This window comes from Marinobacter salexigens (assembly GCF_002806945.1).
Lineage (GTDB): Bacteria > Pseudomonadota > Gammaproteobacteria > Pseudomonadales > Oleiphilaceae > Marinobacter > Marinobacter salexigens.
The window spans coordinates 57,672-115,194 of the sequence record NZ_NIHC01000008.1; the positions used below are offsets into that span (position 1 = coordinate 57,672).

Below are 57,523 nucleotides of genomic sequence, written 5' to 3' on the forward strand. Positions count from 1 at the left end.
CGGAGCTATTACCTCCATTCAGGCAGTCTACGTGCCGGCGGACGATTTCACCGACCCGGCAGCAGCCCATATTTTCTCGCATCTGTCAGCCTCTGTGGTGTTATCCCGAAAGCGGGCCAGTGAAGGCTTGTATCCGGCGGTTGATCCGTTGGGTTCCACCTCCGTTATGCTGACCCCTGCCATTGTAGGTCAGCGCCACTACGACATTGCCCGAGCGGTGCGCCGTACCTTGGCAGAGTATGAGGATCTGCGGGACATCATTGCGATGCTGGGTATGGAGGAGTTGTCAGCCGCAGACCGTGCCACTGTAGCGCGGGCGCGACGGCTTGAGCGCTTTCTCACCCAACCCTTTTTCACCGTTGACGCGCTTACCGGCGACAGCGGCAGGCGAGTGTCCATCAAGGACACCTTGGACGGTTGTGAAACCATCCTTAATCAGACTGAGTTTGATGATAACGAAACCGACTATTATATGATTGGTTCGCTAAAAGATCTGGAGGCAAAATCATGAGCCTCTCGGACTCCATGCAGGTAACACTGAGGCTGCCAACCCAAACGCTTTTCAAAGGCCAGGCGCGCCAGCTATTTGCAACTGCTCAGAACGGTGCTTTTGGCATGCTGCCAAACCACACTGACTTCGTGACTGCACTGGTGCCTTCGGTGCTGATTCTTACCGCAGAAGATGGTAGCGAACGCTTCTTTGGTATTGATGAGGGTGTTCTGATGAAAAAGGGCCACCAGGTAGATATAGCTATTCGCCGTGGTGTTCAGGGAACAGATTTAGATACCCTGAATGAAACGATACAGGAAGCCTTTGTAGAAGTTGATGAAGAGGAACGGGTCGCGCGCTCCGCGTTGTCCCGGCTGGAGGCGGGCATAGTGCGGCGGTTTGGCGACTTGCGGAAACCTACAGTATGAGCACTAAAAACGATCGCTCCGCAGATGATATACGGCGCAGCGCGGAGCGCATGAAGCGCGCCCGGAATGAGCCGGGAGTCAGCCCTTTGCGCGGCCTTGGCGCTTTCGGAATCATCGGGTGGTCGATCGCTGTGCCAACTGTTGCAGGCGCTTTCCTTGGGATGTGGTTAAACAAAGTGGCGCCACAGAACTTTTCCTGGCCCATTGCGCTGATTTTGGGTGGCGTGGTTGTAGGAGGCATTATTGCCTGGAGCTGGATCGAAAAAGAAGGGCCGGATCAGAAGGGAGACAAGCGGTGATAACGGTAGACTGGCAAGCGGTACTCTTGGGGTTTTCATTTGGTTTACCCGTCAGTGCATTGTTTTTCATAGGGCTGGCCTGGGGTATGCGACGCGCCTTGGGCTCAGACCGCCCCGGGCTTTGGCTGATGACCAGTTCTTTCTGTCGGATTGGGATACTGCTAGGTGTTGGTTTTCTGGTAACCGCTTACGCCGGCAGTAATTGGGCCATCGCCGGTTATGCACTGGCATTTTTCCTGGCGCGACTGGCAGCTGTGCTTTGGGCCAGAGTAGGCAAGGCGCCCATCACTTCGGTACAGGAGAGTGCATAATGCAGCTTACCCCTGATGATATCGTGGTTTTTACACTGGCAGGCCTTGAGTTCAATGCCACCATTGTAAACACCTGGATTGTGATGGCGCTGCTGGTGGGTATTTCGATGTTGATTACCCGCAATCTGCGCCCGGATGTGCCGCCCAATCGCTGGCGGACAGCGCTTGAGACCATCGTAAAGCTGATTCAGGGCCAGATCGAGGAGGTTACCCGCAACTCGGCGCGCCATGTTATGTACTTTGCCGGCACTCTGTTCCTGTTCATCGCCTTATCAAACCTGATGCTGGTGATACCCGGGTTTTCACCGCCCACATCCTCGTTATCCACTACGGCTGCCTTGGCTTTGTCCGTGCTGGCTGCTGTGCCGGTGTTTGGCATAGCCAGTGGAGGTGTCAGGCATTACCTCAAAACCTTTATTGAACCCTCAATCATTATGTTGCCGTTCAATATTATCGGCGAGTTCTCCCGGGGCATTTCCTTGGCCATCCGCCTTTACGGTAATGTGATGAGTGGCGCTGTTATTGCGGCTATCTTGCTCACCGTCGCACCATTTTTTTTCCCGGTGGTCATGGACATTCTGGGCTTATTAACCGGCATGATTCAGGCCTATATTTTTGCCATTCTGGCCACCGTCTACATCTCATCTGCTACAGCAGAACCAGACCCTTCCGTTCTCAAAAAAGAGGATAAGTCATGACCGACCTTGCCATTATTGCGGCCATTTCGATATTTACAGCCGGCCTTACCATCGCTATTGGAGCCATTGGCCCGGCGCTGGGTGAGGGGCGGGCCGCTGCAGCTGCGATAGCCGCCATCGCACAACAACCGGATGCAGCGCCAACCTTGTCACGCACCCTGTTCGTAAGCCTGGCGATGATTGAGTCCACCGCTATTTACTGTTTTGTGGTGGCGATGATTCTGATCTTTGCCAACCCGTTCTGGGATGCCATGCAGGTTGCCGCAGGAGGCTAGAGCCGATCATGTCCATTGACTGGGTTACCGTTATTGCGCAGATCGCCAATTTTCTGGTGTTGGTGTGGCTGCTGAAGCGCTTTCTCTATCGTCCCATTCTTGATGGTATCGATGCCAGAGAGGCTGAAATAGCCCGGCGCATGGCCGAGGCCGGAGAGGCAGAAAAAAAAGCTCAAACCGCCGAAGCTGAGTTCCATCAGCAGAAGAAACAACTGTTGTCTGATCAGGATGCCTTGGTTCAACAGGCTTTGCGGGAATCGGAAGATCAGCGCGACAGCCTGCTTGCCGAGGCTCGAGCCAAGCTTGAGCAGGAACAGCGAGACTGGCACAAACACCTTGAGCGTGAGCGTCAGAAGTTTACGGCCCAACTGCAACGAGCTGGAGAGGAAACCCTGCTGGAACTCACCCGCAAAGCCCTCCGCGATCTTGCGGATGAATCACTGGAAGAAGCCATTGTTCGACAGGTTGGTGTGCGATTACACCCGATAGCACAGGAACTCTCAGACGCGGCAGGGGACAGCAAGGAAGCGATAGCGACCACTCACGATGCCTTGTCTGAGCCTGCGCAAGCGTTATTGAGGGCTGACGTAAATAAACTGTTGCCCGGCATTAACCTGCGTTTTGAAACTGACCCTGAACAGGCGCACGGTTTGGTTCTGCGGGTAGGCGGAGCTCAGGTTGCATGGACGGTAGACAGCTATACAGAAGAGTTTGATGCGCTGCTAAGTGAGCGCATTGCCGCCGGTGTGTCCGGGCGAGTTCAGCCCGGTACTGCAAAAGGATAGATTAAACGCTATGGCTCAAACCGATCACAGAGACCCCGAAAAGCTAATCAAGCCCCACGCTGACCTTCACTCGCCCGAGCAGTTCGAAGCATGGCGTAAAGGCTTGCTGGCTATGCCGGCACCAGCACCAGTATTGACGGAAGTTGGCAAAGTAACCGAGGTGGGTGACGGTGTTGCTGTTGTAACCGGCCTTGCCCGTGCGTTGGCCGATGAACTGCTGGTTTTTGAGTGTGGCGTACAGGGCATAGTGCTGGATTTGGAACCGGGCCGTCTTGGTGTGGTTCTGTTGGGGCCTTCCGAACTCATTACCATGGGCGAGGATGTTCGGCGCACACGTAAGGTGGTGAGCGTGCCTGTTGGCCCGGCGCTGCTTGGGCGAGTAGTTGATGCCATGGGGCGCCCAAGAGACGGTTTAGGGCCAATCGCCGCAGTGTCAGAAACGCCCATTGAGGCGGAAGCGCCGGGTATTTTGAGTCGGTCAGCTATTTTCCGGCCTTTGGCAACCGGCATCAAGGCGATTGATGCGGCTGTGCCTGTGGGTATGGGCCAGCGCGAATTGATTATTGGCGATCGCCAAACCGGTAAAACATCCATTGCTATAGACACCATGCTCAACCAGTCACGTTCGGATGTTATCAACATCTATTGTGCTATTGGCCAGCGCGGTGATGCGGTTTCCCGCGTAATCGCTGCCCTGAAAAAAGGCGACATGCGGGATCGCAGCATAGTGATGTCGGCTGGCGACGAAGAAACCCCCGGGCTGGCTTACGTTGCGCCTTATGCAGCAATGGCCATGGCGGAGTATTTCTCCGATCAGGGCAGGGATGTGTTGGTAATTTTTGATGACCTAACCCATCACGCTCAGTCCTACCGGGAACTGTCACTTCTGCTACGTCGCCCCCCTGGGCGTGAAGCCTTCCCCGGCGATATTTTCTATGTTCATGCCCGCCTGCTCGAGAGGGCTGGCCAGTTCACAAAGGAGGCAGGGGGCGGCTCCATCACTGCTTTGCCAGTAGTAGAAACCCAGGCTGAAAACCTGTCCGCCTACATTCCCACCAACTTGATTTCCATTACGGATGGGCAGATCTATCTGTCGCCACGCCTGGTTCGCAGAAACCAGTTCCCCGCCGTGGATCTGGGCCTGTCTGTTTCCCGCGTGGGTGGTAAAGCTCAAAGCCGCACCCTGCGTGAAGTGGCTGGCAACTTGCGGGTTACCCTGTCGCAGTTTGAAGAGCTGGAAGACTTCGCCCGTTTCGGTACCCGTCTGGATGATGCTACCCGCGCTCGCCTGACCCGCGGTGCCGCGGTTCGCACCGCACTGCGTCAAGCTGAACGAGATCCCATGCCGGCAGATGAACAACTGGCTGTTCTGATTGCCGCAATGGAAGGTCTTTACGATGGTTTGTCAGAGCAACAATTAACCGAGGCCATGGCCCGCATCCGTGCCGTTTCCCGAAAACAGTTTGGGTTCATTGATGAGCGCATCCACGAAAACAAAGGATTAAGCGAGGAAGATCGAAATCGGATTGTGACCACTGCTCGCAATGCACTGTCTGCTGAAGGCGCAGAAGATACTCATGGTGCAGATGAGGCCAGCCATGGCTCAAACGCTTGAAGCACTTACCCGGCACAGCGATACCCTGACCAGTATTCGCGGTATTGTTCACACCATGAAGACACTGTCTGCGATTAACGCCGCGCCTTATGAGCAAGCAGCTCGCTCAATTGAAGCCTACCACCAGACAATTCTTCAAGGCTTTGCTGCCTTCGCTTATCGAACCGCCGAGATCAGCCTGCGCCAGGAGGAGGCACGCGAGCATCTCGTGATCGTGTTTGGTTCTGACCACGGCCTCTGTGGAAACTACAACGAAGTGCTGGCAGAAGTGGTGCAGCAGCATAGCCAGGAGCAAACAGCCAGCAAACAGCGAATGCTTTGTATTGGTGCGCAGATGAACGATGCCCTGGCTGACCAGCATCTCGCCCCGGAGGCTGTACTATTGCCTCCGGCATCAGCGGAAGGGGTTGGTCGCCTCGCTGGCGATATTGTTACCCGCATAGACCAATTCAGCCGCGGCCAGCCTCTGCATCAGTTGGCTGTCACCCTGGCATATACCCAACGGGGTGAGCATGGCGTGCGAGAACCGGTGACACAGAGGCTCCTGCCACTGGCACCTTCGCTGTTAAAAAGAGAAAAACAGTGGTTTTCACGTTCGCTTCCGGATTACACCATGGATGCCGAAATCCTGTTGTCGTCTCTGATTCGCAGCCACATCTTCGCCAGCGTTTTCCGGGCATCAGCCGAAGCCATGGTTACAGAAAACTCCGCGCGGCTGGAATTGATGCAACAGGCTGAGCAGTCGGTGGATGAGCGCATTGAGGACGTAGAAGGTGAGTTGAGATCGGTGCGTCAAACGGAAATTACGAACGAGTTGATGGACGTGATTATCGGATTTGAGGCCTTGAAGAAAACGCGGTAAAAGGTAACCGTTTCTTCGCCCGCTCCCGAGGGTTGAGCACACTTCAGGCGAAGATTCGAATTGCCTTGTTTACTGTCCTAAAACGTCATCTCCAGTCCTGCATACCAAGTGCGCCCTGCGGCAGGCTCATAGTAGCGATCATTACTGGCGTTGATGCGAACGTTGGCGAAGTGGTCCCTGTCAGTCAGGTTACGAACCCCCGCGAAACCTTTGAGGAGAAGCTTCCTTCCTACGTAAAACGTATCTCCGCCACGCAGGTTGGCCAACCAATAGTCGTCTACTTTCACGCTGTTTGCATCGTCTGCAAACATGCTTCCGATATAGCGGGTCTCCAGCGTGGCAAAGGTGCCACCCAAGCCCTGCCACTGTAGCCGGTTGGACCAGAGCTGTTCCGGCAAGCCGGGCAGCCGGTTCCCATCATAATTGTTGCCGCCTGAGCTGTACTCATCAAATGTGTAGTCCGCCAGGGTGAGGGCAGTTTCAAAACGCCAGCTATGGTCAAGCAACCAGCCCGCCGTGGCTTCTATGCCTTTTCTCGTTGTGTCCCCGGCATTGCGGTAGAAGGTTCTGTCATCAGGCCCAGGTAACTGGTACGGGATTAGCTCATCGCGCACATCGACCCAAAACAGCGTGAGGTCGTAATCGATCCCGTAATCAAAGGCGCCACGCAATCCCAATTCGTGGTTGAGGGATTTTTGCGGTTGAGTATCTGGATTTAATCCGCCCACGCCGGATGGATTGGCAAATTCTGAGAAGGTTGGGGTCTCAAAGGCTGTACTGATATTGGTAAAGAGTTGGTGGTTAGGCAGGTAGCGGTAACTTAACCCGGCAGAGCCGCTCCATTCCCTGAAGGTGCGATCCCCACTTTGGTCTCCATCAGAAAGATACTCATCAGAAACGTCCAAATGAATTCTGTCGAATCGACCGCCGATGGATAAAATCAGCTGGTCCGTTAAGTTCAAGTCACCCTGAGCGAAGGTGCTAAAGGAGGTGGCGGTTTGAAGCTCATCCGCAGTGAGTCCTTGCAAATCACCACCGAAGCTCATTTGGGTTCGAATACGGTCGTCCCTTTGTTCGCGAGCTTCTAACCCCGCTACATATCGAAATGGTAAACCTGCAACCGAAAATGACTGGCGATAGTCTGTGCTCGCCCCAAAGTAGTCTCTGTTGTAGTCAATTCGGCTGGGGCCAGGAAAAGGAAGCTGCTGCTCAAAGTTGCGTCGCAGATAATAAACCTTCCCACGGAGTTCTCCTGAACCCGCGGAGAGATCCTGGTATTGCAGGCCTATCACTTGCTGGTCGACGGTTTGCCCGGTGTCATATTCTTCGGTGAAACGCCCAGCTTGAGTTCTGTCTTCAGCGACCTGATCTGCGGTGAGGGCTCCCGGATCTTGTGAGCGTGGGTTATCGAGCAAGTTGATGATGGCGGTGATGGAACGTTCGCTATCCATTTGCCAGCGTAGTTTGGAATTGAACAGGTATTTTTCGACTTCTGCCTGATCGCGATAGCCTTCGTAGTTCAAGGCCGAGAGGTTCACATTGTGTGACCAATCGCCATTGCTGCCGCTGTTGCTGAGGGAAAGTTTGCCGAAGCTATTGCTTCCACCCGTAGCGCGAACCGAGGTCTGATCCGGGTTACTTTGGCCGTCTGCCGTGGTCACGCTGATAACTCCACCTGCAGCATTTCCGTACAATACGGAAGCAGGGCCCCGAATAACCTCTATGCGCTCAGCGCTGTCCAGGTCAATAGCATCTAACTGCGCTTGCCCGTCCGGCAAGGTGTAAGGAATGCCATCGACTACAACCATTACACCCCGAACACCGAATGGAGCGCGGGAACCAAAGCCCCGTATTGCTAAGCGTTCTCCCTGAGCATAGTTCTCTTGATTCTGCAGATAGATACCCGGCACCTGACTCAAGGATTCATCGAGTTTCAACATGGGTTGGCCGTTTTTAATAGCTTCAGATCTTATAACCGACATGGAAACGGGCGTTTCGTATAGCTCTCGCTCTATTACAGGTGCTGTAACGGTGATGACTGCGCCGGTTTGGGAAAGCGCCGAAAAGGGTATAGTCAGCCCAATCAAGCAGGCGAAAGCAGTTTTATTGTTCTTCATGACGCTGGCCTCAAGGAGTCGTTAACCCATTTCAACTGATGACGTAGTACCGGGCTCCAGTCTTTCAGTGATCATGCTTCGACCTCAATGGGCCTTTTTGGTTGTAATTGGTCGATATAAAGCCACCAAAGGAGTACAGCCAAAGTCGGTCTTAGTCCCAAAGTTCTGTTCGGCTTGCCTTCTAAATGAGCACTAAACCAGCCCCCTTGGCCGATTCACCATATTTCTTCGATAGCCCAGCATAAAGTTCTGACGCGTGGTTACACCTGCTAACCAATCGTGCGGGAATTTCAAATGGACTGGGGGATTTATGAACAATAACAGCTTGAAAAAATCAGCCATGGTTTTGGCAATAACGTCTACTCTCGGCGTAAGCATGGGGGCAAATGCTGCCGTCGAATTGTACGGCGAAGATGGTACGTCCTTTTCTGTAGATGGTTACTTCAACGCATTTTACGTCAGCCGTGATGACGATGTGGCAGATACCCGAGACACGCGCATAAAGATGGGCTTTTTGCCCAATACCATCGGTTTTAACTTCAGCAAGGAAATGGGCAATCTTACGTTAGGCGGCCGCTCTTCGTTCTGGACAACCATTAACGACAGCCTGGACTCACCGACTGATACCGCAATCGATGTGCGTCAGTTTTACGCCACGGTCGATGGAAGTTTTGGTCAGGTATTGATTGGTAAAGACTTTGGTCTCTACGCCCGATCCAATATTTTCCTCGATGAGATCCTCATGGGTTTCGGTTCTCCGGGCGTGGCAGGCGGGGTCTCTTTTGGCAACATTCGCGCAGGTTACCCATACGCAACGCCCTCAGCTCAGATCACCTACCGTTCTCCAGAGATGAGCGGTTTTAATATTGCTGTGGGCGCGTTAGATCCAGCAGATACCGTCACAGGCGTGAATGATGAAAACTCCGCCCCGCGTATTGAATCGGAGATTACCTATAACGCTGATCTTAATAGCGTAGCGCTGACAGCTTGGTTGAATGGCCGTTATCAGTCTTCCAGTAATGGCACTAGCAACATCGATAGTTCTGGCGTGGGCTATGGCCTTAAAGGGTCGGTTGCAGGTTTTACTCTGGCAGCGTCAGGTTTTACCTCTAAAGGTGACAGTCCCGTGCTGGTCGTTAACGAGCCGCTTACAGAAGACAAGGCAGATGGCTTTTTGGTCCAGGGCTCCTATGCCTTTGGTGCTAACCGGGTTGTGCTTTCTTATGGAGAAACCGACGCAGAAATCCTGGACCTGGAAACCGAAAGCACCACCATCGGCTTTTTCCACGACGTGAACAGTCACTTCAAGTTGGTGGCCGAGTACAACATGTACGAGGACAAAAACCGGACAAGCGGCGTGACCACGACAGACACCGATACGATTGCCCTTGGCGCTATCGTCACCTTCTGACGCTGGCAGTGTGAGTGAGGAGCACTGTTAGGGCGGGTGGCAGACTGTTTTTGTCGCCCGCCAATCAACCCAAAGCGATACGAAAGTACCGGTTTTTTTAAGAGAATAAATACTGCGCCTATAAGCTCTTGGAAAGGAGTCTATTAATCAATGGCTTACAGAAACTTTAGCGCACCTGTCAAAAGCACTGAAGTCGCATTGGCGGGATGCCGGGATGCCGTAAAATTACGTGAAAGCTATTTTCCGGTGGAATCTGCATCTATGAAGCCAGTATCAACCCTGCCAGCAGTTCAGGTAGCCAGTTCCTGTGTTCGCGACCCATTGTCGGCTGCCAAAGATCTCGCCAACCAACTTCAACACCAGCACCTTGGGTATGTTCTGTTTTTCTGTTCTGCTGAATACGATCTGGCCAGTTTGGGAATGGCGTTGGAGAAGGAGTTTCCAGATGTTGAGGTTTCAGGCTGTACATCTGCCGGGGAAATTACGTCCGAAGGATATGATCGTGGATGCATCACCGCCCTGGGTTTTGATCATCGTTACTTCGCTATTGAATGCGCACTGATTCGGGAAATGGATCAATTCACCTTGGGGGATGCGCAGAGCGTTATAGATGATCTGCTCTCGCGTTGCCGCGATGCCAAGCTGGCCCCCATCAAGGGCAACACATTTGCCATAACATTGCTGGATGGATTGTCGAGCCGGGAGGAGCTGGTATTGGCTACGTTAAATTCGGCGCTTGGCAGTATTCCGCAGTTTGGTGGTTCGGCCGGCGATGATGAACACTTGGCAGACACCCATGTATTTTATAACGGCCGGTTTCACGCCGGTGCAGCAACGGTGTTGCTGGTAAACACACCCCTGGATTTTCGCGTTTTCTCTACTCATCACCTGGCCGAAGGTGACGTAAAGCTGATCGTTACCGACGCCTGCCCAGACAGCCGAACCGTATACGAACTGAATGCAGAGCCAGCAGCTGATGCCTACGCTCGCGCCGTTGGCACTACGGTGGCTGCACTAAGCCGGGAGGTGTTCGCGCTAAGACCATTAGGCGTGAAGGTTGGCGGGCATTATTTTGTGCGCTCGATCCAGCGCGTTAATCCCGACAAAAGCCTGACATTTTACTGTGCCGTTGAGACCGGCATTGTGATGACCGCCATGACGCCCGGTTCGCTGCTGGATACTGTGCGCGAGCAACTCGAAGCCTCGGAACGCATTGTTGGCAAGCCCTTGGTAACAATTGGCTGTGACTGCTTTTTACGCCGCTTGGAAGCAGAGGTTATTGGTGAGTCAGACGCTGTATCGGCCTTTTTGCGCCATCATAAGGTGGTTGGGTTTAACACTTATGGCGAGCAGTTTAATGGAATGCATATTAACCAGACGTTCACGGGGGTAGTAATTGGCCAGCCTGATGCCTGTTCCGAGCAGTAACCAACTGGGTGTTCCCGATACGAACCCGAATGATCATGCTGCTTTGGCGCGCCGAATAGCGGAGCTGGAAGCAGAAAACGCACGTCTGCGAAAAATTCGTGATGCACTGATTGTTCGAGTGGAGTCCGGCGCAGCACACAAGCCGGCGCCTTATGCTGCATTTGAGCATTCTGTGGTGCTGGCCGAACAGGTGCGTGAGCGTACCGAAGCCCTCAACCAAACCATGGAAGAGTTGAAAACAAGCAACAAGGCCCTTACTCGCACCCGGGAAGAAGCTGAAACCTCTCGCCAACGTTTGAGTGATGCCATCGAGAGCATTGCAGATGGCTTTGTGCTTTTTGATCATCAGCACCGTTTGATTCAAACGAACAGTCGCTTTCGCAGTTACTGGCGGTATACAGGGGAGGGCGTGCCACCGTCAGGGGCGCACATAGATGAAGTTCGGCAACTGGCAGTGGCGTCCGGGTTGATTGTCGAAGAACACAGTGAGCCGGATAGCGAAGGCGAGGTGTTTCTGCTATCTAACCAACGCTGGGTTCAGATGACTGAACGACCTACCCGTGAGGGCGGCCTGGTTGTTCTCTACTCAGATATAACCGACATAAAAAATAGCGAAATGGCCCGTCGTATTGCTGCGCTGGAGGAAAGTGAACGCTGGATTCGAGTGGTTACAGATCACGTGCCTGCTTTGATTGCATACGTAGGAGCAGATTTGACCATCCAGTTTTGCAACCAGGTTTATGCCGCCTGGTATGGACGCAACGGCGAATCACCGCTGGGTAAAAACCTGGCCAGTATACATTCGCCGGAAATGTATCAACGGCTGATGCCGCAGATGCAAGAGGCTCTTTCAGGGCAGAGTGTCACGTTCGAGTTTGAAGAGTTCGGGGAGCAAGGTCAGGCGCGCTACATGCTGCGTTCATACGTACCTAACTTTGGAGAGCGTGGCGAAATTGCGGGTTTCTTTGTATTGATCCGCGACGTTACTGACCGGCGCAGAACGGCAGAAGCTCTAGAACAGGCCTATGACGATCTTGAGTGCCGTGTCGAAGAGCGCACCATGGCACTGACTGAGTTAAACACCCAACTGCGACAAGAGATCAATGAGCGGAATGCGGCGGAGGCGCGCTTGCGAGATGCCAAGTTGGAGGCTGAGCGAGCCAACCTGTCCAAAACAAAATTCCTGGCCGCCGTCAGCCATGATTTGTTGCAGCCTCTAAACGCTGCAAGATTGTTTACCAGTGCCTTACAAGAACAATCGTTTGGCCCGAGAGCAGAAGATTTGGTGCGCTCCGTGAGTACGTCACTGGATGATGTAGAAGGTCTGTTAGGCACTTTGGTGGATATTTCCAAGCTGGATGCTGGTGTGATTAAGCCGGATGTCACAGCGTTTGATTTGCGGGATCTGCTCAATAACATTGCCCGGGAATTCCGGCAAATGGCCATGGCTGAAGGGCTCCAGCTGGATTTCGTGGGCAGTTCAGTCATTGTTGAGTCGGATTCACAGTTATTGGCTAGAATTCTCCGTAATTTTCTGACTAATGCTATTCGCTATACTGAAGAAGGCCGAGTGCTTCTGGGATGTCGACGGGAGGCGGATGCGGTGTTGTTGCAAGTGTGGGATACCGGTCCGGGCATTCCTCAAAACAAACTGACCGAAATTTTTCAGGAGTTCAAGCGGGTGCGCAAGGTCGGCGCCTCGGCAGATAAGGGCTTAGGGTTAGGCTTGGCTATTGTGGATAAAATATCCCGAATACTGAAACACGAAGTCAGTGTGTCGTCGATAGAAGGCAAGGGTTCTGTATTCAGTGTTCGGGTGCCCATGGGCAAACTCAGGCCCCGATTGGCAGTAGCTGCACCAGATACCCATAACCTTATGAACCAGGATCTAAGCGGCGCCAAAATATGGGTTATTGATAACGATCCGGCTATTTGTCAGGGCATGCAAGTGGTTCTGGAGGGCTGGGGCTGCCAGGTAGTTACGGCGGTTTCCCTGGCGGATTTGGAGCGTCAGCTGGACCCCTCAAAGTGCCTGGTAGATGTGGTCTTGGCAGACTACCATTTGGATAACGATGAAAATGGTGTAAATACAGTTACAGCTATCAATGGCAGCCGGCACAGCCCTGTGCCTGTGGTGATGATTACAGCCAACTACACCAATGAACTGAAGCAGCATATCCGCGAGCTGGGTTATGTGTTGATGAACAAGCCAGTGAAACCGCTAAAGCTTCGCAGTGCGTTGAATCACATACTGCTAAGCGGAACTAGCGTTTCAAGTAATGGCTGAAATCTACATCGCCAGCTGAAAGAATGGCTTGTACCCGGTTATGAACCCCAAGCTTGCGAAGTATCGCAGAGACATGCGCCTTTACTGTGGTTTCGGCGATGTTGAGGTTGTATGCGATTTGCTTATTGGATTCGCCCTTTGACATACGCTCAAGCACCAATAACTGGCGGCGGGTAAGTGAGTTCAGCATCTCCGGCGATACCGGGTTGTCTTCCTGGCGGCTGCGCCGGCTGGTATTGCTACTCTCTTTGCCGGTACGGATTATGTCTGAGGGTAAATAGACATTACCGTTGAGAATTTGTTGGATCGCTTGGGTCATTTCTGTGCGTGGCGACGACTTCGTAATGAATCCAACCGCGCCATAGGTAATCGCCTGCAATACAACCTGCTTGTCTTCTTCTGCAGAAACAATCACAACCGGAATCGTTGGCGCCTCATTGCGAAGGGTCATAAGTCCATTTAGACCGTTCATTCCTGGCATGTTCAAGTCGAGCAGAATCAGGTCAATATCGTCGTTTTCACGGGTAACCAAAAGGGCGCTGTCCAGATCGTCGGTTTGTAGAACTTCGCTGCCCGCTACCCCAGAGGCGATAACACTGCTTATCGCCTCGCGAAAAAGCGGGTGGTCGTCTGCAATCAGGATTTTGTAGGTTGGCTCCATAGACGTGCCTGCCTGTTTGGTGTCAGTTGCGGGAAGCGCTCGGGCCGTATGATAGCTGTTTTCCGGCTCAAGGAGGGTACTGGGTTCGTTAAGCATGGGATGGCCTCTGTTTATAGTTGTAGTTATGCCATTACACGTCACTGCAGCCCGTAGTTGAATGCGACCATTGCATCAAAAAACCAGTACTAAAGTACTGGTTTGCCGCCTTGTTTTGCTCCATAGATCAGAACTCGGGAGGCACTGGGGTGATGGTTTCTACAGGTAGGTTCGAGTCCTGCCAGGAATCTATGCCGTCTTTGTACCAGTACAACTGGGTAAAACCGGCTTTGTGCAAGCGCCGTGCAGCATTCCAGGAAAGCCAGCAGTCTGATTTGCACATCACAACAATCGGATAGCTTTTGTTGTTTTCGGTGAGCCTCAGAGCATTCTCAACAAGATAATTATGCCACTGCTGGTCTAATTCCCCCCGCCCGGTGTTAGGCAGCCAGTAGGCCCCGGGTACGGAAACATGAGGCTCGGTTTCGATAAATAATGATGCACGGTATTCAGAATTAATAACGTCGATAACGATCGGGGGCTGGGCAGTGTCGAGCAGTGTCTGCAGTTTTTGGGTATCAACCGTTTGTACGCCCGCAACAGTCGCGGGGGTAGGGCTGCGATAGCGATCGGTTCTATAGCCGTCTGACGAGAAGTGTGCTGTGGAAGCCAACACGGGTAACGCAAACATTAACATGAGCATGCAAAGTTTATTCATAACGTTTGCCGTCGCAATTTATGAAGTTGAACAGTCAGGTTACGTTAACCAAAAAGTCTGGGGAATATTCGAAAAGTCGTAAATAGGCGGTACTAAATAGACAGTACTAAAGAACCATTTAGCCAGTGCGTGTCAAGGGTAGGATAAAAGGCTCTATTCCTGAGTTCGGCCAACCGGGCTGAACCTACTGAGGTTGTCGCTGTGAAAATCGTTATTGCAGATAGCCACCAATTGGTAAGAGAGGCCACCGCTTGCCTGTTAAGAAGCACGATGCCCGGCATTATTGTTGAAGGTGCCAGCACAGGGGTGGAGGCAATGAATCGGTACGCCGATCACACGCCAGATGTCCTTGTTACAGAGCTGTTGCTTCCGGACTATTCAGGCCTTGAGCTATGTAAGCGGGTGCGGCAGCGGTGGAGCAGAGCCAGGATCATGTTTTTATCTTCAATAGATGATGTGGGAATGGTAAAACAGGCCCTTGGTTTGGGGGCTTGTGGATACATCTCTAAAAATTGCCGACCTGCAGAACTTGCAATCGCTTTACAAAAAGCCGTTGAAGGTGAAGTGTATCTTGAGCACGACCTGGCCACTCAATTGGCAATGGTGCAGTTGGGCGGCAATGGTTCTATTGGCAGCACGGGTAACAGGCTGGCAGATATGACTCAGCGGGAAGTAGAGATTCTGATTCTGGTTGCGCGAGGGATATCCAGCCAAACAGTAGCGGAACGGTTAAATATAAGTGTAAAAACCGTTGCCAATCATTTGTCGATTCTCAAAGGCAAATTGGGGATTTCGTCTGCGCTTGAGCTGCTGCATTTTGCGGTCGATTCAGGTTTGGTTCAGTATGGCCGGAAAGGCAGTGACGGCACTGCCTCCCTCGGTTAACGTTTGCCAATCTTCAAAACAATCTCTTCTTCTGCACTTGCAATTGCTGCCACCCCTTACCAGTCGACCGGGCAGCCCTTGCAGTCATCCATGAATGTACCCACAAACGTTGCGTAGTGAATACGGGCGTTGCGCATATCGGCGCCTGCCAGATTGGCGCTGCCAAACTTGGCCTCTTGCAAGTTAGCACCAAACAGATTGGCATCGGCCAGATCGACCTTTGGCAACCATGCAATTTCAAGGCTTGAGTAAGAAAGGTCGCAATCTATAAGCGTAGCGCCTGAAAATCGGGAGAATCCAAAGTTAGCACCAGTCATACTTGAGCCAGTAAAGTCTGCTCCCTGGGCGAACAGGTATTCCCCGGTAGCACCTTGCAACTGAGCGTCGCGAATACTGGCTCCGCGTACGTCGGCCCGATACAGGTTGACACGATAGCCGGTGACTTGATCCAGCGTTGCGCCCTTGAGATTTGCTCCCCGCAAATTGGCGTGACTAAGTGTGGCACCGGTTAAATCAGCACCGCTGAAATCTACCTGCTTGAGATTAAGGTTAGACATGTCTGCACCGCGAAGATCGGCCCCTTTGCAGATCGATTTTTCCTCAAGCACACAGCCGTTGAACTCTGGTGGCTTAACATCTGCCAGGTAGTCTTCTGCGAATGCAGGAAGGATGAAGGTGAGCATGGCCAATTTTATAATTGTCTTCATTATGAACTCCCTGATGGAAAGGGAGCCGCCGATTGCTGGCGGCTCCTTTCTCACTGATGGACCAGGTTAGTGGATCAATTGGCCGCTGTGGCCCAAGAAGGTATCTTGAATACCCAGAATGAACCGCCTTGCGAGATAGGCTTGGTGAGTTCAGCCATATCGCCACCCCACAGAGGCACTGCGCCTCCATATCCCGAGGTCACGCCCACGTACTGCTCGCCGTCCATCTCCCAGGTGATGGGTGGAGAGATAATTCCCGAACCTGTCTGGAACTTCCAAAGCTCTTCGCCTGTGTCGGCGTCGAAGGCTTTGAAGTAGCCATCACCGGTACCGGTAAAGACCAGACCGCCCTTGGTTGCAAGCACGCCTGCCCAAAGAGGCATGGGCTCTTTGTGTTCCCACTTGATCTCACCGCTTAGTGGGTCCATAGCCCGCAGTATGCCAACATGGTCATCATACATGCGCTTGATACGGAAGCCCTGACCCAGGTAAGCCGCACCCTTTTTGTAGGTAACTTCTTCTGTCCAGTAATCTTCTTTCCAGTGGTTAGCCGGGATATAGAACAAACCGGTGTCCTGGCTGTAAGCCATAGGGTTCCAGTTTTTTCCACCAAGGAACGGAGGTGATACCTCGATGGACTCACCACGGGTTTTTCCTTCAGGAACGGGTGGTGGACGCTGGCCCTTACCCTCAACAGGTCGGCCGTCGTCTCCGATGCTGGTTGCCCAGGTGATGTTGTCCACGAACGGGAAAGCATCCTGGAAGTCGCCGTTGGTGCGATCGACCAGATAAAAATAGCCATTCCTGTCTGCGTGAGCGGTCGCCTTTACCTCTTTACCGTCTTTTGTGTATTCAAAAAGAACCAACTCGTTGTTGCCTGAGTAGTCCCATGCATCGTTTGGTGTGTGCTGGTAGAACCACTTCACTTCACCGGTGGTTGGGTCTACAGCTACCTGTCCGGAGGTATAGAGGTTGTCATAATCTGCAGGATCACCACCTGGAGACGTTCGCTTCCACGTATTCCAGGGTGCAGGGTTGCCAGCTCCAACAATAATAGTGTTGGTTTCAACGTCAAAGCTGGCGCTCTGCCAGGGTGCGCCGCCGCCTTGGCTCCAAGCCTCAACTTTACCAGTTTCTGTGTTGGGATCATCCGGCCAGCTCGGTGCGCTTGGATCGCCAGAAGGTGTGCTCTTTTCGCCATTCAGGCGGCCGTAGTGGCCTTCTACAAATGGACGCATCCAGATTTCTTTGCCTGTTTCCGGGTCGCGGGCGTAAAGCTTGCCCACTACGCCGAACTCATCACCGGAAGATCCGTGAATCAGCATAACCTTGCCGGTTTTCTGGTCTTTGATCAGTGTCGGGGCACCTGTCATGGTGTAACCCGCTTCGTGGTCGCCAAATTTCACACGCCACTCTACTTTGCCGGTTTTCTTGTTCAGGGCAACGACGCCTGCGTCCAGGGTGCCGAAGAACACCTTGTCACCAAAAATTGCAGCGCCACGGTTTACAACGTCGCAGCAAGGGCGAATACCCTCTGGCAAACGATGGGTGTATTCCCAAAGCCGTTTCCCGGTTTTTGCATCCAGGGCATACAGACGGGAGTAGGAACCTGTTACGTAAATAACCCCATCGTGTACAAGCGCTTGTGATTCCTGGCCACGCTGTTTCTCATCGCCGAACGAGAAGGACCAGGCGGGAACCATTCTGTCTACGTTGTCTTTGTTGATGGTCGTCATCGGACTATAGCGCTGAGCCTTTGGCCCAATTCCGTAACCGAGAACGTCTTGGGTGGTTTCGGCATCGTTAAGGATGTCGTCCCATGTAACGCCCGCGGCGTGTACCTGGCTGGCCATACCAGCTGCAGTTATAGAAACCGCCAGGCTGATACCGCGCAGCAGGGGGCGCTTGGTAAACATTGTTTTCATGACTTTCCCCTTAGTTTTTGTTGTGACAAACGCATGCATGTTTGCGTCGACGAGCAGAGTATTGGCATGGAGCGGGTAGTTAGGCGACGGAGGAACTCACGAAGAAATCGGGATCCACGCCTGTGAAGCTCGGGATAAATTCCCGGCAAAAAAGCAACACCTTGAAACTCATAAGTTTTTCGGATCGTCGGCCGATATCTCGTGCTTTGGCCCCAAATCTAGAGGGTTACTACTAAGGAACTAAGGCGAAACGGCGAAAGTGGGATGTAGGGCGGGTGAGTAATTTCCCTAGACTTGGAGAAACGCCTGTTACGTAGAAAGTTAGCGTTACGTGGCTACCAAACTTACAACAAAAGGGTATCCGGTTATGTTGAACTCCAAGTCGTATTCCAAGGCTCTAAAAGTGATTCTTTGCACCAGTGCAATGGTTTGGGCCTCTGCTGCTGTCAGTCACGGCAATGTAACACCGCAACCAGTAGATACAGGTGACCTGCCTGATCTCGGGCGCGAGGCTCTGAATGAAAACCCGTTCCGTGAAGGTAATGAGCAAGGTGCCCTGAACGCTGAAGCGGTAGAGGTGGGTATGAGTGCCTACGCCGGAAACTGTGCCGGTTGCCACGGCATTGAAGCGCAGTCTGGCGGATTGACTCCAGACCTGCGTGAGCTGACCGAGTGGGATGATGAATACTTTATTGGGCGGGTGATGAACGGTACGGACCGGGGAATGCCTTCCTTCAAGAACAACCTGGGGCAAACGGCTATCTGGTCGATTCGCACCTATGTGGAATCTGTCTCTGAGCAATAACAGAGCGGCATCACTTATATCAAGTCTGTTCTGGGGGGTGGATGGTGAGGCAATTTCTATTAGGTGCTCTTTTACTTTTGTCGGGTGCTGCCTGGGCGGAACTTCCGGCAGATCCACTGGACTCGCCATTATGGGAGTACAACATTGAACGCTATCTGGGGCAGGGTGCGAACGTTGTAGTGGATGACCGCGTTGGCTTGTCTGTGCCCGGCTTTGCTGAAGACAGTACGCAGGTACCCCTGACAGTAAATCTCGAAGGATTTCCGCACCGGGCAACCAGAGTGGTGACTTGGGTCGATATGAATCCTGTGCCGCTTTTATTCGATGCCGAAAGCCAGGATGGTGGGGTAAAGCTGGTGTCATTGAACTTTCGGGTTCAACAAGCCAGCAGTGTGCGAGCAGCGGTATTGGATGAGCAAGGTGTTTGGCATATCGACAGCGGCTTTGTGGATGCCGCAGGCGGAGGCTGCACAGCTCCCCGTGAAATCATCAGTGGTTCCGATTGGGAGAATGAGTTCGGAACCCTGAAGACCGGTTTGTTTTCTGAAGATGGAAATACCCGGATAAAGGCCAGCTTGTTGCACCCCATGGATTCAGGAATGGTGGGCAACGTACCGGCCTTTTTTGTAGGCAATGTTGAAGTTCGGGAAGAAGGCTCAGATGCCGTTTTACTGGCTATGACTTTGGCAGAATCTGCCTCTGAAAATCCCATGTTTGTGTTCGAGTTTGAGGGCAAAAGTAAAGCTCTGGCTATCTCGATGGAAGACAATAATGGTTACCGGTTTGAGGGAGCGATCGGAGGGGAAAAACCATGAAATGCCATATTACACCGGCACACAGATCCATCTGGTGCATGTCCGCAATTTTCACGCTACTCCTGTTTGCTACGGCCGCTGCAGCGGGCGGGAAAACCTACGACTTAAAGGCAACACCAGTTGCCAATGGCGTGTGGGTTGTTGAAGGCAGCACCGCGAATTTCTCAAAAACCAATGGTGGCAATATCGTCAATACCGGCTTTATCGAGACCGGTGAGGGTGTAGTGGTGATTGATACAGGGCCCTCGAAGCGATATGGCCAAGCCTTTCGGGAATTGATTGAACGCCACACGAACGAGCCGATTGTTAAAGTGCTGGTTACCCATCACCACCCGGACCACGCATTCGGGAGTCAGGCTTTTGACCCGAACACTCTGTACATGCTGGATGAGTCTGCACGTTTACTCGAACGGGATGGCGAAGCCTTCTCAGACAATATGTATCGAATGATTGGCGACTGGATGCGCGGCACAGAGGTGACCGTGCCCCAGCACAGGGTGCAGCCAGGTGAGTTTCAGCTTGGCAAACGAACGCTGCGCTTTATTGCAATGAAGGGGCATACAGGGGCAGACCTTGTGGTTCTGGATGAAACCTCGGGAGTGCTATTCGCCTCAGATATGGTGTTTTTCAACCGGGCCTTAACAACGCCTCAAACACCGGGGCTTATGGAATGGCGTTCAGAGATCCAACAACTCGCAGAGCTACCGTTTTCCATTGTCGTTCCCGGGCATGGTCCGATTGTTAAAGATAACAGCGCGTTTTTGCAGATGACGGATTACCTTACTTGGTTGGATGAGATTATGGCCAGTTCGGCAGCTCGTGGTTTAAGTGCCGCTGAGGTTATCAGCACTGTCATTCCCGATCGCTTCGCAGAAATAGAGGGTGCTCGCTATGAACTGACTCGCTCAGTTACCCACCTCTATTCTGATTACGAAAACCGGGTGCTTACCGGCAACTGAAGCGGGTAACCCAATACTAAGGGATTAGATATTCGCCCCCAACGCATCATTTAGGAAGCCATGTCTGCGGCATAAATTAGACATGGTAAATGTGAAAATCTACGTTGTTTTACGATAAACACAAAAAGAGGTCCAGACCATGATCTACGCACAACCAGGACAAGACGGCTCCGTCGTTTCTTTCAAGTCTCGCTACGGGAACTACATTGGCGGCGAGTGGGTTGCCCCGGTAAAAGGGCAGTATTTTGAGAACGTTACTCCGGTAACCGGCGATGTAATCTGCGAGATCCCACGTTCGACTGAAGAAGATATCGAGCTCGCCCTCGATGCGGCGCACAAAGCAGCGCCAGCCTGGGGCCGTACTTCAGCGGCAGAACGTTCCAACATTCTGCTGAAAATTGCAGACCGCATTGAAGCCAATCTTGAAAAACTGGCAGTTGCGGAAACCTGGGATAACGGCAAGGCCGTGCGTGAAACCCTCAATGCAGACATTCCGCTAGCTGCAGATCATTTCCGCTACTTTGCTGGCTGCATTCGTGCTCAGGAAGGGCACATGGGAGAGATTGATCAGAACACTGTAGCTTTTCATTACAACGAGCCGTTAGGCGTAGTTGGCCAGATTATTCCCTGGAACTTCCCGATTCTTATGGCGGCCTGGAAATTGGGGCCTTGCCTGGCTGCTGGTAACTGCACTGTGCTCAAACCTGCAGAACAAACACCTGCAAGTATTCTGGTGTTGATGGAAATTATTGGTGACCTGCTGCCACCCGGTGTACTGAACATCGTTAACGGCTACGGCATCGAAGCAGGCCAGGCTCTTGCTACCAGCAAGCGCATTTCCAAAATTGCATTTACCGGCTCAACGCCGGTTGGCTCTCACATTCTGAAGTGTGCAGCCGAGAATATTATTCCTTCAACGGTTGAGTTGGGTGGCAAGTCTCCGAATATCTATTTCTCTGATGTGTTGAATGCTGAGCCGGAATTTATCGAAAAATGCGTTGAAGGTCTGGTGCTGGCATTCTTCAACCAAGGCGAAGTGTGCACGTGTCCTTCTCGTGCGCTGGTGCAGGAGGACATGTACGAAGAGTTTATGCAAAAGGTTGTGGAGCGCACCAAGGCGATCAAGCGCGGTAATCCCCTGGATACCGACGTGCAAGTTGGCGCTCAGGCCAGTAAAGAACAGTATGACAAGATCATGTCCTACCTGGAGATCGGAAAACAGGAGGGTGCAACGGTTCTCACTGGTGGCGATCGTGAAAATTTGGGCGGTGACTACGATAATGGCTTCTATATCCAGCCTACGCTGTTCAAAGGCGACAACAGCATGCGGGTATTCCAGGAAGAGATCTTCGGCCCGGTTGTAGCGGTCACCACCTTTAAAACAGAAGAGGAAGCGCTGGCGATTGCCAACGATACCGAGTTTGGTCTGGGTGCTGGCGTTTGGACTCGGGACACGAACCGAGCCTACCGCATGGGCCGGGCTATTCAGGCAGGCCGGGTGTGGATGAACTGCTATCACGCATACCCTGCCCATGCTGCATTTGGTGGCTATAAGAAGTCGGGTGTTGGCCGTGAAACCCATAAACTGGCGCTGGATCATTACCAGCAAACCAAGTGCATGCTGACCAGTTATGATATCAATCCACTAGGGTTCTTCTGATCTGAGTGTTGTTTTACTCCCCCCGCAAAGGGGGGAGGTTCTGACCGGCCTTTTCGGGGTTTGTTCTGTTGCGAGTTAGTGTTGTTGTGTCCTGCTCTTTTGGCCCGTTTCGGGCCTTTTTTGTTTGTAGCGCTGGTGTTTAGCACTTCGTTTTTGCTGCGTAATACCCTGCCACTTATGGCCTGCCAAAACAGTCCGAAAGTACCATATAGGCATATGAAGTCTCTCTTTAGGATGGGTTGTGGGTATCGGCAATACTGTCGATCCATCCTTAATGCACAAATAATCATGACAAAAGAGGTGAGCATTATGTGGACTAAACCAGCTTATGAAGATCTGCGTATTGGTTTCGAAGTCACCATGTACTTCGCCAACCGCTGAAGGACGGAGCGGCCAGCAATTTAATGCTGGCCGCTCTACTTCCGGAGCTCTTGCCCATGTATATCCATATTCTTGGTTCTGCTGCTGGAGGCGGTTTCCCTCAGTGGAATTGTAACTGTGCCAACTGCGATGGATTTCGCAAAGGCACACTGAATGCCCATGCGCGAACCCAGTCATCCATTGCCATCAGCGAAGACGGCGAACGCTGGATTTTATGTAACGCGTCGCCAGACATTCGCGCTCAATTGGCCTCTTGTGAAGCCATGCAGCCTGCCCGGGCTTTGCGGGATACTGGGATCAATGCGGTTCTGTTGTTCGACAGCCAGGTCGATCACACCACCGGTCTTCTGACCTTGCGAGAAGGACTGCCGCTCGATGTGTGGTGCACCGCCCAGGTAAAGGACGACCTCAGTTCCGGGTTTCCTTTGTTTCCAATGCTGAAGCACTGGAACGGTGGTCTTAACTGGCGAGAAGTACCAGCATCTGAGTTTTCCTCCTTTACCATTCCCTGTGCTCCGTCTCTGAAACTGACAGCCATTCCTTTGTTGAGTAACGCGCCTCCCTATTCACCTCGCCGGGATAATCCTCATCCGGGCGATAACATTGGCATTTTTATTCAAGACACCCGAACCGGCCAGAATGTGCTTTATGCGCCAGGCCTTGGCCAAACGGATGCACGAATTCTGTCGTGGATGCGTAAAGCTGACGTACTGATGGTGGATGGTACTGTGTGGCACGACGATGAAATGATTCGCCAGGAGGTGGGTACCAAAACCGGTCAGGACATGGGCCATCTTGCCCAAAGCGGGCCAGGCGGCATGATTGAGGTGCTGGATACCATGCCTGCCAAACGCAAAATCCTGATCCATATAAATAATACCAATCCGATCCTGAACGAAGATTCCCCCGAGCGAGCTCAGCTGGCGGAGCATGGCATCGAGGTAGCGTGGGACGGAATGCAGATCGAACTTGTGGAGCAGCCATGAACGCCATCGCGAAAACAGCTATGAATCGGACAGACTTTGAGCAGGCTTTGCGGGATAAAGGGCGGCTGTACCACATCCACCATCCCTACCATAAAGCTATGTATAGCGGGCAATGCACACCGGAGCAGATTCGGGGCTGGGTAGCCAATCGCTATTACTACCAGATTATGATTCCCCGCAAAGACGCCGCCATTATGGCTAACTGCCCGGATGCGGGGGTTCGTCAACAGTGGTTGCAACGCATTCTCGACCACGATGGCCACGATGGAGATTGCGGTGGCATTGAAGCCTGGCTTTGCCTGGCCGAAGCGACAGGACTGAGTCGAGAGGAAGTGGTGGACCAGCGTCATGTGTTGCCCGGCGTTAGGTTTGCAGTCGATGCTTATCTAAACTTTGCCCGGCGGGCGACTTGGCAAGAAGCGGCCTGTTCCTCACTGACGGAACTGTTTGCACCGGAAATACATCAATCCCGGTTAGACAGTTGGCCACAGCATTATCCGTGGATAGAAGAGGGCGGTTACAGCTATTTTCGAAAGCGGCTTTCTGAAGCACGGCGTGATGTGGCCCATGGCTTGGCCATTACTCTGGATCACTTTACCTCACCAGTTCAGCAGGCCCGGGCGCTGGATATCCTACAGTTCAAACTGGACATTCTCTGGGCCTTGCTGGATGCCCTCACCATGGCGTATAGCCATAAAACACCGCCGTTTCATACGGTCACGGATCAGCAAGTCTGGCATCGGGGACTGTAATGGAGGTTACGATGGCTAACGTACTTCGTTTTCGGCGCGGTTTCCGGTTTCAGTGGGAGCCCGCGCAGCAGTGCCATGTACTCTTGTATCCAGAAGGTATGGTTAAGCTTAACGAGAGCGCTGGCGCTATTCTGCAGGAGGTGGATGGGGAGCGCAGTGTTGCAGAACTTGTGGCCGTGCTGGAGCAAAAATTCCCGGAGGCAGGGGCGCTGGCAAACGATGTGTGTGAGTTCCTGGAACATGCCTGCAATCAACATTGGCTGGAGGTGTCATGACGATTTCTTCCGGAGCTTCAACAGATAAGGCTGGCCATAGTGTCGGCCCGCCACTATGGCTGTTGGCAGAACTGACGTATCGCTGCCCGTTGCAGTGCCCATACTGCTCAAACCCTCTGGATTTTGCGCAAACGGAAAAGGAGCTCACCACCGATGAGTGGGTTCAAGTGCTACGGCAGGGGCGCGAGATGGGTGCGGCGCAACTTGGGTTTTCCGGCGGTGAACCTCTGGTGCGCCCAGACCTTGAAGAGCTTATCGCAGAGGCTCGTTCTTTGGGGTATTACACCAATTTGATCACCTCTGGTCTGGGCCTGACAGAAGCCAAAGTGAACGCCTTTGCCGCAGCAGGTCTGGATCACATTCAGGTGAGTTTTCAGGCCTCAGATCCAGAGCTTAATAACGCCATAGCCGGTTCCCGAAAAGCATTTGAGCAGAAGTTGAAAATGGCCCGTGCTGTTAAAGAGGCGGGTTATCCAATGGTGCTCAACTTTGTGGTCCATCGTCATAATATTCATCAAATGAAAGACATTATGTCGTTGTGCGAGCGCCTGGACGCTGACTTTGTGGAACTGGCGACATGCCAGTATTACGGCTGGGCGCTGGAAAACCGCGAAGGACTGATGCCGTCAAAGGCACAACTGGAACGGGCCGAGGCGGAGGTTAACGAATACCGGGCTCAACTTGAAGCTTCCGGGTGCCCTATGAAACTTATCTTCGTGACCCCGGATTATTACGAAGAGCGCCCGAAAGCCTGTATGAATGGTTGGGGCAGTCTGTTTTTGACCGTCGCCCCTGACGGTACGGCCTTGCCATGCCACAGTGCACGCCTGTTACCTATTGAATTTCCGAATGTTCGCGACACACACTTAAAGTCAGTGTGGTACGACAGTCCTGGTTTCAATCATTATCGGGGCGATGCCTGGATGCCAGAACCCTGTCGCTCCTGCGATGAGAAAGATAAGGACTTTGGGGGCTGCCGCTGCCAGGCCTATTTGTTAACCGGTAATGCCGATAATGCCGACCCGGTGTGTAGCAAATCTTCTTACCATGACCGAATTCTGGCGGCACGCAAAGCGGCCGACCACGCCACGGTTGGCATTGCTGACCTGACTTACCGCAACGCAGAAAATTCCAGACTGTTTTTCAAGAGCTGATCGTGATGAGGGCCTCTGATACTCTGGTACTTAGCGCCAGTGAAGCCTGTGAAGGCTTCACTCAGCGCAGCAACCTTGTCGCTTGCGGTGCAGGTTTGTTCTGGCTGCAAAATGAGCCACACACAGGCGCGCAAAGGTTATGGCATCTCGCACCTGAGAGTGGCAACCCTGCCCAGCTACACAGCAAAACGCTCAGTATCCGCAGCCAGGTTAATGGGTACGGTGGCGGTGCTATCGCAGCCTCGTTAACCGGAACATTTTTGGTAAGCGATTGCCAGCAAATTCATTTCATTCGTCACGAGGGTGGTCGTAGCCAGGTACTGACGAATGATAGATCAGCTTATGGCGGACTTGTGATCGACCCGCTGAAGGATCGTGTGCTGGCCGTGCGCGAGACCGATAGCGAAGAAAATGATGCCGCAGGCCAGCAAGCGTTGGTTGCCGTTGCGCTGACGGGTGAGGTGGAGGTGCTCCATAGCGGTGAAGATTTTTACAGTGCTCCCGCACTCTCTGCCGATGGCCGCCGCATTGCCTGGATAAGCTGGCAATTGCCGGATATGCCCTGGCTGCGAACCCGCCTTTGGACGGCGGACGTGACAAACGACGGTTTTCTGGTCAACTGCCAGGTTCGCGAAGCGCCCAAAGAGGCGTCTATTCAGCAGCCTGTTTTTTCAGGTAAGGCGCTTTGGGTAATGTCCGATCATGGAGGCTGGTGGCAACCCTGGCAGGTTGAACATCAGGTGGTGTCAAACCGCTGGACCATTGGCGACCATGTGCTTCCGCTAGACCATGCAAATGCACCCTGGCAGCTGGGAGAGTCACATCATTGCCCCTTACCCGGTGCCCGATGGGCCCGTGTGTGTTACCGCAATGGCACCGGTGAATTATGGCTTTCCGAGCGAGGCGCGGGCGGAAGTGCAAGAGTTGCCGGTAGTTATAGTGATTTCCGCGGTTTGTGCGTTACTGGTGGCTATCTTTACGTTATTGCCAAATCGGCTTCCCGGCTGGATGCCGTGCTGCAAGTTGATCCGGATACTTGCCATGTGCGGGTAGTCGCCGGCGGTGAAGAAGCTTTGCCACAATGTGACGTTTCACTGCCAAAGGCGTTTCAGATACCGGGGCTTCCTGGTGAGGTTCAGCCTCCTCAGGGGTTCTATTATCCCCCGGTCGTTCATTCTGCTGGTGCGCCCCCTCTCATACTGATCGCCCACGGTGGCCCTACATCTGCGGCCTATCCGGTGTTCAATCCGCAGGTTCAGTATTGGTGCCAGCAGGGCTTTGCTGTTGCTGAGGTGAACTACCGTGGAAGTAGTGGCTTTGGTCGTAATTTCAGGCTGGCGTTAGCGGGGCAATGGGGGGAGGCCGATGTACAGGATATGGCACGAGCTGCAGAGTATCTTATAGCTGCCGGCCTTGCAGATGGTCTCAAAGTGTTCATTCAGGGTCGGAGCTCCGGAGGCTATACGGCGTTAGTGGCTTTGATGGGGGAGGGGCGTTACACCGCGGGTGCGAGCATTTATGGGGTGACAGACCCGCTTCATTTAAGGCGTATGACCCACCGTTTTGAATCCGGCTATCTCGATTGGTTGCTGGGTGACCCGGATCGTTATTTTCAACGCTGGGTTTCCCGTACGCCCAGACTTCAGGCGACGACCATCAGCGCCCCGGTTATTTTTTTCCAGGGAGGGCAAGATAAAGTTGTTGTGCCAGAACAGACCACAGAGATGGTCGAGGCAATGAAAGAATCCGGGCACACACCAGAGCTGATCTGGTTTGAGGCGGAGGGACACGGGTTTTTGCAGAAAAGAAATCAGGTCAGAATGCTCGAAGAACTGCATAGGTTTTATATCAATCATAGCCAAAGCCGGTGAACCTTCAGAAAACTTGAGTTAAGCTCTCGGGCATTCCAATAAAAAGCGTAATGTTGAGCGTATTCCCATGAGTCCTGACATAGCTGTATTAAGAAAATTTGTCTCGCCAGAAATTGTATTCGGCGCAGGGGCCCGCAAGTCTGTCGCAAACTTTGCGAGTAATCTTGGCGCAAAGCATGTGTTCCTCGTCTCAGATCCTGGTGTGGCGACTGCAGGGTGGGTTAGCGAAATCGTTAATCTGCTGACGGCATCAAGTTTACGCGTCACGGTGTTTACTGGCGTATCGGCCAACCCGCGAGTGGATGAGGTGATGGCTGGTGCCGAACTTTACAAGTCTTCTGAATGCGATGTGATTGTCGCCATCGGGGGTGGCAGTCCCATGGACTGTGCAAAGGGCATCGGGATTATCGCAAGCAATGGCCGCCACATTCTCGATTTTGAAGGCGTCGACACGATTTCCAACCCGCCCCCGCCCTTGATCCTTATTCCAACAACGGCTGGCACCTCCGCCGATGTATCGCAATTTGCGATCATTTCTGACCCGAACCGCCGGTTCAAATTTTCCATCATAAGCAAGGCGGTGGTACCGGATGTATCGTTGATCGACCCGGAAGTAACCGAAACCATGAGCGCCTACCTAACCGCCTGCACAGGTGTGGATGCGCTGGTACATGCGATTGAAGCCTTTGTGTCCACAGGCAGCGGGCCGCTCACAGACTCCCACGCCCTTGAGGCCATTAGACTGATTAACCGCAACCTTGAACCTTTGGTTGATAATACCTCTGATCCGTTTCTGCGGGAGCAAATTATGCTCGCCTCCATGCAGGCAGGCCTGGCTTTTTCTAACGCTATATTGGGTGCTGTCCATGCCATGGCCCATAGTTTGGGGGGCTTTCTGGATTTACCCCATGGGCTGTGTAACGCGCTGCTTTTGGAGCATGTGGTCGCCTACAATTTCCGCTCGGCGGAAGACCGGTTTTTGCGAGTTGCGCAAGCGATGGATATTGATACTCGCGGAATGAGTAAACCGGAAATCCAGAAGCGTCTTATGAATCGCATTATTCAGCTCAAGCGTAAGGTCGGCCTGGAAGACAACCTGGCGAACCTGGGTGTGAGTGTGTCCGATATACCCTCTCTATCCGGTTTCGCACTGCAAGACCCCTGCATACTCACAAACCCGCGCAAATCATCCCTAAGAGACGTTCAGGTTGTCTATGAAGAAGCCCTCTGACGAGCAAGCCAGTGACTATGGCATTGGAGATTTGCTGGGCTTTGGTAGTCAATCTGTCAGAAAGAACTATTACCCGGCACTTCAAGACCGCATTGAAGAGCTTGAGCTGGAGCGCAACCGCTACAAATGGCTATTTGAAAATGCCTTGCACGGTGTTTTTCAAGGCAATTTAAGAGCTGGCTTTTTAGCCTGTAACCCAGCCATGGCTAAAATCTGTGGCTACGATAGCCCTGAGGATCTTGAACAGCGAGTGATTCGCCTGCGAGAACAGTTGTTTTGCAGTTCCAGCGAATTCGACGATTTGCGTCAGGAGTTACTTGACCGGGGTAGCCTTAGTGCGCGGGAAACCCGGCTGCGGCGGGCAGACTCAGAACCGGTACATGTTGCGATTACTTTATTGCGACGGCCTGATCTTGGGCCAGAAGTGGTTGAAGCGTTTGTTGCAGACATCAGTGAACGGGTTCAGTCCCGCGAAAAGCTTGTGCAACTGAATGCTGATCTGGAGCGCAGAGTGGATGAGCGTACAGCCGCCTTGCAGCTGGCCAACGACGGCTTGCACTATCAAATTGCGGAGCGGGAAAAGGCAGAGCGCGGACTGGTTGTTGCGGTAAAAGCTGCCCATGATGCCAATCGCAGCAAAGACAAGTACCTGGCCGCTGCGAGTCATGATTTGCTGCAGCCGCTGAATGCCGCCCGCCTTATGATCTCGGCACTTCAGGAAAGTCCGTTGCCTGCAGAAGAAAGCCGCATGGTTCAACAGGTGCATAGAGCTCTCGAAGGCGCAGAAGACCTGTTGGCTGACCTGCTGGATATATCGAAGCTTGATCAGCAAGCGATGGTGCCTGATTGGGTTATGACGGATGTAGCGGCTCTGGTTAAAGGGTTGGGGGAAGAGTTCGAAGCCATTGCAGCGAATGCCCAGTTGGATTTTCGCATTCGTACCATACCAGCCATGGTTAAAACCGATCAGCGAATGCTGACCAGAGTCATACGAAACCTGCTTGCCAACGCCTTCCGGTACACCCCGAAAGGTCGGGTTCTGCTTGCACTGAGATCCCGGCCGAATGCTTTGCGGATTGAGGTATGGGATACCGGAGTGGGTATTGAGGAAAGCAAACTGGATGAGATCTTTACTGAATTTCACCAGCTTTTACCGCAGGGTACTGGTGGCCGGCAGGGCGCAGGGCTTGGTCTGGCCATTGTAGACCGAATGGTTCGGGTGCTCGGATGTCAAATGGACGTAGTTTCCCGTCCAGGGCGAGGCTCTCGATTTGCGCTGACACTTCCGATGGAAAATAGCCGCGAGCTGCAAGAGACAAAACCGAGTATCAATACGGCGCAAATTTTTTCCAAAGGGTTTGCCGGAGCGAAAATACTGGTTATCGATAACGACCATTCTGTGTTGGAAAGCATGAAGCTCCTACTGGAACGATGGGATTGTGTCGTTGTCACCGCACCAAGCTGTGAGGCTGCAATTACTTATCTTGAGCAGACAGACGGGCACCCTGAGGCTATTTTGGCTGATTATCAATTAGACTATGGCCAGCTCGGCTCCGATGCAATCCATGCTATCCGAAAGATGTTGAGGCAGAAGATACCTGCAGCTTTGATAACTGCCGATCACAGCGTTGAGACGCGACAGAAGATGCGATCCCAGCAGCTGCCCATTTTGAATAAACCTGTGAAGCCTAATCGGTTGCGAGCATTGATCTCGAGTTTGATAGTATCTATTTGATATAGGGAAGGTCTTGGATCTTATTTAAAATCAAACAGCTTTGACGTGAGCCCCCAACGAATGAACTCCAACATACTGGCAGCCGTTCTGGCTGCCGTTTTTATGGGCACTATTGGTGCGATATCTGTTTACGCTGATGTAAGCGCTGAAACGGTTACCTTTTACCGCCTGTTTATTGGCGCTGTGCTGATGGGCGGCTTTCTTCTGGCTACGGGTCAGAAGGAAAGGATCTTGACCTGGCCAGGCGTGAAAGTGCTGGTAACCGGCGCTTTTCTTGCCGGGTTTGTAGTGTTCTACATTGTGTCCCTGGATTACACCAGCATGGCTAACGCCGTGATGCTGCTGTACTTGGCACCTGTAACAGCGTCAATTGTTGCCCACTTCTTTATGGGCGAGCGGTTGACGGGAGCCAGTGCGGGGTTGATCGGTCTAGCGCTTTTTGGCTTTGCCATGATGATGGAGTTTAATTTCAATCTTTCGGGGAGAAAGGAAGAAGCCATTGGCCTCTTTTATGCGCTGTGTGCGATGTTGTGTTACGCCGCTTTTATCCTGACCAATCGATTGATACATGAACGTGTGCATGTGCTCACCCGCAGCGGCTATCAAATGTTGGTCGGGGCGCTATGCATTCTGCCTTTTATGATTCAGCAGGGAGATGCCATTGCAGGTGCCCAGTGGGGTTGGTTAATTGCCGCAGGTGTGATTCCTGGATTTCTGGCGATCATGCTAGCTGTTGTTGCGCTCAGGGCGCTCCCGGCAGCAACTTATGGCACCCTGGCTTATCTGGAGCCAATTACGGTTGTAGCACTGGCGTGGGTCCTGTTTGGCCAGCATCTGAATACGCTGCAAATGTCTGGCTGCGCTTTAATTATCATCTCAGGCATGGTTCAAGCTTTGCTGTCGCAAAGAGCATCTCGCTGGGCTGCAGCGGAAGCTGCTCTATAAATTACTGAACGATATTCGCAATCGACTTTGAGGAAAGAACAAGGATCAATCATGGATAAAGCACTTTTTCAGCGTGATGGGGATTTTTTTGTACCAACGCCTTCAAGTCGAAGCCCTTGGAGCCCACAGCACCTGCATGGCGGACCGGTAGTGGGGTTAATGGCTCATGCCATGGAGAAGGCAACAAATAATGAACGTCTTAATTTGGCAAGGCTGACTGTAGATCTGCTGAGGCCTGTACCGGATGCTCCCTTAACAGTAAATACACGGCTGGTACGGGGCGGCTCACGGCTTCAAATCCTTGAGGCGTCTTTATTGGCTGGGGATACAAAGGTTGCTCGCGCAAGTGCACTTTTTCTGGAGACTAGTGAGCAAGAAGTGCCGGATTACGGTCACTTCGGGCCTTCAGAGCACAGGCCACCCGTCGAGCCGGTTGAGCAAAACATTTCGGAGGCTGCAGGCTGGACAAATCAATACAGCCCAGAAGGCCTACACAGTACAGCTAAAGCAAAACTTATTGATGGGGTTAAAGCCAAAGGGCAAGGTATTGCATGGATGAGGCTACCTGTACCTGTTGTCGAAGATGTCGAAGCCAGTCCTGATGTTATGGCAGCTGCGCTCTGCGATTTTGGCAACGGCGTTGGGCAATTGAGTTTGGGTGGTGGCGTAGGTTGTATTAATGCGGATGCAACCCTCTACCTGCATCGCAGACCCGTAGGTGAGTGGTTGGGTCTGGATGCTCGCAGTCGCATGCAAGATTCAGGCATTGGTCTGGTTGAAACCACTTTGTTCGATGGCCAAGGCCCTGTGGGCAAAGTCTTGCAGGCCATCATTCCCATGAGAATGCCTGGCGCTGAGGGCTAGGGGCGGGCCTGATTGAAAGAGGCTGGCATAGCTCCAGCCTCTTTGCACTTTTACTCAAACGTTCTTGGGCGAATCGTATCCGGTTTCAGAAAGGATTTCTCACCAGTGTTGCTATGATCTCCCAGCACGTGGCCGTCGGTCTCCCGCGCCTGACCATACATTGAATGTTTGTGGAATCGCGCCTCGGTATTTTTCAGAGTCTCCTTCACATCACCCGTATAACGGGGATCCTGCGGTCGCTCCTGGTTGCTCATGTAATAAGCAATATCCCAGGATTCCTGATCGCTAAGGCTGTTGGGCTGCCCCAAAGGCATGTTGTTCTTGATGAACCCGGCTGCGGTAAATATCCGCACGATACCGGCCCCCCAGTTGTTAGACATATCGCCCCAGGTTGCAGGGAAAACTGTCTGGTCTCCCACACGCAGGCCCTCGCCATCGCTCCCGTGGCAAACAGAACACTTCTCTTCAAACGCGGCTTCACCGCGGGCATAGCTTAGCTCTTCAGGACGATCCGGCGCGGGGAAGCCCCGACCGTATATGGGTTGCTCCGGATACATAGCCACACCCTTGGCCAGCCACTGATGGTACGCAGACATAGCCAACATATTGTCGCTGCCGTACTCGGGAGGCTTGCCGTTCATGGAGTAGGTGAAGCAGCCAGCAATGCGTTCTTCCAGGTTATTTACATGATCGTTCTTGCCGCGAAAATTCGGCAGTGTGACGGCAGCAGGCCACACAGGAGCGCTGAAAGGCATGCGCCCTTCACCCAAATGGCAACTTGAGCAGTTCATATTGTTGAACACGTTCTCGCCACGCAACTGCTGGGTGTTAGTAAAAAGGTCATAGCCTTTCCGAATAACACGCTTTAACTCCGGGTGCAGTTTGGCGTTTTCCAGATCTTCCATCGTGGGTGGAATGTGCACCAATTCGTCGTCCTTCGGTGCCGGGTACCCAAGCTCTGTCAGGGTGTCGATGTACTGCTGGGTGGTAGCGTCGCTTGCTGTAGCGTTTACGGAAAACAACAGGGTTCCGGACAGGGCAGCGTAACTTAATGTGCGAATCATAATGTCGGAATCCTCTTATTTGGCCACAGAATTTTGGCTCGCGAGCCAAACAGCTACGGCGTGAATATCGTCCTCGCTCATGCGGCGGGCGATGGAACCCATCAGGTCTTGCGTGTCGTTCTTCCTGGCGCCCGCTTTCCAGGCTTGCAACTGGGCCTTGATATACCCCGCATGCTGGCCTGAAATGCCAGGGAAGACGTCACCCGCACCTTGATTGTCTGGGCCATGGCAGCTTTTGCATGAAACAATGTAATCAGACCAGTCTCCACGTTCCGCGAGCTGCTGGCCCCGTTTCAGTGTCGCCTCGTCTGCGCCTTCACTACCCTTGCCCTGAGTTGCTGGCAGGCTAGCATAGTATGCTGCAACATCTTGAATTTGCTGCTCATTCAGCATGTTGACGAAAGGCATCATACTGGCATTGCTGCGGGCGCCGGATTTGTAGTCATGGAGTTGCCTGGAAATGTAAGCAGCGTCCAAGCCGGCAAGGCGGGGCCAGGATTCACCGCCGGCAATGTTCATACCGCTGCCATCGGCCTGGTGGCAGGCCATGCATATGGCTGCGGTTGCTGCACCTCGCTCAGCATCTGCCTCTGCGAACGCCAGGCCCGAGTAGCTAGCCAGCCCCAGGGCAGCGAGCAGTATCGGAATTTTTTTCATATTCGATTTCCCTTTCGGTAAGCACTACCTAAAGATGGTGTATTCCAATGATTTTGACCAAGATGCCTGCATTGAAGGAATATTTCTTGATGATTATCAAAAAAAAGCAAATCTACGTTGCCTGAAATGGCATGTCCATACTTGTGAAGGAAGCTTTCAAGGCCTCCAGTAACACCTTTCGAGAGTATGTATTTTGATTAAGGTAAGGGAGCTTTCGATGCCAAAGGCGTGTGGATCATGTACTTTAATGAGCACTGTTAGTTCGGCATCAAACTGCTTCAACCGAAAGGTACCCTCTAATGAGAAAGCCCAGCCTACTTGCAATCGCCATTGCGTTTACGCCGCTTAGCGCTCAGGCAGACATCACCGGCGCCACCTTGTATCCATCCCACGCTGAACTTACCTGGATGGAAAGTGAGCAGGTGGGCGCGGGTGTTGGTAATTTTGAAGTTGATGGTTTGCCCGTTAGCTTGCAGGATCAAAGCCTTCAGGTTGTGCTTGAAGGTATCACTGGAGCGCAGATCCAGCAGGTTCAGATCAGCCGGGTGGAGCAGGCAGAGTTTGTGGCCGGTGAAACCCGCAGGCTACGGGATGAACTGGATGTTGTTACCGCACGGATCCAGGCGCAAGAGGATTTGATAAAAGCATGGAACCAACAGGTAACGCTTGCCAGCAAAGCGGCGGAGTTGCCCCATGAATTGAAGGCTTCAGAATTGAACGACATGGCCGCTGCGTTGAAGAATACAACCCAGAGTGCATTGTCGGAGATAAGGACTATTCGGGCGGAAATGACGGGCGATGTGGCCTTGAGAGATCGTTTGATGCGGGATCTTGCTCAAATCAAGCAAGGTGCCAAGGCGACCAAGAAGGTGCGTGTGCATTATCAGGCCCCGGTGACTGGCGAGCTTCAAGTAAAGCTCAAGTTTCAAACGCCGGAGGCTAATTGGCGCAGCGAATACAGTGCACGCCTGAAAACCGAACTGGAAGGTAAGGCCGGCGGCGAAGTGGCCCTGAAACATCTGGCCGTGGTGCAACAATCAACAGGCACAGATTGGGAGGGAGTAGAACTCCACCTTGCAACCGCCAATGCCCGCAGGGGAACTGCCATGCCACCACTGTATTCCTGGGTCGTCAGCCCAGAGCCGCCGGAGGTTTATAGTACCAAGTCTTTAGCGCGCTCTGCTGATATGCAGGCCGAGATGGTAATGGCTAGCCCGGCTGTTGTAGAACGCCAGAGTACCTTCGCCCAAAGTTATCGGCTGCCTCAGCCAGTTGACATTCCCAGTAGCAATTCCGGCCAGCGCTTGATGGTAGCGGAACACCGGATTCCTGCAGAGGTGGCTACCTGGACCGCACCGGTATTGAACACAACCGGCTACCTGCATGCCACCGGAGTGTTCAAATCAGAGGCTCCGATACCCGCAGGACGAGTCACCCTGTACAGGGATGGCCAGAGCGTAGGACAAAGCCACCTTCAGGAATTGACCGATGGTCAGGAATTAACCTTGGGCTTCGGCGCCGATGAGGGCATTCGAGTGGCGGTGGTGAATGAGCTGGAACGCACAGGAGAAGAGGGTGTATGGAAGAGCGAAAACGTTCAGCGCCGGCAAAATCGCTTTGAGATCACCAATCACCACGCCAAGGCGGTAAAGGTCCGTGTTTTTGACCGCTTACCTGTGTCCCAGAAAGACATCCTGACCGTTAAGCCCCTTGAAATCAGCGAGCCGGTCCAACGGGATGTTGATGACAAGAAAGGTGTTTTGGCGTGGGATCGCGAAGTACCTGCAGGCGAAACCGTTAACGTGAAATCCGGATTCGAGATTCGGGTTCCAGAGGGAACCGAGTTGCCACGGCTTTAACCTCTGAATTCCAAGAACGCACGCAGGCGTAAACTTGGAATTAAAGAATCAAACTTACTTCGGGTAGCCCGTAATATCCCGGATTTTCTGGTACAGCGGCTGCAATTGCGGATACATGCGCAGGTAAACCTCGGAATAGAGTTTTTCGTACAGTTCGCGTGCTTCAGGGTTGGGGTGGAACACCTGCCCAACCCGGGTCATCGCAGCAACCGCAGTTTCAAAATCCGGGTGCAGGCCAAGGCCAACGGCTGCATCTATGGCAGCCCCTAAACCCGAGGTTTCATAAGTGTGGGGGCGCTCCGCAGGCAAGCCAAATACATCCGCCGTGAGCTGCATGGCAGCGTCACTCTGGGAGCCACCACCCGCTACTCGCAGTTTTGTGATCTTGGTGCCACTGCGCTTTTCGATTTTTTCTTTACCTTCCCGAAGGGCGTAAGCCAAGCCTTCCAGAATGGCTCTGTAGATGTGCGAGCGGGTGTGAACGTCGCCAAAACCAATGATAGAGCCTTTGGCTTCCGGGCCGGGTTGGCGCACGCCAGGTGACCAATAGGGCTGCAGCATCAGGCCCATGGAACCAGCAGGTACGGATTGCACAAGCTCATCAAACAGCTCTTCAGGTTCAATGCCCCGCTTTTCAGCAATCTCCCGCTCCCGCAAACCGAATTCCCTTTTGAACCAGCTCACCATCCAGAATCCTCGGTATATCATCACCTCGGTAGAGAAGTGCCCGGGTCTTGCTGAAGGATAGGGAGGCATCAATTTAACCGGTTCCACATACCGTTTGTTGGTCGCATTGATGGTGGCGGTTGTGCCATAGCTCATGCAGCCTACATCGGGAGTCAGGCCACCGGAGCCAAGAATCTCACAGGCCTTGTCAGACGCTGCAGCGATTACTGGCAAGCCTTCCGGAAGCCCCAGATGGATGGCGGCTTCTGCAGTGAGGTGGCCGAGGGTCGCGCCGGGGCTGACCAAATCCGGCAGCATGTCCCTTTTTACGGGCATTACCTCCCATTTAAAGTCCCGCTTTGCGGCCCAACGGTGTTTTTTGTAATCAAATGGAAGATAACCCACTTGGCTGCCGGTGGAATCTTTAAATTCGCCCGTTAACCGGTAATTCAGGTATCCGGATAACAGCAGGAAGTGCCGGGTTTTTTTCCAGATCTCCGGTTGATTCTGGGAAATCCAGTTAGCCTGCGTTTTCTCTCGGAAGCGCCGGACCGTGTCTTCAAGCCGAGCCAGTTTAAAGATCCACCCCCAGGGGCCCTTTATCGGGCCTTCAACATGGGCATGGCGCTGATCCAGCCAGATAATTGCCGGGCGTAGCGGTTTGCCATGCTCGTCCAGATTGATCACTGTGCCGCGTTGAGTAGTGACGGCGATACCTACCACTCTGTCTGGCGCTACGTCTGTGGACGCCCAAAGCTCAACACAAGCTTTGCCGAGACTTTCCCAGAAATACTCCGGATGCTGTTCCGCCCAGCCCGGCTGCTCTGAGAAGTAGGGCTCGATCTCTTGCCGGCCCTTGGCAATCAGATTGCCCCTGGTATCGAAGAGCAGGGCGCGAACGCTCTGGGTGCCATTATCAATGGCTAAAATCAGCGGGTCAGACAGCATGCTTTGGCTCCGGGCCGTTCGGCAAGGAATAGGCTTGATTCCACAAGGCCAGATACCGGTTTTCTTCGAAATGCCATTGCTCATCATCCCAATTAAGCACGCTCTGGCAATAGTGCTTCAGCTTAGGAAGCAGTGCTCTGCCACCTTCCGGGGCTATCAGGCCAAGCCGGGTGCGACGCAGCATCAGGTCATCCAGATGTTGCACGTCTTCTTGCGCGCAAGCCCACACAACTTCAGCCCACAGAAGTTCACCCGGAACGGTGCAGTTAGTGGTGTCATCACTAACCAGTGTGGCGGGGCCAGCGGTAAGCACAGACGGCAAATCCGAGCCGTAATAACCGGTCAGTCTCTGCCAGTTCTGGCGGCTGATATTGGCTGGCTTTGGTGCTGAGGGCGACCGACGGAAGACCGGGTCGCTTTGTGGCCGTAAAAGCACCTCGTCGTGCAATCCTCGAGTAAGTGCTTCTCGTGCTATCAAGCGGAAGGTGGTGAGCTTGCCACCCGCAATACTGATCAAGCCTTTATCCTCACGGAATTCGTGTTCACGGCTCTCTTTGGAGGGAGCTTTGGAGTTGGCAGCCTTTTGGGCGGCCATAACCACGGGGCGAACTCCCGACCAGGTTGAAAGCACGTTATCTCTGGAAACTGTTGCACCGGGAAATAGCCTGCCCGCAATGCGCAACAGATACTCCGCTTCTTCATCTGTTATGTGAGGTTCTTTATCCAGGCTTTCTGGATGATCGAGATCCGTTGTGCCCAGCACAGTCGTACCGGCCCATGGGAAGGCGAAAACCGGGCGTTTGTCGTCCGGGTGGAGCAGGGAAACGGTGCAGGAAACGGGCAGTGCTTGCCAGGGAAGAACCAGGTGGCTGCCGCGCAAAGGCCGGATGGTCATGGGTGCTTCGCTATTGTTTTGCGATTGAAGCCGATCTGCCCACACTCCAGTCGCATTGATAATTAACGGCGTATCAACGGCAAAGGGGTTGGGCTCGTTTTCGGCCTGGAGTTCAAGCCCGCTGACCTGTCCCTCCTTTCGGATCACCCGCAGGGCTTTAACGTAGTTCAGGCACCAGGCACCATCTTGACGTGCCTCCGTGATCACTCGCTGCACGAGTCTGGCATCATCGGTTACTGCGTCAGTAAAGCCGCTGGCAGCTGAAAGCTTCTCTGTGTTCAAGCCAGGTACCCACTGCATGGCTTGGCCCGGAGTGAGGAAATGGCGAGATTTGGAGCGAGCAATCCAATCGTAAACCCGAAGCAAAATCTGAAATAACCGTGGGCCAGGAAATTGCCGCTGAAAATGCGGCATGATGAAGCGTAAGGGTTCAATTAACCCGGGCGCCTCTGCCATCAATCGCTGGCGCTCGGTGACGGCATCCCGGGTTAGCTTGTATTGGCCACTTCCAAGATAGCGCAGACCACCGTGCACCATTTTTGAAGACCGGCTGGACGTTCCCCAGGCAAAATCCTTTTGCTCCACGAGCAGCGTTTTCAATCCGCTGCCGGCTGCTTCCCGGGCTATACCGGCGCCCGTGATGCCGCCACCAACCACCACAACATCAAACGTTTGCGGGCCATTTTGAAGCTCTCTGAGTACTGCTTCTCGACGCTTCATCGGGATGGCTCCGTTCAGTCCAGCAGGGTTTTAGGGTTGAGAATGCCTTTGGGGTCAAAGGTATTGCACAAGGAACGGATGGCAAGCATGCCGAGTTCACCTTTTTCAACCGGCAGAAAGGGCGCATGATCCTTACCAACACCGTGCTGATGACTGATGGTGCCGCGGTTACGGACAATCAGCTCAGAGGTTGTGTTTTTCAGATGCTTCCAGCGAGCCAGAGTTTCATCGTAGCTGCCTGCAGCCCGGAAAACATAGGTCGTGTAAATGCTGCAACCCTGGCCGTAGAAATGAGATAGGTGTGTGAACACATGGGCGCGTTCATCTTTGCTTTCTTCACGGGTTTGCAGGCAGGTGCGAAGGCTGTTTTCCATGATGCCCAGCAGATTGTCGACGTTATCCCAGTCGGTCGACGTTTCCAGCGTATCCACGGCGTAGCCCATCTGCCATAGCGCTTCTCGCAGATAGGGCATGGTGAAACGTTTTTCGGCCCACTTTTTTCCGAGATGAGTGCCGGTATACACACCTTTGTATTCCGAACAAATGCGTTTTGCTTCCTGTTTCGCACTGGTGCACTGATGCTTACTGCCAGTCAGCCCGAAGGTCATCATACATTTGCCTTCTGCAGCTCCGCGCAGGGAAAGTACTTTTTCCATCATACCGATAAGATGAGGATGTCCCGCCAATGCCAGTTGAGTCTCGGTTTCTATGGCGTTGCTGAGGCGCAGCATGGAGAGCTGAATGCGGTTCTGTACGAGCATGCGACAGGCAGTGCGCGCTTTATCCCAATCAGGAAAGAATACAACATGAAAGCTCTCCTGTTCCGGCAGGCGGCTAACCCTGACCTTCACTTCTGTGATCAGCCCGACCCGGCCCTCTGACCCGAGAATCATTTCGCGAATGTCGGGCCCGGCACTGGATGCCGGTATAGTGGGGATGTCCAATGTGCCTTTGAGAGTTTCGACACGGGCACCCGCAAACAGTTGCTCAATTCGGCCGTAGCGAAGGGATTGCTGCCCACTGGAGCGAGTGGCTACCCAGCCACCCACAGTTGAGAGCTCGAACGACTGGGGAAAGTGTCCGAGCGTGTAACCTTGGGCCCGCAGTTGGGATTCAACCAAAGGCCCCGGTGTACCGGCACCGAAGGTTGCAATCTGGCTTTCCTGGTCAAGATCCATAAGGCGGTTCATTCCGCCCATGTCCACTGTCAGGATCGGCTTGTCGCCAGCCAAGGGGTTGATGTGACCGGCAACGCTGGTACCACCACCGTATGGGATAACTTCAATGCTGTTGGTTTGTGCGTACTGAAGCAATTTCTGCACGTCGAGACTGCTTTCAGGGCAAGCAACACCATCCGGGAACACTCTGAAGTCGCCGCTGCGCATCGCCAGCCAGTCATCGAGGCTCTGGCCACGGGAGTGGCGAACACGAACTTCGGGTGTGGTATCAATCAGCTTATCAACAGTGGCATCGGTCGGCAGGCGTGATTCAGGAACCTTGGCGCAAACAGATTCAAGGGATGCGTCTTCAAGGGCTTTACCGTCACCTACACGCTTGGATAAAAAGCTTTGCCCCTGTGCGGGAAGTTCCAGACTGAATGTCTCATCGCCCCAACCGTTCCAACGTCGCATCAAAACCCACTCCCGTTTTTTGTATGATGGAGTGCATTCTATCGATTTATCCGGCGCGCACACTGTCCCATGGCGACATTGGTGGTGTCATTTGGCGACAGTGAAGTGCAACGGCTAATTACGTGGCTTTTAATTCAGTCTAACCGTTAGTGCGGAGGCGTTCGCGAAGTTGCTCAAGGCGCTTGCGTATCTCCTCACGGCGCTGCTGATTATTTTCGGAAGAGGTTGCCGAAGCGGGCTGGCTCGATGTGGCTGGTGCCTGGCGTGGTTGGTTTGCATATTGAGAATTGCCGGCGCCAGCAGAGAAGGTCATGCCTGCACGGTTGTCTGGTTCTGGAAAATACAGATTTTCCAGTTTGCCCCCGCGATCAAGAACCACGCGGTTTGGATGAACAGAGCGGAGTTTGGCATTGCCGGGCAGCTCGTCGCCTACAAGAAAGACATCCGTTTTGTTTTTGTCATCTTCTATCAGAGCACTGCCCGGGAATTCGCCGTCGCCAGCCAGAACGCCTCGGAGAAATATCCTGAGGTTGGTTTCTGGTAGATCTTCTGTATTCTCATCAGCTTGTGACTCACCGAGCTGGGCGCTGCCAAACAACTCAAGGGACGCAAGTGCAACTTTGGGGGGAGCAGGTGTTTTGGTGGTGGGCTGCAAAGCGACTTTGCCGGACTGAACAACTTGCTGGTTTTGAGCCTGCCAGAAATCATAGCCCTGCCATGCAGTAGCGCCCACCATGGCCAACCCTGAAATAATAGCCAGCGCGAGTGGAACCTTTGGGTTAATAGAGAGCATTAATTGTCCTGAATGCAAGTTAGCAAACTGTCAGAATCCCTGGCATGGCAAAAGCTGGCCTCCGGACACTTTCTGGAAAACGCCGAAAGTACCACAGGTTATCAGAATAGCGCCTTTTATTGGGAGTATAGTGTAAAGGGTTATTCAGCGGGCCTATATCCTGTGGTAGCCTTCCTGAACCGCATAAAACAGAAAGGGTTGCAGAGTGTGCGAGTGCGCACAAAACCCTGAATGCCTGATAGAAACGAGGAAAACCTTGACCACAGAAACCGCACTTCAGCCGCAGGATGCTCCGCTGGGTCGTTTACCCTTCACCTTTGCCAAGCGCAACGGTGTGATTCTGACCCGCTCGGAAGAGGGCACTCCGGTTATTCTGGTCAGGCCCGGTGCCCCACATTCTGCACTGGCAGAAGCCAACCGCATCAGCGGCGGCCGCGCGCGGTTCACTACTATCGAGCCTGACCATTTTGATCAGGCCCTGAACGCTGCGTATCAGAACGATTCTGCGGAAGCCATGCAGATGGTTGAAGGTATAGGCGACGACATGGATTTGGCTTCGCTCGCTGACTCGGTTCCGGAAACGGAAGATCTTCTTGAGCAGGAAGATGATGCGCCGATTATCCGCCTGATTAACGCTATTCTCACCGAAGCAGTAAAAACCAGTGCTTCGGATGTACACATTGAAACCTACGAAAAACGCCTCGTGGTCAGGTTCCGCGTAGACGGCGTGTTGCGTGAGGTTGTTCAGCCAAAACGAGCTTTGGCGCCGCTATTGGTGTCTCGCATCAAGGTTATGGCAAAGCTGGATATTGCGGAGAAGCGAGTACCTCAGGATGGGCGAATTGCATTGAGAGTAGCAGGCCGTGAAGTGGATATCCGGGTCTCTACAATGCCTTCCTCCAGCGGTGAACGGGTTGTTCTGCGATTACTGGATAAGCAAGCGGGGGCCATTCATCTGGAATCCCTGGGCATGGCACCAGACGATTTGAAGATTCTGCGCAAGCTCATACACCGGCCCTACGGCATTTTGCTTGTTACAGGGCCAACGGGCTCGGGTAAATCCACAACACTGTATGCCTCACTGCAGGAAATAAACGACCGTAGCCGAAATATCCTTACGGTTGAGGATCCTATTGAATACAACTTGCCCGGCATTGGGCAAACACAGGTAAACTCAAAGGTTGAGATGACCTTTGCACGCGGCTTGCGGGCTATTTTGCGCCAGGACCCGGACGTAGTAATGATTGGTGAAATACGAGATCTTGAAACCGCCGAGATTGCCGTTCAGGCCAGCCTCACGGGTCATCTTGTATTATCCACTCTGCACACCAACACAGCCGTAGGCGCTATCACTCGCCTGATGGATATGGGAATAGAGCCTTTCCTGATTTCCTCAAGCCTGGTGGGCATTGTCGCGCAGCGGCTTGTACGAGTCCTGTGTAAGGAATGCTGCGAGCCTTACACGCCCTCAAAAGAGCATTGCGAGTTTCTGCAGCAGGATGTTGCGAACCCGCCGACTATTTACCGGGCGAAAGGGTGTGAAGAGTGCAATCACCTTGGTTACCGTGGCCGGATTGGTATATATGAAGTGGTTGAAATAACGGAAGAAATCAGCGCTTTGATTCACAAGCGCGCAGGTGAGCTGGATCTGGAGCGGGAAGCCCGCCTTAAAGGCCCCAGTATTCACTCAGACGGTGTTCGCAAGATACTTGAAGGCGTTACCACCGTGGAAGAGGTGCTCCGCGTAACGCACCGGGGCCAGTAAGCCATGCCCGCCTACGAATACAAAGCACTGGATGCAAAGGGTAAGCAAAAACAGGGAGTGGTAGAGGCTGATGCACCGCGAGCGGTACGCCAGCAACTCAGGGAAAAAGGCCTGACGCCACTTGCGGTTGAGCCGGCTGTGCAGAAGCGAACGCCCAGCAACCCGTTAAGTACTGGGGGCTCCTTGGCCGCCGCCGATCTCGCGCTGGTTACACGGCAACTTGCAACTTTGATTCAATCTGGCATCCCGATTGAGCAAGCCCTTTCAGCAACTGCACAGCAAACCGCAAAACCCCGGATTCGAGGCATGCTTATCGCCATACGTGCCAAGGTTATGGAAGGCTATACACTGGCGGATAGTCTTGGGGAGTTTCCTAAAGCGTTCCCGCGTCTTTACCGCTCAACGGTCGCCGCCGGCGAGCATGCGGGGCACCTGGACTTGGTTCTTAACCGATTGGCCGATTACACTGAAAACCGTCAGGAAGCCCGCCAAAAAATACAGCTGGCAGCAATTTACCCGATCATTCTGAGCTTTGTGGCGATTGCCATTGTTGTCTTCCTGCTGACTTACGTTGTGCCAGACATCATTGAAGTTTTCCTGAAACAGGGGCAGGAGTTGCCAGCACTTACCCAGGCCATGCTGGCAATGTCGGAATTTCTTTCCGGTTTTGGTGTCTATCTGTTGATTCTGCTAATAGCGGCCTTCGTAGCGTTTCGTTATGCGCTCACCAAACCCGCGTTTCGTATGCGGTTTCACAAGCGCCTGCTCCACTTGCCGTTGTTTTCCGGAATGGTTCGGGGTGTTAACACGGCGCGATATGCCAGTACCCTCAGCATACTGACAACCAGCGGCGTGCCCCTGGTCGATGCCATGAGAATTGCCGGCGAAGTACTTTCTAACGACTACCTGCGCCAGCAGCTAAAGGAGGCTGCCCGCAAGGTAAGTGAAGGCGGCTCCTTACACCGGGCGCTGGACCAGTCTGGCTACTTTCCCCCGATGATGCTGCACATGATTGCCAGTGGCGAGGCCAGCGGCGAGCTGGACAGTATGCTGGAGCGTACCGCGAACATGCAGGAAAATACGCTACAGTCGAAAATTGCAGCCATTGTTGGGCTTTTTGAGCCGATGATGCTGCTGATTATGGGCGTTGTCGTTTTGATTATCGTAATGGCGATCATGCTGCCAATATTGAATATGAGTAATCTGGTCGGGTAGTAAAATTCTGACCCTGAAGAGTTTTAAATCAATACGTTAAAGCTGTCTTTTAAACCAACCATTCAAGAGTGAAATGAGTGACACAATGACAAAGCAAAAACTGCATATGCCGAAATCCAGCCAAGGCTTTACCCTGATCGAGATCATGGTTGTAATGGTGATTCTCGGCCTGTTGGTGGCCGTAGTAGCCCCTAACATAATGGGCCGAAGTGACCAGGCGAAAGTAACCATTGCAGAAACCCAGCTGAAGAATCTTGCCGGGGCGCTGGATATGTACCGGCTGGATAACAGTCATTACCCATCTACCCAGCAGGGGCTGGATGCACTGGTATCCCGCCCCAGTGGTAGCCCGGAACCCAAAAACTGGAACCCGGACGGCTACATGAAAAGCCTTCCGAAGGATCCCTGGGGCAATGAGTTTGAATACGTCAGCCCTGGCAGAGAAGGACCTTACGATCTCTACTCCAAGGGGTCTGATGGACAAGAAGGTGGTGATGACGATGCGGCTGATATCAGCGTTTGGAATATCGGCACCTGATTAATGACGCACACCGGGTCAGGGAACAGCAGCGCTGGTTTTACGCTGATTGAGATATTGGTTGTCCTGGTTCTGGTGGGACTGCTTGCAGCAATGGCCGTTTTTACCATGGGTGGCAACTCCCAGCAACGTGAACTGCAGAATGAGGTTCGCGAGCTGTATTTGTTGATGCAGACCGCATCAGACCAGGCTGTGTTGAACAATCTTGAACTCGGCCTGTTGTTTGAAGAAAACGGTTATCAGTTCGTGGCTTTTGAGGATGAATCCGTTGAATGGAAAGGTTCCGGCGAGCGCATATTCCGAGCCAGAAAATTTCCGGAATGGCTCATTGCTACCCGGTTCATTGAAAGCGATGCGCCCAGGTTATCTTCCGCTGAAGACAAGTTAAGGCCGGATGTAGTGTTTTTTTCCAGTGGAGAAACCACGCCTTTTGAGCTCGAGTTCAATATCAGTAACCGGACTGACTATATCCAAACTCTGGTTTCCGATGGGGTTTCTCCCATTGAATGGCGTCGCCCCGGCGACGAGGGGGATGATTGGTGAGGCCGCACCCCCCAACAAACATGGCAAAACCAGCCAGAGGTTTTACGCTTATTGAAGTAATGATTGCGCTGCTTGTATTTGGCCTGATAGCAACCGCATCTGCTGAGGTTGGAAGCCAGTACATAACGAGCTATGAACGCATCCGCGATAAAACCCTTGCAGGCTGGCTAGCCGATAATCGCATCAATGAAATTCGGCTGGAAAAAAGCCTGCCGGGTATTTCCGAAAATGCCAAAGACAAAGATTACGGCACTTTCCGCTGGCGAGTGACCACCAAAATCATGGCAACTGCAGAACCTGAAATGCGACGTGTAGAAGTTGAGGTCGCTCGCTATCAGGAGGGCCGTTCAAAGCCTTACCCGGTACATACCCTTGCTGCTTTTATAGGTGCAAAATGAAAAGCCAGCATGGCTTTACGCTTCTGGAAGTGCTGGTTGCTATTACCATTACAGCGGTCATAGGTGTTGGCGTATGGCAAGTGCTGAATGGTGTCATTCAGTCCCGCGACAGGGTTGATGAGCTTGCTGATAGCTTTGATGGGCTTCAGCGGGCCATGCTGCTTATGGAGCGGGACATGACTCAAATTGTGAACCGTCCCGCCCGGGATATTTATGGTGATTTCAAGCCCGCTTTCACCAGTCGTGAAGATGACTTGGCGTTGATGCTCACCCGACAAGGCTGGCGGAACCCGCTGGGTATTCGGCGCAGTGGCTTGCAGCGCGTGGGTTGGGAATACACAGGCAGCGAATTGCGCCGCCGTTACTGGCCAGTGCTTGATCAAGGCCAGGAAGACGAGAGTCAGGAGATACTGCTGCTCGAGGGTGTCACCGCTTTTGATCTGCGGTTTATGAACGATCAAAATGGTTGGGAACCGGATTGGCCCTCTGATGAGTCACTGGCTGCACTGAACCCGGGCAGCCGCCCGGATATATCGTTGCCCCGGGCAGTAGAGATTACCCTGGAGCATGAGCGCTTCGGTGAGTTGGTACGAACCTTTGTATTACCGGACTTTGACCCTGCTAAGGCACAAGGCTTTTTGAACCAGTGGAATAAAGACCGCAACAAAGCGGAAGAAGAGGAAGAGGTCAGTGTGTCAGGGCAGGGAGGCTAAGACTTCATGACGGTTCGTCCTTGCCCCTCTTCACCCGGAAACCAGCAGGGTGTCGCCTTGATAATGGTGCTACTGGCCATGGCGCTGGTGGTCATGCTGGCCTCAGGGATGACCCAGCAGCAGAATTTAAGGGTATTTAAAGCCGGACACTACATAGCACAACAGCAAGGCAAGAATATTGCTTTAGGTGCTGAAGATTTTGCCCGCCAGATTCTGCTGCGGGATTTTGAAGAAGATAAAGAAGACAACCTGATGGTAGATAGCCTGGATGAGTTCTGGGCAATGAACGCAGCTATTTTGCCACTGGAAAACAACGGAGTTGTTGAAGTACAGATAGACGACCTTGGCGGACGGATAAACCTGAATGACCTCGTGGTTTCCGGTGGACAGGTCAATACGATTACCAAAGAACGTTTTACCCGCTTATTTGCGGCGTTAAATATTACAGGCGTTTCAGTAGACGCCTTGATTGATTGGGTGGATCCTGACGACCAGACAATCAGCGCTTACGGTGCAGAAGACGGGCAGTATCTTATGGCTGTACCTGGCTACCGGGCAGCAAACCAACCTTTCGTGAGCGTGTCTGAACTTAGGCTGATTGAAGGTATGACAGAAGAGATTTATGTGGCATTACAACCCCATGTGGCGGCCTTGCCAGTAAACGGGGTAGGCATCAATGTGAACACGGCAACTGCTGAAGTGCTGATGTCTCTCTATGATGAGCTGACGATTACCCAAGCTGAGTCTATTCTTGAGAAACGTGAGGAAGCGCGGTTTGAAAACCTTCAGGACTTTCTGGCCCTGCCGGAGCTTGCCGCCTCCGGCCTGAAATCCGCAGGTTTAGGGCTGCAAACCCGTTTTTTCGAAATTGTTTCACGGATTACCTACGACAACCGTGTTGTTAATATGGTAAGTACAGTTTTCCGTGATCAAGAAGGCAATGTCCGGACGGTTCACAGGGATACCGGACAAAAGAATCGGATTACCAAAGAGCCCTATACTATCTCGGAAGGATAACCATGTCTTACCGCCTTTACGTGCGACCTTTAGCTCCCTTTTCAGAACCCGGAGAAAATCCGGAGGGACGTCTGTTCAACTGGGTTCTTTATGATGCCGGTGGCGATGTCCAGGCACAGGGTAGCGGTGATGTTCGCAGCACAATCGAGCAGACGCTTAGCCAAAACGGGCTTACGGATGTTCTGCTTGTGGGGCTTATTCCCGGCGATGAGGCTCTGTTTTGCCTGGCCGATATTCCTGCCAAACAAAGCCGGTTTATCAACCAGGCCTTACCCTATGCAGTTGAAGAGCAAATAGCCCAGGATATAGACAGTGTCCACTTGGCCCTTGGGCTTCACACTCACGACGGCTACCGGGTAGCGGCAATTGATAAAGACAGGATGGCCCAATGGCTGGAGCTGTTCAGCGGTTGGCCGCACACCGTGCTTGATGCGATCTACCCGGATGCTGCCTTGCTGCCGATGACAGAAGAGGGCTGGTCTATCTGCCTGGATGGTGAATCCGCCATGATGGTCAGCGACCGTGGTGAGTGGTTGAGCATGCAGTCGGAAAACCTTGGCATGTTCGCACACACCTTGGCAACGCCCCCCTCAGAGGATGTGGTTGCTGACGTTCCCATAGTGGTCTATGGCACCCAAACTGAATTCGAAGAGCAGCAGGCAATGCTTGCGGAACTCATGACGCCAGGGCGGCTTTCAGTTCGTCGGGAGAGTCTGGAACTGATGCCTTTGGAACTGCTGGCCCATGCCCATCACCACCACCTATGCCGTCCAATTAATCTGTGCCAGAGGGACTTCTCGGTAAAGGGCGGTAAAGCAAGTCCTTTGAAACCCTGGAAGCCGCTGATTGCTGTAGCGGCAGTCTGGTTTGTGGTGCAAGTGGCTCTCGAAGCCGGAATGGGTTTCTATTACCAACAACAGGCCGATGAAATGCGCCAGCAGGCCATGATGGTATACCGCAAGGCATTTCCTGATGATCGTAGAACCCATGCAGGTAATGTGAGGCGGGTCATTGAGGGACAACTGCGCATGGCAGGTTCAGATAGGCCTGATGCAGATTTTGTGACCTTGATGAAATACACTGGCCAACAGTACTCGAATGTTGCGGGAACCGGATCGGTAACCTTTAACTCCATTAATTACAGTCAGTCCCGTGGCGAGCTGGTTGTTGATGTTCGCGCTGCAAGCTACGATCGCCTCAGCGCAATCCGAAACGGTCTGGCAGGGCAGGGACTTGATGCCAAAATAGGTTCAGTAGTTAACGAAGCCAGCGGCGCCCGTGGCCGCCTGACGGTATCGGGAGGGTAAGGCCATGTTGACGAAACTGAAAGAACAGCCAGCAGTCAGGAAGCTGATAGCCCAGTATGACCAGCTTCCCAAGCGAGACCAGCAGGCTCTTGCAGTCCTGGCCATGGCCCTGCTTCTCGGAATTCTCTATTTCGCAGTCTGGAACCCGGTTACGAGCTTTCATTCCAAGGCCGTTGCAAGCAAAGAAAATGCCTCGGAGCTTGTAGCATGGATGCAGAGCAACGAGCCGATTATACGGCGCATGGGCGGCAACAGTGCCGGCCCAGCAACTGCATCTGCAGATATTCCTGCCGATGGGCGTGCTCTGATGGGGCTTGTCACTCGCTCAGCAAGGGAGTCTGGTCTTGCGTTGCAACGTTTTGAGCCCAGCGGCGATTCTGCAATACGGGTTTGGCTGGAGTCAGTTCCTTATTCAGAGGTTGCAGCCTGGCTTGAAATGCTCAATGGTAAGCACGGGGTGGTTATAGACCAAGCCGCTCTTGACAGCTCCAGCGAGCCGGGCAGGGTATCTGTTCGCCTAACATTGACAATCTGATTCGAATTAGCCGGGTTCCGGGCTGAGCATGCCGGACTGTGACAGGAGCGAAAATATGAGTAGCAATAAAAATAACCAAGCCCAACCGGTTATTGTGCGGCTGGATGTCAGTGCGCTGAACGAAGCCAGATCCATTCTATATGATGCCTACCGGGATGAACCAACCTTCCAGTACCTGTTCAACCATCGCAAACCCGGTTACAAACAGCGGGTTCGAGCAACTGTGCGAGAGCTTGTTGATTTGTACTTTGAACTGAATCAGGAATCGGTCGGGGTGATGGTTAATGATACTTTGGTGGCTGTGGCGTTTATCGGTGACCCGGATCTGAGATTGAACCTTGCGAACCAGTTCAGCTGGCGAATCCGTATGGTGCTGACTGCGGGTTTTGCCTCCACGCGTAGATACATGCATTATCATCAAAGAATTCGTGAAATTTTGCCTCAGCCACTGGCGCATCAGTTGCCATTGATGGGCGTCAATCCCAAATATCAGAATCGCGGTTACGGCCGGCTTTTGTTGCAAGCCGTTCAGCGCCTGTGCGCAGAAAACCCGCGGGGAACCGGCCTGGTTCTGGATACAGGAAACAGCCGTTACCTGCCATTTTATGAGTCAGAAGGCTTCCGTAGCCTTGGGAAAATCCGTGTTGGTGGTCTCGAGGACCATATTTTGTTCCGCGAAATTCACCCGGAAACCAAGGCAGCGGCAACTTAAAATTAATGCTGTAACAAACAACAGGAGACACTGTGTCTAACAGCCTGGATTATGATCTTATTGTAATTGGTGCCGGTTCTGGTGGAGTGCGCCTTGCCCGTATGTCGGCCGGGCGCGGTGCTCGGGTGGCGGTTGTAGAATCCCGCTACCTTGGCGGTACCTGCGTTAACGTAGGCTGCGTGCCCAAGAAGTTGTTTGTTTACGGGGCCCATGTTCGCGATGAGCTGGAAGATGCGGCAGGTTATGGCTGGAACCTGCCTTTAGAAGAAGCAAGCTTCGACTGGCCTACGCTTGTTGCCAACAAGAATTCTGAAATAGAAAGGCTCAATGGTATTTATGGCCGCTTGTTAGAGAATGCCGGTGTTACCATCATTGAGGGCACTGCCTCTATAAAAGATCCCAACACAGTTGTTGTGGGTGATCAGGAATATACAAGCGCGCACATTACCGTTGCAACAGGTAGTTGGCCAGTTGTTCCAGACATTCCCGGCAAGGAGAGCATCCTCACTTCTAACGAGATGTTTTATCTGCCTCAACTGCCAAAACAGGCGGTGGTGTGGGGCGGCGGATACATTGCAGTGGAGTTTGCTGGAATTCTTGCGGGTCTGGGTGTTGAAACAACGCTGCTTTACCGTGGTGATCTTTTCCTCCGCGGTTTCGATAATGACGTGCGTAAATTCACCGAGCAAGAAATGCGCAAGAAAGGCATTCGGCTGGAGTTTGGTGTAACCATTGAGTCCGTTGAGCCGGATAACTCCCATTACCGGGTCAAGCTCAGTAACGGAGACGTTATGGAGACAGGGCTTGTAATGGCTGCAACGGGGAGAAGAGCACTGGTAGATGGCCTGGGGCTGGCGGAATTAGGTGTTGAGCTGAATGCCTCCGGGCATGTTGTGGTAGACGACTATTTCCAGACTTCAGTACCTTCGATAACTGCACTTGGCGATGTTATCGGCACGCCACAGTTAACCCCGGTAGCACTTGCGCAGGCCATGGTTCTTTCCCGCAGAATGTTCGGAGACGGTGAGGGTGAAATGGACTACTCTGCCATCCCTACAGCGGTTTTTTGCCAGCCTAATATTGGAACAGTCGGCCTGACAGAGGAAGAAGCTCGGGATGCAGGGTATTCTCTCAGAATCTACCGCTCTGAATTCAAACCCATGAAATTTACCCTCAGCGGACGCGATGAGCGCTGCCTGATGAAGCTCGTAGTCGATGACGCAAGCGATCGGGTGCTTGGCGCCCATATGGTTGGGGTAGATGCCGGTGAAATCACCCAAGGCATTGCTGTTGCTATAAAGGCCGGCGCCACCAAGGCCCAGTTCGATTCCACCATAGGCATACACCCAACGTCTGCCGAAGAGTTTGTCACCATGCGAGAGCCGGTCGCCTGATCAGCCTGTGAAGCCCATGGAAGGGCTTCAGTAGCCGCAAGGTGCCATGTTCATATCAAGTCAGCTTTACCCAGCGCCCTAACACTTCCCGAAGATTTTCCATTCGCACAGGTTTGGACAGGTAATCGTCCATGCCACTCTCAAGGCATTTACGCTCTGTTGTCGGGAGTACATCGGCGGTCAGGGCTATGACCGGGGTTTTGGGCAGGCCATGCTCTGCCTCCCATTCACGGATATATTGTGTCGTTTCATAACCATCCATGAATGGCATCTGGCAATCCATAAGAATGACATCAAAGCGCTGAGTGCTGGCGTGAACCTTAGCCAGCGCTTCACGTCCATTGATGACGGCTTCCGTATGAAAGCCAAGGCGGCCTAACATGGCTACGGCTACACGCTGGTTTACCAGATTATCCTCCACAACCAGAGCTCGGCTGGACAGGGGTAATTCAGTTTGCAGCGTTAATTCAGGCTCTCTTGGCATGTCATCGGGAGACGCCAACTCCAGAGGTAACTCAAATCGGAAGGATGAACCATCTCCAGGGTGTGTTTCCACCTGAATGTGCCCACCCAGAAGCTCCACCAGGCGTTGAACCAGTGATAGCCCGATCCCTGCACCGCCAAAGCTCCGGGTATCACCAACGTCGAGTTGTTGGAATGTACTGAATATATCTGTAATTTGCCCTTGGGGAATACCACTGCCTGAATCGCTAACAGAGCAATTAACAATGATGCAGCCATCTTCCACGCCAAAGCAGCCAAGCCGGACATTCACAAAACCTTCGCTTGTAAACTTGATGGCGTTATCAAGCAAACAGGCGAGAATCTGCCGAATTCTTGGGGCATCTCCCCTTACCACAGGTACTTGGGGCCAGTCGCCAAAAAAGGTGAGTGTCAGCGCCAACCCTTGCTCTTCTGCCATGTGCCGGAATGACGCCACGCAGTTCTCAATAAGTGTTTGCAGATTAAAAGGCTGGTTATCAAACACGATAGCGCCGCTATCCATGCGTGAATAATCCAGAATGTCGCTAATAACCGTCAGAAGGTCTTCAGTGGATTGACGAGCAGTCTGCAGGTAATCCCTCTGCCTTGGAGTCAAGGGCTCTGCCTTGACAAGATCAAACATGCCAAGGACACCGTTTAGCGGTGTGCGCAATTCGTGGCTCATTGTAGTCAGGAACTCGGATTTTGCTCGGCTTGCGGTCTCTGCTTTTTCCCGCGCATGCTCTGACAGACCCAAGGTTTGATCTCTTGAGGCTTTTAGTGATGCGAGGTGCTCGGCCAACTGGTTAAGTTGGTGCTCAATAGCAATCACTTCCCTGGAATTACGACGCCTGTTTACCTCACTAATACGGTAATCGCCTTTGATAAGGCGAGTAACACGCCCGGAAAGCTGGTTTACAGGGGAGAGAATCGGCCTCAACGTATAGTTGATGGCCAGAATAGTGAAGAGCAGCAATGAGAGCCCTAAAGTGAGGGACGACCAGAGAATGTCGTTGCGCCGCTTCACCAATGCTTTGTTGCTTACGCCAACGTAAACAGTTCCGACCCTTAACTCGCCGCCACTAGCGCCAAACTCTGGTTCGAACCAGAGCATTTTCCGTTGTTCTCCAAGTTCCAGAGGTTTTTGCAATATTTCCGCTTGGTAGACCTGGAATTCGCTTTCCTGATCCATTGAGAAGGGGGTGTCAGCATGCACGTAACCAATTTGTACTCCAGCCACATCGGTGATGCGAATCCAATCAGCTTTACTATGCCGAATGGACTGGGAAAGTATTTCCTCCAGAGCTGAAGAGTTGCCGGATACAACGGCGTACTCCAGCGAGGGAGCAAGGCTATCAGCCAGTAGTTGATTGCTGTCTGCAAGGTTGCGACTGGCATCATCAAGCCGAGCAGAAGTAAAGAATCCCATAAGTGTAATAAACATCACGATGGAAGGTAGTGCCCCCAGCAGCAGGAGCTTGCGAGCGAGTGGGGTGCCGACGGTGTTCTTACTCATCGCCTGGCCCTCCTGTATTTTTCATGCGTCGCTCTACGCTTCGGGTAATCTGCTCTTGGGTAGCGAGAGGAATGTTCAGGGATCGGGCCACCTGTTCATTGATCTCTGTCCGGAATTCCCGCGGGTAGTCCGGTTCTGGAAATTTGCCTGTTTCGTGCAATGTCTGAAGATAGGTCGCCGCCATTTGCGCTATCGCCGGAAAGGGGACGTACCCTGAGGCAATAGCGCCGGCTTTGACATAAGCCCGGCTCGGACCTACGACAATTCTGTTTCTGCGATACGCTGTAAGCAGTACGTGTTTTATTGTTCTGGGGTTGTAGATTGCTTTGTCTGGAGCCGCCAATAAAAAATCACCGTAACTTAGCGCTCTGTTCAGCGTTGGAATGAGCTGTTTTTCATCGTCAACCACAAAGAGGCGTGCTTCCAGATTATAGGCTGGAAGCTGGTCAATAAGCTCCTCGTAAAGCTCGGCTGAGCCGGTGGTTGATATAAGAGCAATACGTGTGGCCTGAGGAAGGATGGCCTTACCAATCAAAGCCTGGCGAAGAAGAGAAGCGCCGTGATAAACCCCGGAAATCTGCCCTGACGAATGGCGAGCAAAGGGCTCAAGAAAGTCTGGTTCCACCAAAAGTGCAAGTACTGATGCGTTACGGTTAGCCTGGCGTATGCGGGAGAACGCTGCGGGACCTATGGTGACAATAGGGCCACCATCTGCAAGCACTGCTTGTTCGGCCGTGATGACAGTCAAATCTTTTGGATTCTCCAGCTCCTTTTCAAGGAGAGTGCGCATATGGTCATCCAGAGGGCGGTTACCGGAACCCACAAGATAAACAGGTGATTTGCCATTATGCTCGGCAAGGACAGCCAGCGGCGCAACCAGCATGATGATGGTTATAAAGGCGCAAACCTTCGCAGCGGTAAGGAATTTAACCACCGGTATCACATCGCGTTTTATAAAGAGCACCTTGTCTTTCATACCATCCCAGGCTGGAAGATTTCCCTGATTAGCGATCAGAAGCGAATGCCCGCTTCCAGGAAGATCTGATTTTGATCTTCAATATTATTGGCCCGGCTCATATCCGGCTCTTCGTTTACATAATGCTGAACGGTCAATGCGAGTTCCGCTGAATAGCGCGGCTGAAAAATCCGTTTTGCCAATCGGAAATCAATGCGCTCAAATCGAGAGTTCCGAAACTTGTCTGCCCAGTAGTATGCGGTAGAGCCTTTGAGGCCAAATGGCAGGTCCTGGATAAGAGCAAGACTGCCGGAGTGCCTGACTGACATGCGGCCAAGCAGCTCAACGTTGTATTGCTTTTCGTGGTTGTTGATACTGCCATCGTCGTTATAAATTTGGGGGCCGCTATACCAGCCATCCTGATCAAGGTAACCATAGCTGGCCCTGATGGTAGTTCCCGGGTATTCAATGGCCGCTTCAATTTCCACGCCTTGTTGATCCAAATCGACGTTGTTATCGATCGACCAATCATCAAACTGGATGACACCGCTGATCATATCCCTGAGCTTGTCTTTAAACACGCGCACTTCCAGAGATATTTGACCAGTACTCATAGGAAATAGCCCGAAGTAGCTGATTTCTCGAGAAACTATTCTCTCTTCTTCCAGATGTCTCCCCAAGGTGACAAGGTTGGGGTGTTGCCAGATGGCTGTGCTTTCAACACGATAACCCTCGTATGCAGCGTACTGGCCGGGCCTCACGTTTCTCAGGGTAAACCCGTAATCCGGATTCTGTTCAAATCCATCAGGCGTGCGTACTGCTGTTGAGTATACGAACCTTAGCGCATGGTTGTTGCTCAGGGTAAAGTTTGCCGCAACACGGGGTGAGAAATACCCCTCATCTGTCGTTGTTGTTCGCTCCCAGTTACCGCCACCGTTCAGAGTGAGCCAGGTGACTGGAGTGTATTCGAGATTACCGAAAATTCTGGATTGGTAATTGTTGCCGCGCCCGTTGAAGAAGGTTTCTGAGCGGTAAGTGTCTTTGCGAAAACCCAGGCCGGTTACCAGCTTCAAGTCATCGCTGAATAGCAGCGTGTCCTGAAGTTCGAACTCCAGCCTGGAGTCTTCAGAATCTGCGTTTATGTCTGCGATTAGCGGGGTACCGCCTGGCTGGAAGCAAAGGGGCAGATTCGGCTGGTGAAATACCAACACGCCGTTGGCAAGACAATCCACTGCAGATTCAGGTATGGATACCGGCCAGCTTTGTCTGCGGTCGTAATTCTCGAAGCTCATCTGGAAATGGAAAAAATGGTTCTGGGATGTTGTGAAGTTAAGCTGGGTCTGGAGATAATAGTCACGGACATCAATGTCAGGGTTGCCTGTGGCTCCAAGCTCACCATTTTTATCTCTGTCTTCCTCATTAATCCCATCAACGACACCCAGGCGGATATCCGCATTGAAGCCGGAATTAACCTTCAGGCGAGAGTCATAATTGAAGGTGTTAATATCGTGGCCGTTATGGAAAGGTACGCGCTCATCGCCATCTAGCTGGTAGTCAAATCCACCAAATTTCCGCTTTTCATAGGCTAATCGCCAGTCGTAATTTTCACTGGTATCACCAACTGAAGCAAAAGTGCGGATATAGTTTCTGGAACCACGAACAACCCGCATTTCAGCGCCAGCGGTGTCGGCCGGGTTCCGGGTGATAATATTGATAGTGCCCAGGAAGGCATTAATGCCGTAGGCCGCAGAGTTAGGCCCCCGGCTTACTTCTATGCGCTCGATGAGTTCCAAGGGCACTGGCATGGTTTGCCAGTCCATATCTGAAAGTGTTGCTCGGTGAGCCGTGCGGCCATCAACCAACACTTGCATTCGCCGCTGCTCGTAGTGCACGGTACCGTGATAGGTAGTAACAGGGGTGTTGCTACCTACTTCAGCTACAACCATGCCCGGAACCAGACGGAACACCTCAACCAAGCTCATAATCCCCAGATCGCGGATCATCTCGCCTTCAATAACGGTGGTTGTTCCCGGGACACGTGTTTTCGGCTGCCTGAGCCGGGTTGTTGTTAAAACTTCAGGTATCTCGTGGCTAAACCCGTAGAAACCCAGTGGCTCGGCTGCGCCAGAAGCTGACTGGGCGCTAGCAACCATTGGGCCTAACAAGAGGGAGGCCAGCAGTGCTTTGGCAGTAATGTTTGTACAATAGCAGACTAAAACTGGCGGCGTGCTCTTCTCAAAATTCGTAACGGGCATAGGTGTCGTTCTATAATCAGCCGAGTGAAAGCGCGAAGCTAAGTCTTATTATGTGCTGTTGCTATCGTATTTGACTGCAAACTGTTTGTCTCTCAAAAATGTAACGATTAGATGGGTTGCGTGTATGCCTGATATGAATTTGAGCCAAGTTGATCGCGATCTGAATGCTTCAGAGGGGCAGGTTGTCCGTGAGGTTATGATCCAGATCAAAGCGCTTCTGAACGATCCGGGCAGAAGCCAGGATGCGGGCATATGGAAGGCCATCCTTCGCGAACCCCCTGCAGATCAGGCGATTTTGCGCCAGGAACTAGGTCGACAACTCGAGCCGCAACTTCTGCCTATGGCCGAAAACGGCAGCTTTCCTGCGCCGGTTGTCGGGTTTTTGGCAGATTGGTTTGATTGGCAGAGCCTTCATGATAGGTCGGTTGTGGAAGAGGAGCGCGACTATGCTGATCCTGCTCCAGGGCGTGAGCCTATCGATGAAGAGCTTCCGCAAATGGTTAATTTCTGGCCAGCCGTAATAGGCTGGATTATCGGGCTCGTAATACTCGCGACGCTTTTCGGTGGTATGGG

The 57,523-nt window shown here is 52.8% G+C and carries 53 protein-coding genes and 1 pseudogene (2 of these 54 only partly in view); 40 read left to right on the forward strand and 14 right to left on the reverse strand.

Annotated elements, in window-relative coordinates; translation table 11 throughout:
• The 9 genes in view from atpD to CDH47_RS15050 are tightly spaced (at most 10 nt apart) and all read left to right on the forward strand, a layout consistent with a single transcriptional unit that may run on beyond the window.
• Positions 1–511: the 3' portion of a F0F1 ATP synthase subunit beta gene (gene atpD / locus CDH47_RS15010; protein ID WP_100640820.1), read on the forward strand. The gene continues 917 nt to the left of window position 1, outside the view; the window shows 511 of its 1,428 coding nt (coding positions 918–1,428); its start codon lies off the left edge, out of view; its stop codon occupies positions 509–511.
• Positions 508–918 carry an ATPase gene (locus tag CDH47_RS15015; RefSeq protein ID WP_100640822.1) on the forward strand — a complete coding sequence of 137 codons (411 nt, stop codon included), beginning with the start codon at positions 508–510 and terminating at the stop codon, positions 916–918. The genes atpD and CDH47_RS15015 overlap by 4 nt, the downstream gene beginning before the upstream one ends.
• Positions 915–1,217 (forward strand): AtpZ/AtpI family protein, encoded by a 303-nt coding sequence (locus CDH47_RS15020; RefSeq protein ID WP_100640824.1) that lies wholly within the window; start codon positions 915–917, stop codon positions 1,215–1,217. The genes CDH47_RS15015 and CDH47_RS15020 overlap by 4 nt, the downstream gene beginning before the upstream one ends.
• Entirely contained in the window at positions 1,214–1,528 is a 315-nt protein-coding gene (locus CDH47_RS15025) for an N-ATPase subunit AtpR (RefSeq protein WP_239985829.1), read from the forward strand. Before CDH47_RS15020 ends, CDH47_RS15025 begins: the two co-directional genes overlap by 4 nt.
• A complete protein-coding gene (locus tag CDH47_RS15030) occupies positions 1,528–2,226 on the forward strand; it encodes a F0F1 ATP synthase subunit A (protein ID WP_100640826.1) in 699 nt (232 codons plus the stop codon). Before CDH47_RS15025 ends, CDH47_RS15030 begins: the two co-directional genes overlap by 1 nt.
• Positions 2,223–2,501: a F0F1 ATP synthase subunit C gene (locus CDH47_RS15035; protein WP_022990721.1), complete on the forward strand. Its 279-nt coding sequence runs from the start codon at positions 2,223–2,225 to the stop codon at positions 2,499–2,501. Before CDH47_RS15030 ends, CDH47_RS15035 begins: the two co-directional genes overlap by 4 nt.
• Positions 2,502–2,509: 8 nt before the next feature.
• Positions 2,510–3,286: a F0F1 ATP synthase subunit B family protein gene (locus tag CDH47_RS15040; protein WP_100640828.1), complete on the forward strand. Its 777-nt coding sequence runs from the start codon at positions 2,510–2,512 to the stop codon at positions 3,284–3,286.
• Between the two features lie 10 nt (positions 3,287–3,296).
• Positions 3,297–4,901 carry a F0F1 ATP synthase subunit alpha gene (locus tag CDH47_RS15045; protein ID WP_100640830.1) on the forward strand — a complete coding sequence of 535 codons (1,605 nt, stop codon included), beginning with the start codon at positions 3,297–3,299 and terminating at the stop codon, positions 4,899–4,901.
• On the forward strand, positions 4,885–5,763 hold the full coding sequence (locus tag CDH47_RS15050; protein WP_100640832.1) for a F0F1 ATP synthase subunit gamma: 879 nt from the start codon (positions 4,885–4,887) through the stop codon (positions 5,761–5,763). Before CDH47_RS15045 ends, CDH47_RS15050 begins: the two co-directional genes overlap by 17 nt.
• A gap of 77 nt (positions 5,764–5,840) precedes the next feature.
• Here the strand turns inward: CDH47_RS15050 and CDH47_RS15055 are convergent, their stop codons facing one another.
• Positions 5,841–7,880, reverse strand: a complete 2,040-nt coding sequence (locus tag CDH47_RS15055; protein ID WP_100640834.1) for a TonB-dependent receptor family protein — start codon at positions 7,878–7,880, stop codon at positions 5,841–5,843.
• Positions 7,881–8,190: 310 nt separating this feature from the next.
• Here CDH47_RS15055 and CDH47_RS15060 point away from each other — a divergent pair, with 310 nt between their 5' ends.
• From CDH47_RS15060 to CDH47_RS15070, 3 genes are all read left to right on the forward strand, one after another.
• On the forward strand, positions 8,191–9,291 hold the full coding sequence (locus CDH47_RS15060) for a porin (RefSeq protein ID WP_100640836.1): 1,101 nt from the start codon (positions 8,191–8,193) through the stop codon (positions 9,289–9,291).
• A gap of 261 nt (positions 9,292–9,552) precedes the next feature.
• Complete coding sequence (gene nosP, locus CDH47_RS15065) at positions 9,553–10,719, forward strand: nitric oxide-sensing protein NosP (protein ID WP_420843690.1); 1,167 nt, start codon at positions 9,553–9,555, stop codon at positions 10,717–10,719.
• Positions 10,700–13,006, forward strand: coding sequence for a PAS domain-containing hybrid sensor histidine kinase/response regulator (locus CDH47_RS15070; protein ID WP_100640956.1), 2,307 nt, complete (start codon positions 10,700–10,702; stop codon positions 13,004–13,006). Before nosP ends, CDH47_RS15070 begins: the two co-directional genes overlap by 20 nt.
• Here the strand turns inward: CDH47_RS15070 and CDH47_RS15075 are convergent.
• Both CDH47_RS15075 and CDH47_RS15080 read right to left on the reverse strand, forming a co-directional pair.
• On the reverse strand, positions 12,984–13,667 hold the full coding sequence (locus tag CDH47_RS15075; RefSeq protein ID WP_100640957.1) for a response regulator: 684 nt from the start codon (positions 13,665–13,667) through the stop codon (positions 12,984–12,986). The two genes, CDH47_RS15070 and CDH47_RS15075, sit on opposite strands and share 23 nt — an antisense overlap.
• A gap of 223 nt (positions 13,668–13,890) precedes the next feature.
• Positions 13,891–14,421 (reverse strand): rhodanese-like domain-containing protein, encoded by a 531-nt coding sequence (locus CDH47_RS15080; RefSeq protein ID WP_205077604.1) that lies wholly within the window; start codon positions 14,419–14,421, stop codon positions 13,891–13,893.
• A gap of 201 nt (positions 14,422–14,622) precedes the next feature.
• Between CDH47_RS15080 and CDH47_RS15085 the strand changes: the two genes are divergently transcribed.
• Positions 14,623–15,306, forward strand: coding sequence for a response regulator transcription factor (locus CDH47_RS15085; protein WP_100640840.1), 684 nt, complete (start codon positions 14,623–14,625; stop codon positions 15,304–15,306).
• A gap of 56 nt (positions 15,307–15,362) precedes the next feature.
• On the opposite strand, the gene CDH47_RS15090 is transcribed toward CDH47_RS15085, so the two are convergent.
• Positions 15,363–16,013, reverse strand: coding sequence for a pentapeptide repeat-containing protein (locus tag CDH47_RS15090; protein WP_100640841.1), 651 nt, complete (start codon positions 16,011–16,013; stop codon positions 15,363–15,365).
• 74 nt (positions 16,014–16,087) lie between these two features.
• Entirely contained in the window at positions 16,088–17,938 is a 1,851-nt protein-coding gene (locus CDH47_RS15095; RefSeq protein ID WP_100640843.1) for a methanol/ethanol family PQQ-dependent dehydrogenase, read from the reverse strand.
• Positions 17,939–18,362: 424 nt separating this feature from the next.
• Between CDH47_RS15095 and pedF the strand changes: the two genes are divergently transcribed.
• The 14 genes from pedF to CDH47_RS15165 all read left to right on the forward strand — a co-directional run bounded on the left by pedF (position 18,363) and on the right by CDH47_RS15165 (position 32,371).
• Positions 18,363–18,743, forward strand: a complete 381-nt coding sequence (gene pedF, locus CDH47_RS15100) for a cytochrome c-550 PedF (RefSeq protein ID WP_100640959.1) — start codon at positions 18,363–18,365, stop codon at positions 18,741–18,743.
• A gap of 41 nt (positions 18,744–18,784) precedes the next feature.
• Positions 18,785–19,558 (forward strand): quinoprotein dehydrogenase-associated SoxYZ-like carrier, encoded by a 774-nt coding sequence (locus CDH47_RS15105; protein WP_100640845.1) that lies wholly within the window; start codon positions 18,785–18,787, stop codon positions 19,556–19,558.
• A 38-nt stretch (positions 19,559–19,596) separates the two neighbouring features.
• Entirely contained in the window at positions 19,597–20,517 is a 921-nt protein-coding gene (locus CDH47_RS15110) for a quinoprotein relay system zinc metallohydrolase 1 (RefSeq protein WP_161494496.1), read from the forward strand.
• Between the two features lie 139 nt (positions 20,518–20,656).
• Positions 20,657–22,177 (forward strand): acetaldehyde dehydrogenase ExaC, encoded by a 1,521-nt coding sequence (gene exaC, locus CDH47_RS15115; protein WP_100640849.1) that lies wholly within the window; start codon positions 20,657–20,659, stop codon positions 22,175–22,177.
• A 309-nt stretch (positions 22,178–22,486) separates the two neighbouring features.
• Positions 22,487–22,558 (forward strand): pyrroloquinoline quinone precursor peptide PqqA, encoded by a 72-nt coding sequence (gene pqqA, locus CDH47_RS15120; protein WP_007153157.1) that lies wholly within the window; start codon positions 22,487–22,489, stop codon positions 22,556–22,558.
• A 56-nt stretch (positions 22,559–22,614) separates the two neighbouring features.
• Complete coding sequence (gene pqqB / locus CDH47_RS15125; protein ID WP_100640851.1) at positions 22,615–23,544, forward strand: pyrroloquinoline quinone biosynthesis protein PqqB; 930 nt, start codon at positions 22,615–22,617, stop codon at positions 23,542–23,544.
• On the forward strand, positions 23,541–24,296 hold the full coding sequence (gene pqqC / locus CDH47_RS15130) for a pyrroloquinoline-quinone synthase PqqC (RefSeq protein ID WP_100640853.1): 756 nt from the start codon (positions 23,541–23,543) through the stop codon (positions 24,294–24,296). The genes pqqB and pqqC overlap by 4 nt, the downstream gene beginning before the upstream one ends.
• Positions 24,296–24,571, forward strand: coding sequence for a pyrroloquinoline quinone biosynthesis peptide chaperone PqqD (gene pqqD, locus CDH47_RS15135; RefSeq protein ID WP_100640855.1), 276 nt, complete (start codon positions 24,296–24,298; stop codon positions 24,569–24,571). Before pqqC ends, pqqD begins: the two co-directional genes overlap by 1 nt.
• Entirely contained in the window at positions 24,568–25,725 is a 1,158-nt protein-coding gene (gene pqqE, locus CDH47_RS15140; protein ID WP_100640857.1) for a pyrroloquinoline quinone biosynthesis protein PqqE, read from the forward strand. The genes pqqD and pqqE overlap by 4 nt, the downstream gene beginning before the upstream one ends.
• Before the next feature lie 5 nt (positions 25,726–25,730).
• Positions 25,731–27,596, forward strand: coding sequence for a S9 family peptidase (locus tag CDH47_RS15145; protein WP_100640859.1), 1,866 nt, complete (start codon positions 25,731–25,733; stop codon positions 27,594–27,596).
• 67 nt (positions 27,597–27,663) lie between these two features.
• Entirely contained in the window at positions 27,664–28,827 is a 1,164-nt protein-coding gene (ercA, locus tag CDH47_RS15150; protein WP_100640861.1) for an alcohol dehydrogenase-like regulatory protein ErcA, read from the forward strand.
• On the forward strand, positions 28,811–30,562 hold the full coding sequence (locus tag CDH47_RS15155; protein WP_100640863.1) for a PAS domain-containing hybrid sensor histidine kinase/response regulator: 1,752 nt from the start codon (positions 28,811–28,813) through the stop codon (positions 30,560–30,562). The genes ercA and CDH47_RS15155 overlap by 17 nt, the downstream gene beginning before the upstream one ends.
• A 60-nt stretch (positions 30,563–30,622) precedes the next feature.
• Positions 30,623–31,507 carry a DMT family transporter gene (locus CDH47_RS15160; protein WP_100640865.1) on the forward strand — a complete coding sequence of 295 codons (885 nt, stop codon included), beginning with the start codon at positions 30,623–30,625 and terminating at the stop codon, positions 31,505–31,507.
• A gap of 51 nt (positions 31,508–31,558) precedes the next feature.
• On the forward strand, positions 31,559–32,371 hold the full coding sequence (locus CDH47_RS15165; protein ID WP_100640867.1) for a thioesterase family protein: 813 nt from the start codon (positions 31,559–31,561) through the stop codon (positions 32,369–32,371).
• A 50-nt stretch (positions 32,372–32,421) separates the two neighbouring features.
• Here the strand turns inward: CDH47_RS15165 and CDH47_RS15170 are convergent, their stop codons facing one another.
• On the reverse strand, positions 32,422–33,435 hold the full coding sequence (locus tag CDH47_RS15170) for a c-type cytochrome (RefSeq protein ID WP_100640869.1): 1,014 nt from the start codon (positions 33,433–33,435) through the stop codon (positions 32,422–32,424).
• Between the two features lie 15 nt (positions 33,436–33,450).
• The gene (locus tag CDH47_RS15175) at positions 33,451–34,092 is read right to left on the reverse strand and encodes a c-type cytochrome (RefSeq protein WP_100640871.1); all 642 of its coding nucleotides are present in this window, start codon (positions 34,090–34,092) and stop codon (positions 33,451–33,453) included.
• 299 nt (positions 34,093–34,391) lie between these two features.
• On the opposite strand from CDH47_RS15175, the gene CDH47_RS15180 reads away from it, so the two are divergent.
• Positions 34,392–35,951, forward strand: a complete 1,560-nt coding sequence (locus CDH47_RS15180; RefSeq protein ID WP_100640873.1) for a DUF4139 domain-containing protein — start codon at positions 34,392–34,394, stop codon at positions 35,949–35,951.
• Positions 35,952–36,005: 54 nt separating this feature from the next.
• Here CDH47_RS15180 and CDH47_RS15185 read toward each other — a convergent pair whose 3' ends face one another.
• The 4 genes from CDH47_RS15185 to CDH47_RS15200 all read right to left on the reverse strand — a co-directional run bounded on the left by CDH47_RS15185 (position 36,006) and on the right by CDH47_RS15200 (position 41,604).
• Positions 36,006–37,565, reverse strand: coding sequence for an FGGY-family carbohydrate kinase (locus tag CDH47_RS15185; RefSeq protein WP_100640875.1), 1,560 nt, complete (start codon positions 37,563–37,565; stop codon positions 36,006–36,008).
• A complete protein-coding gene (locus CDH47_RS15190; protein ID WP_100640877.1) occupies positions 37,555–39,180 on the reverse strand; it encodes a glycerol-3-phosphate dehydrogenase/oxidase in 1,626 nt (541 codons plus the stop codon). Before CDH47_RS15190 ends, CDH47_RS15185 begins: the two co-directional genes overlap by 11 nt.
• 14 nt (positions 39,181–39,194) lie before the next feature.
• A complete protein-coding gene (locus tag CDH47_RS15195; RefSeq protein ID WP_100640879.1) occupies positions 39,195–40,811 on the reverse strand; it encodes an FAD-binding oxidoreductase in 1,617 nt (538 codons plus the stop codon).
• 139 nt (positions 40,812–40,950) lie between these two features.
• Positions 40,951–41,604: a type II secretion system protein N gene (locus tag CDH47_RS15200; protein ID WP_100640881.1), complete on the reverse strand. Its 654-nt coding sequence runs from the start codon at positions 41,602–41,604 to the stop codon at positions 40,951–40,953.
• Between the two features lie 256 nt (positions 41,605–41,860).
• Between CDH47_RS15200 and gspE the strand changes: the two genes are divergently transcribed.
• The 11 genes from gspE (at position 41,861) to gorA (ending at position 51,741) form a co-directional block, all read left to right on the forward strand.
• Positions 41,861–43,369: a type II secretion system ATPase GspE gene (gspE, locus tag CDH47_RS15210; protein ID WP_100640885.1), complete on the forward strand. Its 1,509-nt coding sequence runs from the start codon at positions 41,861–41,863 to the stop codon at positions 43,367–43,369.
• A gap of 3 nt (positions 43,370–43,372) precedes the next feature.
• Complete coding sequence (gene gspF / locus CDH47_RS15215) at positions 43,373–44,584, forward strand: type II secretion system inner membrane protein GspF (protein WP_100640886.1); 1,212 nt, start codon at positions 43,373–43,375, stop codon at positions 44,582–44,584.
• An 85-nt stretch (positions 44,585–44,669) separates the two neighbouring features.
• Positions 44,670–45,122 carry a type II secretion system major pseudopilin GspG gene (gspG, locus tag CDH47_RS15220; RefSeq protein WP_100640960.1) on the forward strand — a complete coding sequence of 151 codons (453 nt, stop codon included), beginning with the start codon at positions 44,670–44,672 and terminating at the stop codon, positions 45,120–45,122.
• A gap of 3 nt (positions 45,123–45,125) precedes the next feature.
• Entirely contained in the window at positions 45,126–45,665 is a 540-nt protein-coding gene (gene gspH, locus CDH47_RS15225; protein ID WP_100640887.1) for a type II secretion system minor pseudopilin GspH, read from the forward strand.
• A gap of 20 nt (positions 45,666–45,685) precedes the next feature.
• Positions 45,686–46,063: a type II secretion system minor pseudopilin GspI gene (gene gspI, locus CDH47_RS15230; protein WP_100640888.1), complete on the forward strand. Its 378-nt coding sequence runs from the start codon at positions 45,686–45,688 to the stop codon at positions 46,061–46,063.
• Positions 46,060–46,776: a type II secretion system minor pseudopilin GspJ gene (gene gspJ / locus CDH47_RS15235; RefSeq protein ID WP_100640889.1), complete on the forward strand. Its 717-nt coding sequence runs from the start codon at positions 46,060–46,062 to the stop codon at positions 46,774–46,776. Before gspI ends, gspJ begins: the two co-directional genes overlap by 4 nt.
• 6 nt (positions 46,777–46,782) lie before the next feature.
• Complete coding sequence (gene gspK / locus CDH47_RS15240) at positions 46,783–47,793, forward strand: type II secretion system minor pseudopilin GspK (RefSeq protein WP_100640890.1); 1,011 nt, start codon at positions 46,783–46,785, stop codon at positions 47,791–47,793.
• Between the two features lie 2 nt (positions 47,794–47,795).
• Complete coding sequence (gene gspL, locus CDH47_RS15245; RefSeq protein ID WP_100640891.1) at positions 47,796–49,100, forward strand: type II secretion system protein GspL; 1,305 nt, start codon at positions 47,796–47,798, stop codon at positions 49,098–49,100.
• A gap of 4 nt (positions 49,101–49,104) precedes the next feature.
• The gene (gene gspM / locus CDH47_RS15250) at positions 49,105–49,635 is read left to right on the forward strand and encodes a type II secretion system protein GspM (protein ID WP_100640892.1); all 531 of its coding nucleotides are present in this window, start codon (positions 49,105–49,107) and stop codon (positions 49,633–49,635) included.
• A gap of 55 nt (positions 49,636–49,690) precedes the next feature.
• On the forward strand, positions 49,691–50,347 hold the full coding sequence (locus CDH47_RS15255; RefSeq protein WP_239985831.1) for a GNAT family N-acetyltransferase: 657 nt from the start codon (positions 49,691–49,693) through the stop codon (positions 50,345–50,347).
• Positions 50,348–50,379: 32 nt separating this feature from the next.
• Positions 50,380–51,741: a glutathione-disulfide reductase gene (gene gorA / locus CDH47_RS15260; RefSeq protein ID WP_100640894.1), complete on the forward strand. Its 1,362-nt coding sequence runs from the start codon at positions 50,380–50,382 to the stop codon at positions 51,739–51,741.
• 55 nt (positions 51,742–51,796) lie between these two features.
• On the opposite strand, the gene CDH47_RS15265 is transcribed toward gorA, so the two are convergent.
• From CDH47_RS15265 to CDH47_RS15275, 3 genes are read right to left on the reverse strand one after another with little or no spacing between them, the layout of a single operon-like run.
• Positions 51,797–53,740, reverse strand: a complete 1,944-nt coding sequence (locus tag CDH47_RS15265; protein ID WP_100640895.1) for an ATP-binding protein — start codon at positions 53,738–53,740, stop codon at positions 51,797–51,799.
• Positions 53,733–54,716, reverse strand: coding sequence for an ABC transporter substrate-binding protein (locus CDH47_RS15270; RefSeq protein WP_239985832.1), 984 nt, complete (start codon positions 54,714–54,716; stop codon positions 53,733–53,735). The genes CDH47_RS15265 and CDH47_RS15270 overlap by 8 nt, the downstream gene beginning before the upstream one ends.
• A 35-nt stretch (positions 54,717–54,751) precedes the next feature.
• Positions 54,752–56,950: a TonB-dependent receptor plug domain-containing protein gene (locus CDH47_RS15275; RefSeq protein ID WP_100640896.1), complete on the reverse strand. Its 2,199-nt coding sequence runs from the start codon at positions 56,948–56,950 to the stop codon at positions 54,752–54,754.
• Positions 56,951–57,119: 169 nt separating this feature from the next.
• Here CDH47_RS15275 and CDH47_RS15280 point away from each other — a divergent pair.
• A pseudogene (locus tag CDH47_RS15280) lies at positions 57,120–57,523 on the forward strand (J domain-containing protein); its annotated part runs 10 nt beyond the window's last position; the annotation flags it as partial.

Coding starts and splice junctions, on each gene's coding strand:
- CDH47_RS15190 (WP_100640877.1), bottom strand. CDS start 39,180: ATGAAGCGTCGAGAAGCAGTACTCAGAGAGCTTCAAAATGGCCCGCAA.
- pqqD (WP_100640855.1), top strand. CDS start 24,296: ATGGAGGTTACGATGGCTAACGTACTTCGTTTTCGGCGCGGTTTCCGG.
- gspL (WP_100640891.1), top strand. CDS start 47,796: ATGTCTTACCGCCTTTACGTGCGACCTTTAGCTCCCTTTTCAGAACCC.
- CDH47_RS15050 (WP_100640832.1), top strand. CDS start 4,885: ATGGCTCAAACGCTTGAAGCACTTACCCGGCACAGCGATACCCTGACC.
- gspJ (WP_100640889.1), top strand. CDS start 46,060: ATGAAAAGCCAGCATGGCTTTACGCTTCTGGAAGTGCTGGTTGCTATT.
- CDH47_RS15045 (WP_100640830.1), top strand. CDS start 3,297: ATGGCTCAAACCGATCACAGAGACCCCGAAAAGCTAATCAAGCCCCAC.
- CDH47_RS15070 (WP_100640956.1), top strand. CDS start 10,700: ATGCCTGTTCCGAGCAGTAACCAACTGGGTGTTCCCGATACGAACCCG.
- gspM (WP_100640892.1), top strand. CDS start 49,105: ATGTTGACGAAACTGAAAGAACAGCCAGCAGTCAGGAAGCTGATAGCC.
- CDH47_RS15265 (WP_100640895.1), bottom strand. CDS start 53,740: ATGAGTAAGAACACCGTCGGCACCCCACTCGCTCGCAAGCTCCTGCTG.
- CDH47_RS15170 (WP_100640869.1), bottom strand. CDS start 33,435: ATGATTCGCACATTAAGTTACGCTGCCCTGTCCGGAACCCTGTTGTTT.
- exaC (WP_100640849.1), top strand. CDS start 20,657: ATGATCTACGCACAACCAGGACAAGACGGCTCCGTCGTTTCTTTCAAG.
- CDH47_RS15020 (WP_100640824.1), top strand. CDS start 915: ATGAGCACTAAAAACGATCGCTCCGCAGATGATATACGGCGCAGCGCG.
- CDH47_RS15055 (WP_100640834.1), bottom strand. CDS start 7,880: ATGAAGAACAATAAAACTGCTTTCGCCTGCTTGATTGGGCTGACTATA.
- CDH47_RS15200 (WP_100640881.1), bottom strand. CDS start 41,604: ATGCTCTCTATTAACCCAAAGGTTCCACTCGCGCTGGCTATTATTTCA.
- CDH47_RS15165 (WP_100640867.1), top strand. CDS start 31,559: ATGGATAAAGCACTTTTTCAGCGTGATGGGGATTTTTTTGTACCAACG.
- CDH47_RS15095 (WP_100640843.1), bottom strand. CDS start 17,938: ATGAAAACAATGTTTACCAAGCGCCCCCTGCTGCGCGGTATCAGCCTG.
- CDH47_RS15040 (WP_100640828.1), top strand. CDS start 2,510: ATGTCCATTGACTGGGTTACCGTTATTGCGCAGATCGCCAATTTTCTG.
- pqqE (WP_100640857.1), top strand. CDS start 24,568: ATGACGATTTCTTCCGGAGCTTCAACAGATAAGGCTGGCCATAGTGTC.
- ercA (WP_100640861.1), top strand. CDS start 27,664: ATGAGTCCTGACATAGCTGTATTAAGAAAATTTGTCTCGCCAGAAATT.
- CDH47_RS15160 (WP_100640865.1), top strand. CDS start 30,623: ATGAACTCCAACATACTGGCAGCCGTTCTGGCTGCCGTTTTTATGGGC.
- pqqC (WP_100640853.1), top strand. CDS start 23,541: ATGAACGCCATCGCGAAAACAGCTATGAATCGGACAGACTTTGAGCAG.
- CDH47_RS15255 (WP_239985831.1), top strand. CDS start 49,691: ATGAGTAGCAATAAAAATAACCAAGCCCAACCGGTTATTGTGCGGCTG.
- CDH47_RS15185 (WP_100640875.1), bottom strand. CDS start 37,565: ATGCTGTCTGACCCGCTGATTTTAGCCATTGATAATGGCACCCAGAGC.
- CDH47_RS15155 (WP_100640863.1), top strand. CDS start 28,811: ATGAAGAAGCCCTCTGACGAGCAAGCCAGTGACTATGGCATTGGAGAT.
- CDH47_RS15075 (WP_100640957.1), bottom strand. CDS start 13,667: ATGGAGCCAACCTACAAAATCCTGATTGCAGACGACCACCCGCTTTTT.
- CDH47_RS15030 (WP_100640826.1), top strand. CDS start 1,528: ATGCAGCTTACCCCTGATGATATCGTGGTTTTTACACTGGCAGGCCTT.
- gspG (WP_100640960.1), top strand. CDS start 44,670: ATGACAAAGCAAAAACTGCATATGCCGAAATCCAGCCAAGGCTTTACC.
- CDH47_RS15080 (WP_205077604.1), bottom strand. CDS start 14,421: ATGAATAAACTTTGCATGCTCATGTTAATGTTTGCGTTACCCGTGTTG.
- gspK (WP_100640890.1), top strand. CDS start 46,783: ATGACGGTTCGTCCTTGCCCCTCTTCACCCGGAAACCAGCAGGGTGTC.
- CDH47_RS15175 (WP_100640871.1), bottom strand. CDS start 34,092: ATGAAAAAAATTCCGATACTGCTCGCTGCCCTGGGGCTGGCTAGCTAC.
- CDH47_RS15275 (WP_100640896.1), bottom strand. CDS start 56,950: ATGCCCGTTACGAATTTTGAGAAGAGCACGCCGCCAGTTTTAGTCTGC.
- CDH47_RS15145 (WP_100640859.1), top strand. CDS start 25,731: ATGAGGGCCTCTGATACTCTGGTACTTAGCGCCAGTGAAGCCTGTGAA.
- CDH47_RS15090 (WP_100640841.1), bottom strand. CDS start 16,013: ATGAAGACAATTATAAAATTGGCCATGCTCACCTTCATCCTTCCTGCA.
- CDH47_RS15105 (WP_100640845.1), top strand. CDS start 18,785: ATGGTGAGGCAATTTCTATTAGGTGCTCTTTTACTTTTGTCGGGTGCT.
- gspF (WP_100640886.1), top strand. CDS start 43,373: ATGCCCGCCTACGAATACAAAGCACTGGATGCAAAGGGTAAGCAAAAA.
- CDH47_RS15180 (WP_100640873.1), top strand. CDS start 34,392: ATGAGAAAGCCCAGCCTACTTGCAATCGCCATTGCGTTTACGCCGCTT.
- nosP (WP_420843690.1), top strand. CDS start 9,553: ATGAAGCCAGTATCAACCCTGCCAGCAGTTCAGGTAGCCAGTTCCTGT.
- CDH47_RS15015 (WP_100640822.1), top strand. CDS start 508: ATGAGCCTCTCGGACTCCATGCAGGTAACACTGAGGCTGCCAACCCAA.
- CDH47_RS15035 (WP_022990721.1), top strand. CDS start 2,223: ATGACCGACCTTGCCATTATTGCGGCCATTTCGATATTTACAGCCGGC.
- CDH47_RS15195 (WP_100640879.1), bottom strand. CDS start 40,811: ATGCGACGTTGGAACGGTTGGGGCGATGAGACATTCAGTCTGGAACTT.
- CDH47_RS15110 (WP_161494496.1), top strand. CDS start 19,597: ATGTCCGCAATTTTCACGCTACTCCTGTTTGCTACGGCCGCTGCAGCG.
- gspI (WP_100640888.1), top strand. CDS start 45,686: ATGGCAAAACCAGCCAGAGGTTTTACGCTTATTGAAGTAATGATTGCG.
- CDH47_RS15060 (WP_100640836.1), top strand. CDS start 8,191: ATGAACAATAACAGCTTGAAAAAATCAGCCATGGTTTTGGCAATAACG.
- pqqB (WP_100640851.1), top strand. CDS start 22,615: ATGTATATCCATATTCTTGGTTCTGCTGCTGGAGGCGGTTTCCCTCAG.
- pedF (WP_100640959.1), top strand. CDS start 18,363: ATGGTTTGGGCCTCTGCTGCTGTCAGTCACGGCAATGTAACACCGCAA.
- CDH47_RS15270 (WP_239985832.1), bottom strand. CDS start 54,716: ATGAAAGACAAGGTGCTCTTTATAAAACGCGATGTGATACCGGTGGTT.
- gspH (WP_100640887.1), top strand. CDS start 45,126: ATGACGCACACCGGGTCAGGGAACAGCAGCGCTGGTTTTACGCTGATT.